We start from the raw sequence: 57671 nt of genomic DNA, 5'->3' as shown, positions 1-57671 counted from the left end.
ATTATAGATATAATTCTAAAGAGGCAGTTGATTCTATAAACCGTCATGATCATAGATTAAGTGAAATTCTAAACATAAATGTAGAATTTAAAAATCAAGGACTTATAAATGTTGATAATAATGAAAAAATACTAAATTATGATGCTTATCTAAAAAGTTGTGATGGCTCTGCGTATATATTTAAAAGATAAAAATAACACTTCTATTAAGAAAAAGGTAGAAAAAATACTATGGGATATAAAAAATAATTATGATAATTGTATTGAGAAAATACTCTCTCAGGAAGAAGCAGAGAATTTGGGAGCAGATAGAAATTGCGACTTTATGATAGAAGCGAAAGAAGGTTATTACTTTTTAGAGAAAGTAGATGGAAAAATTGTAGAAACGTTAAATCATTCTTTAGATCCTAATAATATATATTATAACATTGCTTCTCATGGATATTCGCCCCAAAAGAAAGATTACAGCACCATTTTTATAGCTTATGAAAAAGGAATTAAAAGTAAAGTTATCTTAGAAAAAGGACGTTTAATAGATGAAGGACCTACACTTGCTAAACTTTTAGGACTAGAGCTTATTAACTGAGATGATGTAGCAATTGAAGAAATTTTAGAATAAATGTAAATAGAAAAGTGTGGATAAACCACACTTTTTAACATCTACTTATTGGCCCATATTTATGTTTATCAAGCTTTAATAATGCTTGTGTCAGTTCTTCTACATGCTCCTTCTCATCCATAATAATCTCATACATTATAGTCCTACCTTCTGGATCTGGAATTTTTCTTAATTGATCTTCATATAAAACTATTGCTTCAAGTTCCCCTTTTATCTCTTCTCGTAATTTATCTAAAATAAATCTTCTATCTTTTTTTTCCATTCCATAGTCAATTCTAAGAGGTTCTAAATACTTAGATTCATTTTCATTTAAAACCCGTCTATACATATAATATTGCTCTTCATCCACTTTTCTAAGTAAGTTTAGAAGCTTCCCATAATGTTCTTTTTCTTCTTCTAAAATATGCTCAAGTATATTGTTTAGCCCTTTAATATCACTATAAGCAAGTATGTCGCTATAGTCATTGATAGCTACAAGTTCAGCAATCATAGCCTGCCTAAGTAAATTATCATAGCTATAAACCATTCCTTCAGGCTGCCTTATAGTTGTGTAGCTCATAAACTCTCTCCAATATATTGCTTCTAATTTTAATGTATCCATATAATTACAATTTGTTACCATTAAAGGCTAAAACACAAGCTATTGCCTTTTACAAATAGCCTTTTATATGCTATTTAATAAACTCTTATATAATTTGATAATGCATCCATAAGCTTTTCTTCATTTCTTAATGTAAGTTTTTTGAGATTAATATTAACCTCATCCTCACTATCTTTAATCATTATTATCATCATGTTATCTTTAATTTTAATCTTTTCAATTTTATCCATATCTATACTTCTGCTAAATATAGTTCCACTATTAACTATTATCTTTTTATTCTTTATACTTACATAGTTCATTCTACTTATATTAAAAAAATAGATAGTAAATACTAATGTTAGTATTACAAAAATAAGTATCAATAAACTAAAACCTTTAAATACTTCTAATAATGAGCTACAATTAAAAACTAAAAATCCAAATACAAAACTACTTATGACTGCTAAAAATAGAAAAATAATTGCAGTAATTGAATACGCACTTCTCTTCTTATACTTTAAATTATACTCGTTGATTTTTTCCATATTTAATCCCTCCCATTAAATATTATACCATATTGTTCCATAATTTTTAAGTAATTGTACGAATATTTTTACTATTTAAATTATTTTATATAGTATATAAATCAAGGTTATTTTTAAATAAGACATCTAAAAGATGAAATTTATAAAATACTAAAAATAATTTAAAAGAAGGAATGAACTTATACAATGGAGAACTTAATTTAATTCACAATCCATAATGCAAAATTCACAATTTTGGATATTTAATATATTAGCTAATCCTTTAATTATATTGCTTATCTCTATTGTTCTAATTTAATTGTTCCGAACTATGCTGCACCTCAGGGGAACCCTAAAGGGCTTCACTACTGTTCCCCAGAGGTGAAAAAACTAGCAATTGTATTGCTAGTAAAAAATCTATTAAAGAAATTAGTTTGATCAAAACTAATTTCAACTTTAATTGTGAATTTTGAATTGTGCATTATTTTAATTTGTAAATTGGAATATTTAATGATGTAGTTATTAGTTATACATTAACTTTTTAGGTGGTTTATCTATATAGTGATGTTTTATTTTAGAAATGAAAATTTAATAATTTATTTTCAATTTAAAGATTTTTTTAAACAATTATTTATTTACTTATAACATATTCTTAAATACTTCTAAAGCATTGGTATGCTCAATTAAAATTTTAATACCTATAAATATTAATATAATTCCTCCTAATATCTCTGCTTTACTTTCTAAAATCTTGCCTAAACTTTTACCAGTTATAACTCCAAAAAAGCAGGTTATAAAAGTAATTATAGCAATTAAAGCAACTGCTAACACTATATTTACACTTAGAAAAGCAAAACTAACCCCTATTGCTAAAGCATCTATACTAGTAGCAATGGCAAGCAAAAGCATCACTTTCACTGTTAGCTCATATTTAAGTTCATCTTCACTATTACCCTTTACAGCCTCATAAATCATTCTACCACCTATTATAAATAACAATGTAAAAGCTATCCAGTGATCAAACTTTATTATATAATCTGAAAAATTAACACCTAATAACCATCCTATAAGCGGCATAAGTCCTTGAAATATACCAAAATAAGCACCTACTCTTATAGCAGTTTTTATTTTATGTCCTTTCTCTTTCATTCCGATGGTTAAAGATACTGCAAAAGCATCCATTGCTAAAGCTAATGACGTTAAAAAAATTGATATAATGCTCATGTTAACCCATTTCTCCTTCTAAAATTTTAATAATAATTTTCTAATAAAAATAAAAGACTTATGTATAGCACAAAAAATATTTTTTGTGCTATACATAAGTCTCACTATTTAATACAAAGCCAGATGCAAAGCATCAGTATGTTGACCTTGAAACAGATTAATCTGCCAGCTACTCCCTTATGTTCCCTATATTTATCCATTAATTAATTATATAACAAACTAAACATATTGTAAAGCGTATGTGGAAGTATTTTACATAAACTATGTTTTATTTTGTTCTCTTTATTTGAGATAATTCTTCTCTAAAAGTGTCCTTTAATTCTCTAGAAATCTCTGCAAACTCTTCACTAGAGGAAGCTATTTCCTGCAGTGACTCATTTTGTTCTGTAATAACTTTAGAACTTTCAAGAGATATCTTTTCAATATTCTCAATAGCATATAGCATTCCATTAGAGGAATATTCTATATCGTTTATAAGTTCTAAAAGCTTTCCTACTCCATTTACTCCATCTAAAAGATCCTTATCAGTTTTCTCTATAAAATCTACAGTGCTTTGTACTATTTGTATTATGGCATCTATAGTTTCTTTAATTTCTTTAGTAGATTCTTGTGACACCTCTGCTAATTTTCTAATTTCCTCTGCAACTACTGCAAATCCTCTACCAGATTCACCAGCTCTAGCTGCTTCTATTGATGCATTTAGTGCTAATAGATTTGTTTGAGAGGCAATTCCTTGTATTGTAATTAATATATCCATTATAAGTTCTGATTTACCTTTTAAATCATTTATCTTGTCTACAGACTTTTTCATAGAATTATTTATAGATTCTATATTATCCTTAACTTCATTGCCAAATTTAGTACAAGCATCTGTTTTTTTATAGACTTCTTTAGCTTCATTTAAACTGTTTTTAGCCTCATTTAATACTTCATTTGATTGAACTTGTATATTACTTGAAACTTTTGATATTTCTTGCATTGAATTAGCTATTTCAGAAGACACACTATTAATTCTTGATGAATTGCTATCTACAAAATTTATTAACTCTTCGTATTTACTATTATTTTTAATTATCTCAACAGCACCTAATGGATTTCCCTCGTCATCATACATTCCTGAATTTGATGCTAGAGTTGAAAATCTTTTCCCTTTTCTATCAACCATTTCTGCTAATGAGTCTTTAATGAAATTTTTGCTATAGACTGCCTTAGTAGTAGGACAATCTTTGCAAATTTCTGTATTAAAAATTTGTTTACAAGTCATATTTTTTGCTTCATTTTCCGTATAACCTGTTAGTTCCTCCATAGTTTTGGGCCAGTATATTATATTATAATCCATATCTCTAACATAAAAAGGATCTGGTACTGCATCTCTTATAGCTCTTAACATATATACTTCTTTTTTTAACTCTTCTATTTCACTATTTTTCTCTTCAATTTCCTGTAATAGCCTTTTTTTCTTATCAAGCACTTAAATTCCCCCTTAAATTATCGTCTCATTAACTTTAATGTAAATTCACAAAAATTTACATTAAAATTAAACAATCATTAGTATATAAAGTACTCTATAAACTAATATGAAATTCCATATTTCTTGTATTTTATAATCCCCTATGAAGTTATACCCATTAGATTTATTTTTCATTAATTTTAAATTATTGATAAATTGCTATGTTAAAACTATTAGGTGTTAAGCTTGTTCACATACTTCGTTCTCCAAAATTGACATAACAATTAATGACTCATACTGATGATTACGCAGAAAACATTCTCTTAAAATCCCCTCTTCAGTGAATCCTTCAGAATCATAAAGTTTTTTTGCTCTATGATTTTTATAAAAAACATCTAGCCACAATCTGTGTGCTTTTAATTGCTTAAAAACAATGTTTTTAATTGTTCTTAAAGTTTCCCTTCCCAATCCTTTTCCTTTGTCACATATTATAAGTCTTTTAAGTTCAATGCTATGATTAGAACTTTGAAGCCCTGCTATAATTACATATCCAACAGCCTTATGTGTATTTTTATCTTCAACTATTAAATGCATAATATCTTCTTGCTGCAAAGCATTGAAATGCTCTTCTCTACTCCATTGAACTACATAATCAGCATTTTCATCTTCCCTTTCAGAATTAACCACAAAATCTAAATCACTTTCTTCAGTAAATCTTAAAACTATAATATCAGATTTTTCGATAAATTGCTTCATATCTTTACCTCTCATATAAACTAATTTGTTGCATCACAATATTTCTATAGATATACTATTAAAAAATCATTCATTATAAATTCTTCTTAATATATTTATGCCAGAAATACTATTATATATAATCAGTATAATAATAGTATATTTTACAATTATTATACTATATTTAATCTATACTACTAAACTATATTAGGATATAAAACAAAAATTTATATTAATATTTTTTTATGATATTTCAAAAAATTGTAGGACATTTAAAGAAAGCTTTAGAATTTTATAATTCTAAAGCTTTCTTTTTTAATCTGGTTCCACATGAATCATACAATGTTTCACATCTTCTATAGTGTCTTCTATACTATCATGAACTAAACTTGCAATATGATGGCCTTCTTCAACTGTTATACGTTTATCCACTTGTATCTCTATATCAACATAAATTTTATTTCCAAACTTTCTCGTTTTTAAATCATGTATTTCTTTTACTCCCTCAATAGAAGTAGCTACTTCTTTAATTTGTTCTATAACTTCATCATCAGCAGATTGATCAACTAATTGATCAGTAGCTTTTAAATAAAATTCTACTCCAACTTTTATAAGTATTAATGATACTATAATTCCGGCTACAGGATCCAAGAATTTAAAACCCATTCTTGCTCCAGCTATTCCTATAAGGGTACCTACAGAGGAAATAGCATCTGACCTATGGTGCCATGCATCTGCTTCCATTGCAATGCTCTTTACTTTTCTTGCAGTTATAATTGTGTACCAATACATTCCTTCCTTAACAACTATTGATGTTAAAGCAGCATACAATGCTATAGGTTTTGGAGTATCTAAATTTCCTGATAGTAAAATTTGTATAGCATTATAAGCTAAAAACACTCCTGTTCCTGCTAATATTAAACTAACTACTTTGGAAATTTCAGGTTCAAATTTTTCATGACCATAAGGATGTTTTTCATCAGCATCTTTATTAGAGATTTTCAACCCTATAATAACAACTACTGTAGTTGCTATATCTGAAAAGGTATGAATACCATCTGCTATCATTGCGCTACTTTTTCCTACAATTCCTGCTATTACCTTAAATATTGCTAATACTGTGTTAATAATTACTGTAATAATTGATACTTTTGCCGCTTTTTTATAATTATTCATCCCAATTCCCCTTTCAATTGAAAATACATTACCCTGACATTATATGCAACAAGTCCATTTTTATCAACCCTTTTATCAAATTTTATATTCACGACTTTTCTTATCAATTGATAATAGTATTTAGTATTATTATCATTAAGTTTAGACTTTCAGTTCATAATGAAATCCATCACCAAAAGAGTTCTTCAAATATGATTTTTATACGACTTTTTAAAATTTCTTTCCTAATCAAAAATATTCAATCCTATTATTTATAAATTTCTTATCACAAAAAAAGATAAGGCCTTAACCTTATCTTATATAACAGCTGTTGTTAAATCTATAAATCTTTTTATCTTATTATTCTCATCGTAATTATTAAACATTTCCTCTACGTTTCCAGACTTTAAGATTTTTCCATTTTCCATAAAAATTATTTTATTAGCTATATTTTTTATAAAGTTTATTTGATGTGTAACTATAATCATTGTTTGTCCTTCTTCTGCTAAACCTTTTATAGTATTAAAAACCTCAATAGAAAGTTCTGGATCTAATGCCGAAGTAGGTTCATCAAATAAATATATATCTGGTTCAAGTGCCATAGCTCTGGCAATAGCAACTCTTTGTTTTTGTCCTCCTGACAATTGATGTGGATAACTATTTTCCTTACCTTGTAACTTTACCTTTCTTAAAAGTTCTAAAGCTTTCTTATTTGCTTCTCTTTCTGGTACTTTATCCACTATCATTAAAGGCTTACTTATATTCTGCACTACAGTATAATGGGGAAATAAGTTAAAGTTTTGGAATACCATCCCCACTTTGCTACTTAGCTTTTTATTTCCCTGTATTATCTCATCATTAATTTTTATTTTTCCACTATTTATCTTTTCAAGCTGACTTATGCATCTTAAAATCGTACTTTTACCTGAGCCACTAGAGCCTATTATTGCTAGTATTTCTCCTTTATTCACATTAAAAGATACATCTTTCAATACATGATTATGTTCATAAAACTTATTTATTTTTTCTACCGAAAGAATAGTTTCCATAATATCACCTCTTATATGCTATATTTGTTAGTTATATTTTTTTCTAGAATTTTAGAAATAGTAGATATTATAAATACCATTGTAAAGTATAACAATCCAACCAAAAGATATATTTCAAATGGTCTAGAAGTTCTTGTATATATAAGTTGACCACTTCTAGTTAATTCAGTGATAGCCAATACGGAAACTAATGAGCTATCTTTTAATACAGAAGAAAAAGAATTAACTAGTGGTGGAAGCGCTATTCTTATAGCTTGAGGGTATATGATATGAAATAATATTTGGAACTTATTCATACCTAAGGTATATGCTGCTTCATTTTGCCCTATAGGTACTGCTAATATTGATGTTCTAAATATTTCTGATATGTAAGCACCACTATTTAAAGATAATCCTAATATTGCTGCTGTAAAACTACTCATTTTAATACCTATAGAAGGCAGTCCATAATATATAAAAAATAGTAGTATTAATAAAGGAATTCCTCTATTTATTTCTATATATACTGATAAAATGAAATTTACTATTTTAGGTGGCTTTGAACTTCTAATAGTACCTATTATAACCCCTATTAATATAGATAGAATAAAAGATACTAGTGTAATCTTGATAGTTACTGAAGTTGCCTGCAAAATATATTTCAAATTATCAAAGATAATGTCAAACTTCATATATTTATCACTCCATTATAAAATTTTAGTATGCAATATATACTTTGCATACTAAAATTATTTTTTTAGAACTTAAGCCACTTATTAAGTATTTCATCGTACTTTCCATTTTCCTTAATCTTAGCTAATGCTTCATTTAGTTTTTTTGTTAGCTCATCATTTCCATGTTTTTGTATCATAACAATTTCTGCAGAATCAATAGGCTTTTCTAAAACCTTAAAACTATTATCTTTTTTAATTTGATTTAAAGCATAAGCATATCCTACTGCTACTGCATCAATTCTATTGTTTTCTAAGTCTATGAAAGCTTCAGGATTATAATTATATCTTTTTATTTCTTTTAATCCTTCCATTTTATCAAGTGCTTGTTCGCTTCCTGACCCTAGTTGTACCCCAACAACTTTATCTTTTAAATCATCTACTGATTTTATTGAAGTATTATCCTTATTTACAGCAATTACATCATTTAAATTATAATAGGCGTCAGACATGTTTACATTTTCTTTAGATGCTTCCTTTTTAGACATACAAGTTATTAAGGTATCATAGTCTCCATTAACTACTCCACCTAATAATGCGGACCATTCAGCATCAATTATTTCCACTTTAAGACCTAATTCCTCTCCTAATGCCTTTGCTAAGTCTACATCAAAGCCTTCAATTTCACCAGTTTTTTCATTTCTTGATTCAAAAGGAGGGTATGCTGCACATAATCCTACCTTCAAATTTCCATCCTCTACTACCATTGAAGATATGGTTTTACTTTCATCTTTAGCATTTGAACATCCAATAAAAGTAAAAACTGAAATTACAGTTAATAATCCCACTAATAATTTTTTCTTAAATGCCTCTTTCATAACTACCTCCCATATATATTTAAGTTTTTATGTTAACTATGAACAAGACTGTAGACAAACCTTATCATGTCTTATTCATAGTTCACAATCTAGAGCTTATAAAATACAACTATGTAAATTTATCAACATAACTATTTTATACTTTAGAAATAATTCTTTATAGCTTCAATTGAAGACTCTACATTACTCTCGTTTAAAGTTAAATAAGTAGGATTAACCCCTATACTTTCTAGATTATTTTTAAAAATTTCCATAAAAACTCCTGGAGATTTAATAGTTGAAATATCATTTAATATTTCAGAGAGATTTTCATTTCCACTTAGTTCCCCACTCCACTTTTTAGAAGAGCAAGTATAATTAATTCCGCAACTAGGACTTCCATCAATACCTAATACTAAAGCTATTTCATAGCCATTGTTTTTATAATCCTCTATTTGATTAATAATAGGTTTTAATAAGCTTGTACAATTTTCTCTGAAATATGGTGTGTCAAACTGTTCTTTAACATGTCCCCATCTTTTAATTCCATAAAGATTAATTTCAGGACAAGGAAGTTGAATTATACCAAAATTTTTATTCATCAAAAGCTCCACTATTTCTTTTACTGCTCCTTTATAACTGCACAGTCCTTCAACCTTAGCATTTCCATTTAATATACAATGAGTAACTAAACAAATTTTCTTTGATCTTTCCATAAGACACCTCACTATTACATTATCATATCAACAATGATTATACATTTTGAAATAGTATTATTCCAATTCCACTTGCTAATAGATAAATAACTGTTTATTTGAAAATTCTATAGTTTTAAAATAAATTTATTTTCTAATTAATACTTTATACAATTAATAGTTATTAATGAATAATTTTAAATTTATAAAATTAAAATTTAAAAATAAAAATTATAGTTTATCAGAAAAACTCTTTAATTTTAATTATGTTTTTATAATCTATAGAATATGTCAACAATATTAATAAAAACAAAAGGAGTCAACTATGTTACATAATAATTTTTTTAAAAGATGGAATCCTTCAATCTTTCAAGGAAATTTAAATAAAAAAAATTATTTTGAAGGTTGGTATTTTAAGCTAGTGTCAGAAGATGAGAAAAATGTTTTTGCATTTATTCCTGGAATATCCTTTGAAAAAAATAAAAAAGGTCATTGTTTTATTCAATTTGTTAATGTTTCTAATGGAGAAAGTAAATATTTCACTTTTTCTATGTGGGATTTTTCTTATAGAGAAGATAGATTTGAAGTAAAAATAGCTAATAATATATTTTCTAAAGACTTTATAGATATTAATATAAATGATGATGATTTTAGAATAAAAGGTAAGGTTTATTTTCAAGATACAGTTCCTTTTCCTAGTAAAATACATAAACCCGGAATTATGGGATGGTATTCCTTTGTACCTTTTATGGAATGTTATCATGGAGTAGTATCTATAAATCACAGCTTGAAAGGTAGCTTAATTATCAATGAGGAGCTTTATAATTTAGATAGTGGAAAAGGGTATATTGAAAAAGATTGGGGAAAATCTTTTCCTTCTTCATGGATATGGTTACAATGTAATAATTTCAAAGATAGTAATTCTTCCTTTATGCTTTCTATAGCTAAAATACCTTGGCTAAAAAATCATTTTGTAGGTTTTCTAGGCTTTCTTTACATTAATGGAATACTATTAAACTTTGCAACTTATACAGGCGCAATTATAAAAGATATAACAATTATAAAAAATAAACTTTTTATAACCATAGAGGATAAAAATTTTAAAATTAATCTTTGTTCCATTAAAGAAGATGGAGTAGAATTAAAAGCACCTAGCAGTGGTAAGATGGAAAGAACCATAAGAGAAAGTTTAAACTCAAAGATACATATACAAGTATTTAATAAACATTACAAAAAAATCTTCGACGATATTGGAACTACTGTAGGTCTTGAAATTAGTGGGGACTTAAAGGATTTTAAAAAATAATAGGTCTATTTTAACTTACACTGCATTTTAAGAATATACTTCAGTTTATATTTACTCAAAGTCTTCTCCTCTTCCAACAAATATCCATCACATTTTCAATAATCATTTTCTTTCAGATGACTAAAAGAAATTATTTCTCAATCCTATAATATTCTAAAGTTGTTAACATATATAACTACTTTAGAATATTTTTATTTATAATTAACAATCTATATAATTCACTATTGATTATATATCAAAGCCCAATTAAAATTAATATAGAAAATTGATATAATTTAATTTTTAGGCATTTCACTTTACAACAATAATTCATAATGTAAATAATATTTTATCCATTATTTAAAATTTACTTTAATTGAACTTCTTCATTTAAATGTGCTAAATAATGGTATCATTTTTTGTACATGCATTAATTTTAGAAATATATAACTATAAATTGTTGTTAAATATTAATCTTTTATTGACAATATATAGTTTATTACATAATATGAGAAAGTATAATTAAATAAGAAATCACAGTTAATTTAACATAATTTTTTGAAATTCTTATGTTAAAGGTTCTAACTATCTTAAACTTCTGTTTTTTAATTATCTAACTATAAAATGAAACTTATAAATTACTATAATAAAAATAATGGAGGTGTTGAAATTGAGCCAAAAAACAGATTTGGTTAATGGCAATATTTTAAAATCACTTGTTTCCTTAGCAATCCCTATAATGGGAACTTCTTTTATCCAAATGGCATACAATATGACAGATATGATTTGGATTGGAAGAGTGGGTAGTCTTGCTGTAGCTGCAGTAGGTACTGCCGGTTTTTTTATATGGTTTGGTCAGTCTTTTATATTATTATCTAAAGCTGGCGCAGAAATCGGAGTTTCCCAAGCTTTAGGTAGAAATAATAATGATGATGCTAAAAATGTTGCCACAAATGCTATTCAATTAAATATTATTCTAGCGGTTTTATATGGATTATTCTTAATACTATTTAAATCTCCTTTGATAGGATTTTTTAAATTAAACAGTCCTGAAGTAGTTTCTATGGCAGAAACCTACTTATTTGTAGTTGCCTTAGGAATGGTATTTAATTTTATTAATCCAGTTTTAACAGGAATTTTCAATGGTAGTGGAAATAGTAAAGTACCTTTTAAAATAAATACTGTGGGACTTATATTTAACATGGTATTTGACCCATTATTAATTTTCGGATTTGGTCCTATACCAGAAATGGGAGTTTTAGGCGCTGCAATAGCTACCGTATTAGCTCAGTTCGTAGTTACAATGTTATTCTTAAGAGAAATGAAAAAAGAAAACCTTGAACTATTTAAAATAAACATATTAAAAAAATTTGATAAAAAATACTTATCTAAAATAGTTAAATTAGGACTTCCTGTTGCATTACAAAACGGATTATTTTCTTCTTTTGCTATGATAATAGGAAGAATTATTGCTGTTCATGGAGATACCGCTGTTGCAGTTCAAAAAGTTGGTTCACAAATTGAAGCTATATCTTGGATGACTGCTGGAGGCTTTTCCACTGCACTAAGTGCCTTTGTAGGACAAAACTATGGTGCAAGAAAACATGATCGTATATTTAAAGGATACTTTATTGCTATTGGAGTAGTTAGCATAGTAGGGATATTTGCTACTGCACTATTAATTTTTGGTGCTAGACCAATATTCTCATACTTTATTCCTGAAGAAGAAGCTATTAAAATGGGAATGGTATATTTAAAAATCTTAGGAGTTTCTCAACTATTTATGTGCCTGGAAATTACCACTACTGGTGCTTTTAACGGCTTTGGTAAAACCGCATTTCCTGCTCTAATAAGTATCATATTTACAGGTCTTCGTGTACCTGCAGCTATGATATTATCAAAACCTGAAATGTTAGGTCTAAATGGAGTTTGGTGGAGCATAAGTATTAGCAGCATAATTAAAGGAATATTATTGCCTTCTTTATTTATGTTATTAATTGTAAATAATAAAAAATTTAGAGCTTCTTTAATTGAAGATAGCTTAAATGATGGTAAAAGTGCTTAAGGAATTTAAGCACTTTTGTTTATTCATATATAGATGTACCACTCATAAAATTGTGTTAACAAATTGTTTTAGCTTATATTTATGTAATTGAGAATTGACGATTGACAATGGACAATTAAAGTGACGAAGTCACTTTAATTAAAAATCTATTAAAGAAATNNCCATAATTCTCAATTGTCCATTCTCAATTCTCCATTGATTAAAGTTGTAAATTAAAACATTTAAAGGTAGCCACATTTAGCTATAAATTAAATTTTAAGGTAGTTTACTTATATAATGTATCTCTCCAATCTTTTAAAAAACTCACCAATTCTTCCTTATTAGGACTTTTACCTTTTCTTACATAGTATCCTGAAACTGCTGTTCCTAACAGCAAGGATAATTCAATGGATAAATCTAATAGTTGTCCAAAACAAAAGCCTGCATTAAAGTTATCTCCTGCTCCTGTAGTTATTTTAGGACTTGCTGTAAATGGTCCTAATGTATGATAATAAATTCCATTGCAATATGATAAAGCTTCATCTACAGGATGGACTACTATTGCATAAACATCAATTTTTTCACTTATTTCCCTGCAGGTTTCTTTTAAATCCATATTGGTATAATTTTTTTCACTTATAGAAGATAATTTTAAAACCTTTGCCACATCAAAGCATTCTTTTTTATTAAGACCTAATATAGCTTTAAATTTTAAATTAAAATTAGAAATTAAATTCAATACTTTTATTACATCTTCTTCTGTTCTTTTTTCAATATCTGCCAAATCAAAAAATACAAACTTATCTGTTGATTTTATGTAAGGGTTTATTTTAGAAATCATGTTTTCAAAAATTTCATTCATATATGGAAGTGTAGTCCAATTTACCATAGCTAAGAGCTTACACTCTTCTATAAGTTCTCTGAAGGTTGAAAGCCCTATCTTTTTATCAATAAGACCCCAATTTATCTCTTTCATGGAGTTTTGCTTAGAAGTTATTAACTTTCCATCCTCAAATTCATAGGCTTCAGTGTAACTAGGATCACAAATAGATATAGCTCTACAGTTTTTTGTCATATCCTTAAAAACTTCATGTATATCATCTTCACCTAATGCTCCTATATAAGTTAAATCAAGTCCTAGATTTATAAGCGTATCACACATTATAGGTCCATTTCCTCCTAACTTAATTTTAAGAGGAACTTTTTCTATATTAGTACTCAGCCCTGCTGCTTTTGCTATTCTTTCTCCAAATGATTTTAGTGTTTTAATTCTTTCATACTCATCTGGACTTTTTCTAATATCTACAGCATGAACAAGTTCATCTACAAAACCATCAAATCCTACTACAGCTTTACACTTAATATTAGAGTTTTCAATCTTCTCAATAAGCTCTGTTATATTTTTAAATAATTCCTCCAAAATTCCCCTCCTAAATATATTAAATTTTCAATTCATAATTCACAATTATAGTTGAAATTAATTCTTTATAAATTAATTTCTCAAACTATTTTTTGCTAGCAATACATTGCTAGTTTTCCCGCCTCTGGGGAACAGTTTAATCAATGGAGAATTGAGAATGGACGATGCACAATCACGGTTGAAATTAATTTGTAAATTAATTTCTTTAAATAGATTTTTAAAGAAAAGTGACTGTATAACTTGAAAAATAAATCACCTCAAAACTTCTTTCCTAAAGAAGAAGTATCAATAATTCTCAATTCTCAATTATATAAAGGTTCCCCTGAGGTGCAGTGTATCCTGGAAGAACACTAATACATTTAACTAATACTATGAAGAAACTACAGCTATTAATTTTAGAACTAGTATATCTATATGTGGCAACCACCTTTATAACCTAATGTCATACTCTAAACTTCATATTTTTCAAAAAATCTTTCATTATTGCTTTGAAACAAATTTATTCCCCTTTATATAAAATCTATATAAGTAATCTTTCGCTTCTTCTGCATAATCAATTCCTATTCTTTTACACTCAGCTATTTCAAAATTCTCAGTATTATTATCTTCAATATATAATTTTTTACCACATAAATCTTCTCCATTTAATCCTTTATTAATTTTTAATGAATTACAAAGTTTTGCTGGACCATTTGTAAGATTTTTTATTTGTGCTTTTGTTAATTCATTATACTCTTTATTAAATCTATTTCTACTCATTAACTCTAATCCTTCTACTGGTTCTAGTGCTCTAACAAGTACAGCTTGAGGTGTTTCAACTTCCGCCGCTACTACATTAAAGCAATAGTATAGTCCATAAATAAAATAGACGTATGCATAGCCACATTCTCCATACATAACCTCTACTCTTTCTGTTCTTCTTCCTCCATAGACATGTGCAGCCTTATCTATAACTCCCATATAAGCCTCGCACTCTACAATAATTCCTGAAATTCTTTCTCCCTCTATTTCATGTACTAATTTTTTTCCTAATAACTTCTTAGCCAAAGTAATTGAATCACAGCTATAAAAACTTCTTTCTAGTTTCAAGTCCATTACACTCCTTATTTATTATATTACGTAGCTTATACTAATTATTATATCCATTTATCCATATAAAATAAAATAAGGCATATGAAATAAAATAGCTAGTTAAAGATGGAAAATATATTTTGTATCACACAAGGAAACAGGTTTCCATTATAGTCTAGCTATCATGGAGTTCTGACGACACAGTATGTTACAAAATAGATGAGCATACTGACTAGTTATTTTTTGAATATGCCTAACTATTTAAATATGAAGATTATATTCCAAATTAAACAATGAATTACTTTCTACTTATTTATAAATATTTTTAAAAGCAATACTATAGTATGAAACTACTTTTCAACTTAAATATGATTTATTCCAAAAATAATAACCCCAAAGTAATCATCACAGAAATTATTGATGATCACTTTAGGGTTTTTGATTTTAAACAGCAATACTGTAGATTTTTAGATTTTCAAAAGTTATAATATGGTTTTTAAAGCTCTATCTAAATCTAAAATTATATCTTCAACATCTTCAAGTCCTACAGCTAAACGTACTAAGTTATCTTTAATTCCAGCTTCTAATCTTTCTTCAGGAGCATATGGTGAATGAGTCATTGATGCAGGATGTTGAATTAAAGTTTCTGCATCTCCAAGACTTACTGCTAAACTGCAAAGCTTAGTATTGTTTATCATCTTTTTACCTTCTTCTACTCCTCCTTTTATTTCAAAAGCAATTATTGCACCTGGTAATGACATTTGTTTTTGTGCTAGTTCATATTGTGGAAAACTTTCAAGTCCTGGATAATATACTTTTTCAACCGCTTTATGATTTTCTAAGAATTCCGCTACCTTCATAGCATTATCACAGTGTTTTTCCATTCTAAGTGGAAGTGTTTTCATCCCTCTTATAACTAAGAAAGCATCAAATGGGCTCATACTAGAGCCTGTCATATCTTTAACTCCAAATAATCTTACTTGTTGTATAAATTCACTTGAACCTAGTACAAATCCACATACTACATCTCCATGGCCATTTAAAAATTTTGTACCAGAATGTATAACTACATCAGCACCTAATTCCAATGGCCTTTGAATATATGGTGTACAGAAAGTATTATCTACCATTACTAAACAATTTTCATTTTCATGAGCAATTTTACATATAGCTTCTATGTCTGATAAATCTAGATTTGGATTTGCTGGACTTTCTAAATAAACTACTCTAGTATTCTCTCTCATAGCATCTTTCACATTTTGTGGATTTTTTGTATCAACGAAAGTAATTTCTACTCCGAATCTAGTTAATCCATGACTTAAATAAGCAAAGGTACATCCATAAAGAGTCTTTGATGCTACAATATGATCTCCTGCTTTTAATGCTGTCCATAATGCTGAAGAAACTGCTCCCATACCAGAACTCATTGACATAGCAGCTTCCCCACCTTCAAGTATTGCTAACTTTTCTTCTAAAACGCTATTAGTAGGGTTACCTAATCTACTATATATATATCCATCTTCTTCTAGCGCAAATCTATTTCCACCTTGCTCTGCTGAATCAAAAACAAAAGTAGAACTTTGGTATATTGGAGTAGCTAATGCACCGTATTCATTTTTTTTAGCCCCACCATGTATAGCTTTTGTCGAAAACCCCATTTGTTTTAATTGCCCTTTATTCATATGTATACCCCCTTAATATTTTATATGGTATATTCACAAAATAATATTAAAGCAATTATTATGCCATAGGATAAAAAGCTTTTAAATTGTTAATAATCTAACTATTTTAGCTAATAATCTTAATATTAAACTATTATATAATAACCAAATGGAACTTTTTCAAACCAATAATGGTAAATAATTTTTACATATGGTTAATTTTATTTCCATTTTATATTATATTTATTTATCTTATTTATAATAGTAGTATGGGTGACCCCTAATGCTTTTGCAGTTTTTCTAAGACTTTTATGTTTTTGTAATGCTTCAATTATTGATGCCTTTTCTACCTTTTCTATACTTTCTTTTAAAGTTAAACATTTATCATCTTCTCTTGGTTCTCTATTAAAATTATGGGGATTTATATCTAGCATTAAACTATCTATAGTTAAAATGTTAGAAGAGGATAAATTCATGGCTCTTTCAACAATATTTTTAAGTTCTCTAATATTCCCAGGCCAATGGTATTCTAATAATTTATTCATAAATCCTATATCTACACCTACTATATTTTTGTTCAAAGATAGATTCAATTCTTCAATAAAATAATTTACAAGGCTAGGTATATCCTCACTTCTATCTCTTAAAGGTGGTATATATAATGGAATTACATTTAATCTATAATATAAGTCCTCTCTAAAACTTTTTTTCTTAATCATTTCTTCTAAATTTCTATTGGTAGCTCCTATTATCCTTACGTCTACTTTTTCTTCTCTACTACTTCCGATTTTTCGTACTACAGAATTTTGCAATACTCTTAAAAGCTTTGCTTGGAGAAGCATTGATAGCTCCCCTATTTCATCTAAAAATAATGTTCCTCCATCAGCTTCTTTAATAAGTCCATCTTTACCACTATTTAAAGCACCAGTAAAGCTTCCTTTTTCATATCCAAAAAGTTCGCTTTCAATTAAACTATCTGGTAATGCTGCACAATTTATTGCTATAAAAGGTTTGTCCATCCTAGGACTTAGGTTATGTATTGCCTTTGCAAAAAGCTCTTTTCCTGTGCCACTTTCTCCTCTAATTAATATGGTAGAACTACCCTTTGCTACTGTATGTGCGATTTTTTTAGTTCTTTCAATAACAATACTATTTCCAACAATCTCATTAAATGCACCTTCCTTTGTATAAGACACTACTTTTGCCATTTCTATAGCCTTTTTCATATCTCTTATAGATGACACCCATCCTAATGTATTTCCATTATCATCTTTTATATGTCTTCCTGTGGCAATATAATGGCTATTTCCCCTTCCATTTTTGCTAATAAACTCTAAATTAGTATAGTCCTTTCCACTTTTAACAAGATTTATTATAGGTGCATCTTCTTTTATTATGGTTCGAACATCTTTGCCTATAACCTCTTCTCTTTTATAATGAAAGATTTTTTCACAATAACGGTTAAATGTTTCTATTTGGAAATTTTTATTTACTGCCATAATACCATCATCTACAGAATCTATGAGTGCTAAAAGTTTTCTCTCATTTGCTTCATAGGTTAAAAGTTCTGCTTCATCTATGCTCTTAACCTCATCCATAGAAGTTATATTTTCCATTAAAGATAATTTTTTATCTTCGCTAATTTTTTCAATTTTAATATATATCTTCTTTGGAAATACCTCAATAGATATAAGATTTATATTAGAAGTATACAGTTTTTCTAATATTTGAAGAGTTATACCTATTTTATCTTCTGTTATGATTTTAAATCTAATATATCTATTCATAACTCTCTCTCCCTCAAACTACTTTTAAATCAAAGAAATCAATTTAAAACTTCTCTTATAAAAGAGAAGTATCAATAATTCTCCATAGTCAATTGTCAATTATATAAGATAGAAATTTTAATAATTTAGTAACACAATTATATAAATCTATAGATTAAATTTGGAAGTAGTACGTCTATATACGATGTTTCTTATCCTATATTATAATATACATTTCCAATCTAAAACCTTATTCGATTGTAATTTTATAAAAACCTTAATAATTTTCAAGTATTCCTAAGATTTCTATGTTTTTTCTAATTACATCTTCCTATAATTAATCTTTACTTATTTTATAAATTAATTATACCTTATAAACTTTCTATAATTAAAACTTATTTTCATGTACTTTTGTAACTTCAGCAATCATATTATTCAATTTTCTTATGAAATTCATAATATTTAACAAATATTTTACAAGAATTTAAAATTTAACAGTTATTTGTTCAAATTTTCTCTATTTACTCACTTTATCTTAAATGTTATAATAAAGAAAATAATAACTATATAAATTTAGTTAGTTATCAACTTCAACTGCTATAATTAATCAGTAAAATGTAGTAATAGATTTAGCAAGTAATCGATATTTTATTTAGTAGCAAGCATCGCCCTAATCACAGCTAATTGTATAACCCAAAATAGTTTAGTATTTTATTTGTTTGAAAGCATAACATTAGTTTTAGTAATATAAACTTAGCAATTACATTGCAACAGCCCAATCTATAGTAGTTGAAGTGATTTTTCTAAAAAACATAGCCCTACAAAAATGTAGGGCTTTTTACTTTTTTAATAAATATTTATAAATTTATATTCCTATACTATAATATAACTAATTATAACCTGTAATTATTATTAATTTCATTTTTTAATGTTTTGAATATATATTTTTTTATTTTTTATCTGAGCCTAAAAAATATGCTAATATAATTCCTACTACCATAGCTACTAGGGCTATAATTCCATCCATATTAAAAGTAAATCCAGGATAAATTGAAAATACTGAACCAATTACAAGCCCCAATATTGCAAAATATGTAGGTTGAGGAAATCTACTCAATAATTTATTAATAACCTTAGTTGTAAATATTAATCCTATCATTGCTCCTAATGCTATTGGAATCAGAAGAGGAATATTAAATTCCGCCACTGCAGTTATAGCTGTTGTATATAGTCCTATTAAGAGTAATATAAAAGAGCCACTTATTCCTGGTACAACCATCGCTGATGCCCCTATTATTCCTGCTAATAATAGTTGAATAAATGAATTAAAAGTTAAATCTCTAATAATTGTTGCATTAGTTTCTGGTGGCATTATTACAGCCAAAGCTATTAAAATTCCAAAAGTTATTGCAAATGGAATTATGCTAGATGTTTTAAATTTAGATTCTAATGCTTTTTTTCCTATCATAGGAATGCTTCCTAATATAAGTCCTATAAAGAAAAAGTTTGTAGGTATAGGTTTATTCTCTAATAAAGTTTTTATTAATTTACTAAAAAGTACAATACCTGTGCCTGCACCAATACCTATTGGCAATAAAAATATTAAATTTTTCTTCCAATCTTTCAAAATCCCACTTACAGAGGATATAAGCTTATCATATATATTTAATACTACAGCCATTGTGCCTCCACTGACACCTGGAATGATATTGGCAATTCCTATAACCATTCCTTTAAAGAAGTTTATTAAATTCTCCATCTTAAATCTCTCCTTATTTTTGAGACTAATCCTTAAAGTCATATTTATAATGTTAACAGATATATTATAAAATAGCTTGCTTATAAAAGCACTAGTTATTTGGTATTTTAATAAGTTTATAATATTTCTCTCAAGAAAATATATGAAGATCTATAATAGAATTCTTTATCTTAAATTTAAAATAAACCTTTTGTTTATTTGTTGTACTATTAATTGTTTATTGTTTACAGATTATACACAAAAATTATTTTAAATTTTCTTAATATAAACACTTTTTAAAACAATTAAAAAAACATGTATAGGTTATCATAAGATAAAAGTTACTTTATAGGGGGTTAAACTTATGGCAAATCAAAACAATTCTAAAGAAAAAACGCCTAGTTTTGGCGCTGCATTATTTGTAATATTCTTTCTTTGCGCCGCTATGGCAGTACAAATTTTTGTATTAAAACAACCGTACGCAACACATATTACATTAATTTTAGCAACAGTAGTTGCTGCAATAGTTGCACTTATGTCTGGATTTACTTGGAGTGATGTTGAAAAAGGAATACTTTATGGCTGTGAGATTGCAATGATTCCTATGCTTATACTAATGCTTGTGGGAGTACTTATCGCATCTTGGATACCTGCTGGTACAATTCCTACATTAATTTATTATGGACTTAAATTAATTTCACCTAAATATTTCTTACTAACTGCTGCATTCATCTGTGCAGTTGCTTCGGTGTCAACTGGAAGTAGTTATACTACAGGTGCTACCTTCGGAGTTGCCTTTATGGGAATTAGTATGGGACTTAATATTCCACCTGAGCTAACTGCTGGTGCAATTATAACTGGTTCTATATTTGGTGATAAAATGTCTCCACTTTCAGATTCAACTAACCTTGCTGCTGGAGTTGGTGAGGCAAATTTATTTGATCACGTAAAAAGTATGATTTATACTACTGGCCCAGCATTTATACTTTCATTAATACTTTATGGAATATTAGGTTTAAGATTTAAGAGTGCATCAATTGATACCAGCCAAATAGATATCATGTTAAATGGATTAAAAGATAATTATTGGATTAGTCCTGCAACTATAATTCCACCTATTGTTGTAGTTATCTTAGCTGTAAAAAAAGTCTCTGGTCTTGCAGTTATGGTTATTGCCTCCTTAGTTGGATTATTATTTGCAGTGTTATTTCAAGGATATGGTGTTGGAGAAATGCTTTCTTTTATGAATGACGGATTTGTTTCTAGCACAGGTATTGCAGAAATTGATTCTCTACTTAGTCGTGGTGGTCTACAAAGTATGATGTGGACAATTTCTCTTGGCTTCTTGGCATTAAGTCTTGGTGGAGTTCTAGAAAAAACTAAAATATTAGAAGTTATATTAGAGAAAATTTCTAAAATTGTAAGCACTCAAAAAGGCCTTATAACTACTCACGTATTATCTGGTATAGCAGTTAATATATTCTCAGCTAGCCAATATATGGGTATTATTATTCCTGGTAGAATGTTGGTTCCAGCTTACAAGAAACTAAATTTACTTCCACAAGTTTGTTCAAGGACTTGTGAGGACTCTGCTACAGTAACTTCTCCATTAGTTCCTTGGGGATTATGCGGTGTTTATTTTACAGGAGTATTAGGAGTTCCAACTCTTTCTTATGCACCTTATGTATTTTTAGCATATTTAACACCGCTAATAGCTATAATTTATGCTTATACTGATAAGTTCATGTTCAAGGAAGGAGATATTAAATCTTTAAGTAGCTATAAAAATAATAACTTAGAATTAAAATAAGGAGAATACTAATGAATAAAACTAATTACATTAATAAGGAATCAGTAATAGGTCTATTATCAAAACTAGTTGAAATACCTAGTCCTTATTTTCATGAAAAAGAAATTATGAATTTTACTTATGATTGGTTAAAACATAGAGATTTAAATCCTAAATTTCATCATTATGCAGAAAATAATGTAACAAAATTTCAAGGGGTAAACGTTATAGGAAATTTAAAGGGTAATTCAAAAGGACCTTGTATATATTTAAACGCTCATTTAGATACAGTTAATCTTTGCAACGGTTGGACTTACGATGGATTAAAAGCAACTATTGAAGGCAACAAGCTTTATGGTTTAGGTGCTTTAGATATGAAATCTGGTGCAGTATCTATAATGCTTGCATTAGAAGCTTTTAAGAATGTAGTAGATGATTTTAAAGGTGAAATAATATATTCTTTTGTTTCCGATGAAGAAGGTCCCTATGGACTAGGTACTAATGCAGTAATTGAAGATGGAATTGCCAAAAATGCTGATGTAGCAATAGTTACTGAACCTAGTAGTGGTTTTTGCTCTAAACCCTTTCCTTGCTTGTGCTTAGGTGCTAGAGGTGGTTATAACTATACTGTTAATCTTTATGGCAAATCTGCCCATGCAGCTAACCCTGAAAAAGGTATAAATGCTGCTGTAGAAGCAGCTAAAGTTATGCTTGAACTTGAGAAATCAACTTTAATTAAAGATGATAAATTAGGAAAAGGCTCAATATGTGTAATTTCTGCTGAAGGCGGAGGACAAGCGTGTAGTGTACCAGACACTTCTTCCTTTACAGTTTTTAGACATATTGTAAGAGGTGAAAATGAAGAAACTATAAAAAATGAATTATTTGAAGCTGTAAAAAAAGCTAGCATAAATTCAAAAGTAGAATTTAATTTTAGGGAAGCTCCTAGTGAAGGAACTAGAGGGTTTATGCCTTATACTGTAGACGAAAATAACATCTATGTTCAGAACTTCGTAAGATCCATTGAAAGTTGTTGTGGTAAAAGTCCTCATATTGCTTATTTTTCAAGCATAGGTGACTTTAATTATATAGGTTCAAGATTGAATATTCCTACCCTGATTTTCGGTGCTAATGGAGAAAACTATCATACTGCTAACGAATTTGTATATATTGACTCAGTTATTGATACAGCACTTTCAATTTTTGATTTTTTAATAAATAGTCTTTCTACTTAAGCACTGACCTCCTATAGTTTCTATAGGAGGTTTCTCTACTTAAGTATTAATATAATTTTATGATTTCTTAAAGAAAAATCAATAAAAGCTTAACTTCACAATTAAGAGTTGTTTATCTTATTATTAATTCTTTTAAAAATTAAGATAAAATAATCTAAATATATTAATTATCTAAATATAAATACAAATTAGAACTGTTTTTTATTTCCTCTCAATGATAGAATATTACTAGTTATAAATTTAGAGATTCTCATGATTCATGAGATTTATAAATTTATTTAAGGAGTCTAAAATTTACTACAATAATGAATAGTTATTTTATATAAGACACCTAAGAGAGCAAAATCTCTTAATATATAATTATTAAGTATGATGAGTTCTTTATAATTAAATTAAAAGAGAGTTGAAGTTTATGATATCAGTAGATTTAATTTTATATAATGGAAAGATTATAAGTTTAGAAAATGATAATGCTATCTATCATTGGATAGCTATAAAAAATAATTTAATATATGACTTTGGAAATGATGGAGGTTTTAAAGCTTATATATCCAATAGTTCAGATGTAATTGATTTAAAGGGAAAAACCATTCTTCCTGGTTTTTATGATAGTCATGTCCATTTAGTTCAAACAGGATTAAATATCTTAAGTCTTGATTTAAGTAAATGCACAAGCCTTAATCAAATATTTAAATTAATTGAAAACAAGACTAAAGAAACTCCTAAAGGACAATTTATAAGAGCTACGGGACTTGATGAATATAAGCTAGATGAAAAAAGACTTCCTAATAGATATGAGCTAGATAATTGTGCACCTGATCATCCTGTATGGATAAATAGAGTTGAATATCACACTAGTATAGTAAATTCTTTAGCTCTTCATAAGCTTAAAACACCTTTAAATGCAGAAGGAGTAGAAACGAAAAACAATATTCCTACAGGAGTTTTAACAGGAAGTGCTAGTGCTCTAGTAAGAAAACAAATATTAGCTAAAATCAGCTCAGAGATGAGATTAGAAGGAGTAAATAAAACTCTAATAGATGCTATAGCTAAAGGAGTAACTTCTATAAATGCCATGGAAGGAGGATTTACCTTCCATGATAAGGATGCTGAATTTATTTATAACAATAAAGATAGTTTTCCAATAGATATTATTTTATTTTATCAAACAGTGAATATAAATAAAGCTCTTGATAAAAATCTTAAAAGAATTGGCGGAAGTATATTCCTAGATGGGTCTTTTGGTTCTAGAACAGCTGCCCTTTCAGAACCCTATTTAGGCTATGATAACGCTTACGGAAAACTATATTTCACTCAGGAAGAAATGAATTCTTTCATTCTAAAAGCTTATAAAAATAATATCCAAGTAAGTACACATGCTGTTGGTGAAAGAGCTATTGAGCAAATTATAACTGCTCATGAATATGCCCAAAGCATCTATCCTAATAAAAATCTGAGGAATAGAGTGGAACATTTTGAACTTCCATCTTTAGACCATATAAAAAGAGCAAATAAACTTGGATTAATTGCATCTATGCAACCTACTTATGAATATCTTTGGGGTGGATATGATAAAATGTACTCTAAAACAATTGGCAAAAAGAAATGCGAAGAAACAAATCCATTTAGAAAAATAATTGATAATGGACTAATAATTTGTGGTGGTTCAGATAGTGATGTAACTCCTATTAACCCTATTTTAGGTATTCATTCTGCTGTCAATCATCCTATAAGTGAACATAGAGTATCCGTTTTCGAAGCTATTAAGATGTTTACTATAAATAGTGCTTATGCAGTTTTTGAGGATAATATTAAGGGATCAATTAAAGCTAATAAATATGCTGATTTTGTAATCTTAAATGAAAATCCTTTAGAAATACCTAAAGAAAATCTTAAGGATATAGAGGTTTTAGCAACTATAAAGGAAGGACATATACTTTATGAAAATAACCTTAGATAATTGAAGATATTATTTAAAACAAAGGGTGATGTCAGTTGAAAAAACTTGAAATATACCTTCTCGGGAATATAGAAATACGATTAGACAATCAATCAATCTTAGAAAAACTAAGTAGTAAAGCTATTGCTTTACTATGCTTTTTATGTGCTAATAAAGGAAAAAAATTTGGAAGAGATAAATTGGCTACTTATTTTTGGAATGGAGTTAATATTGAATCTGCCAGATACAATTTAAGATACAATTTTTGGAATATAAGAAAAATTATAAATGAAAATAAATTTTCTGAAGACATACTAATTAGTACAAAAGATTCATGTATGATTAATCCTAATTATGATTTTTATATAGATATTTTTCATTTAGACAATATATTAAACTCTATAGAAAAAAATCTTAATATAAAGGCTAATCTTAATAATGCTAAAAAACTTTTTAAAGGTGAATTTTTAGAAGAATTTTATATAAAAAATTGTCCTGAATTTAATGATTGGATATTCTACGAAAGAGCAAAACTTCAAAGAACTTATGAAGATATTCTATGTAAACTTATAGATATACATTATGAAGATAAAGAGTATGATAATGCCATTAATCTTTTAGAAGAAATGTTAAATATCAATCCTTTTAAAGAAGAATTATATTTAAAACTTATGAAAATATATGTTGACTTAGGCAATAGAAATTCTGCTATTAAACAATATGAAAGATGTGAAAATATTCTTAGAGAAGAATTAAATGTGAGACCTATGGAAGATATTCGTAATCTTTATGAAAGTCTAACTAGTGGTTCTTTAAAACCTTCTCATAAAGAAAAACACATAGAGAATACGCCTGCCAAGTTAACACTTTTAAAAATAGATAAAAATGATATAAAAACATTGCAAATGAATTTATCAAAAACTTCATCGAAAAATATAATCTACACAAAATGTTATCCTATGAAAGCTATAAATTACTGTTGGATTTCAGACGCTATTGATTGTATTATTTCAATTTATGATATAGAACAATTAAGAAGATTTGAAAAATATTATTGGGTAGACGTGCTTAGAGTGCACCCTAAAGTTCAATATATAGATGATACCTTAATTGTCCGAGATATACTAACACCTCAAACAGAAAAAAATAGAATATTTATAGCTTTAGAAAATTTGTTAAATTATCTATCTACTATAAATGCTATTACAATTATAATAGAAAATTTACATATGATGGACAATATATCTTTTGATTTTTTACAATACTATATAATGAAGAATGAGAATACTAATATAGAATTTATTGTAAGTTGTGATGAAAATGATAGCAAATTTGATAAATTAAAATATACTTAATATAACTTATATAATTGAGAATTTATTATTGATAACTGATTATTTTTATTTGTAGCGGCGAACAGTGTTCGCCACTTTTTACACTTTTTAGAACAGTAATAAAACCTTTTAAAATTCCCCTGTGGAACCATGCTAATCAAAATTTAATATTTTAGTATTCCTATAAATGTTGAAATTAAAACTTACTCCAGAACAAGAAGTAATTATCTCTCCCCTATTCTCCAATATCCATTTTTTATCCTCATCTATATTTAAGAACTGCCTATCTGATTTATAAGTTTTATTTATTTTAGTAACATATGCAAACTCGCAATAACTTTCAAGCTCTCTATAAATACACTCTCCACCAATTATATATATATCCTTACTACTGTAACTTTTAAGAACCTCAAATAAAGTCTCCAAGGAATTTATGACTATAGCATTTTCTACTTTATAGTTTTTATCTCTAGTTAAGATTATATTAATTCTACTTTTTAACGGAGCTTTATTAGGAAATGATTCTAAGGTAGTTCTTCCCATAACTACGACTTTTCCTATAGTTTTCTTCTTAAAATCTTCTAAATCCTCTGGAATATAAGTTAATAAGTTTCCCTCATTACCTATACCAAAATTCTCATCAACAGCAACAATTAAATTCATAATTCATCTCCACTTTTTCTAATATTTTATAATTAACAATATTCTATCATACCCATATCTCTAATGCATAATTCTCTTATTTTAATTTATCCATTATCTTTTTTAATTCCTTTAAGAAATATCCACTATCAAAATTATTTATTTTTAAAGATAAGTAATTTTATTTCTAAAATTATGATTAACCTTATATATTTATATAGAAAACAAGTAATTTGAGGGGGAAACTTTGAGTGAAATAACTAGACAAATAATAATGATTCCCGGAATTATGGGAAGTACATTATCTCAAAAACAACTTACAATATGGCCTAAACATATCTCACATATTTTTGATATTAATTTTTACAATATACTTAAAGATTTAGATGACAATTCAATCTCCGCTTCTAGCATAATTCCTATAGCTTATAATAGCTTAGAAAAATTTTTAAAAACTCAATGCACAGAATATACAGCTTTTTACTATGATTGGAGGCAAAATAATCTCGTTCAATCCAGCATCCTAAGAGGAAAAATAAATAAAAATGCAGATGAAATAATAATTGTAGCCCATAGCATGGGTGGAATTGTAGCTAAACTATTTTTAGATGAATATAAAGATGATCCTATACTATCGAAGATAAATAAAATAATAACTCTTGGAACTCCCTACAATGGTTCTCCTGATGCCTATAAAGCTATATTATTTGGTAAATCTGTTCCTAATGAATTGTTTCCTATAATATTATCTAAAGGTGAGTCAAAAAAAGTTATTAAATATTTTCCAAGTATATATCAGCTTTTGCCTAATGAAGATTATTGTAATTACTATGAAAATCTTAAAGATTATTATTTAGTTAAAGATAACAATGGCCTATCTTGGGAAGAAATTTATAATGATATATACATGCCTTTATTAAAAGATGTAAATTTAGATGTAGATTTAACCTTAGATAAATTTTATAAAACTTTAACTTCTTCCCTACCATCTCATATATCTCACCATGAAGTTATAGGATTTAACATACCTACCCTATGTAATTTAATTGAAAATAATGGTGAGTTTAAAGGTAAATTTAATGATGGTGATGGTACAGTACCTCTTTACAGTGCTATGACTAATGCTACCAAAAAATACTTTGTTAAATGTGATCATGGTGAATTAACTAGGAGTTCTGTTGTGCACAATATTTTAAAACTTATTTTTAATAACACTGCGGTGCAGTATGGAGATAAGCATAAAGTTTATAATCTTAATGATATAAATTCTATAAATTTTAAATATAAAATTGTTAAAATTGCTTGCCCAGTAGTTGTATATTTAAAAGATAAAAAAGGCAATATCCTTTACGGTAGTACAGAAAATCTTCAATTGGACAAACTAAATATATATAGTTATAACAATAAAGTTCAAAGTATAGGTGACAGTATTTACTTTATAGTTGAAGATGATGATAATAGCGAAAGTTTCATTATTGAAGGCTACGATAAAGGTGCTGTAACAATTTCAGTAGACGAATATGAGAATGGAAATTTAAAAAAGACTGCGGTGTTTAAAAGCTTCAATATTGATAAAGGCATTAGAGCAGATTTAATAATTAATTCAATCATTGATAAATTTCAACTATTTATTAACAATGGCATAGAAAAAATTAAACAAAAACTTTATATTTTAGATAACTTTACTAATAAAAACAATATAGACCTTCCTAAAACAAAATATAGCATAATAGGAGAGAAAATAAATGCTTCTGATGAAGGATATTTATATGGTACTGGAAAGGTTAATTTAAAAATAGACAATTTAGAGGAAGGTTCTTATGGTGTAGTTCAAACCTGGTGTTCAATAAACAAAGACAAACCTATATTAATCGATAATGGTAACTTAACTGATTTAGAATTAAAACCTGGAATAAATAATATTATAGTGTATTCTAAGGATGCCTTAGGAAACAAAGAACCTATTGAAGAAAAAACATTTTATTATTTAGATATAAAAGATATAAAAGTAAAATTAGAGTTTAACAGCCTATCATATTCTATTTCTGTAGAATTAAATAATAAGAGTCTTTATAAAGAGATTGAGCTTATTGATTTATCTCTAATAGAAAGTGATAAGCTTACTAGAATAAATTATGATTATATTGACAGACCTATGGAAATAAAAGTTAGAGATGCTTTTGACACAGAAAGAAGTTTAAATTTTACTATTGATGAAGATGCTATAGAAAAGATAATAAAATCCCATAAGGACAGTTATAAATACATTGACCTCTTTATGAAAGGTCTAAAAACTGATAATTACAAAATATATAAAAAAGATAATGATATGTTAGTGGAATTAAAACCTTCTAAGGAAGATACTATTATAAGTAGTAACTCTATATTTATAATATCTGATGTTTTTGAAGTTGAAATAATAAAAGAAGAACTTTTAAAAGTGATATTTAATAGTCTTCATGAGGAAATAGACTTAAATAGTAATAAGCCCTATAACTTTACTTATAAGCTTTTTAATAAATCCTCAAAAGAACTATTAATATATCCTAATTTAAAATGTTATATAGGTATAAAAGATAAGGATAAAGCTTTTCAAGACATTTATCAATTAACTACTGCTTTTAATGAAGATTTTACTTATTCTTCAAAGTTAATTCCTAAAGATTTAAAAACTTCACTTTTAAATAAAAATATTTTCTCTGAGGAATTTAATACTTTTTTTCTTATAATTGAAGCAAAAATTAATAGTGTTAAAGTACTCAGAGTTCATAATATAATTTTTAGATATTAGGCATATAAAAATAGATTAGTATAGATAAATTACTTTAAAAATTAATGTATGGCTAGTTTTAATTTAAGGCTTAAGATAATGCATAATTCACAATGCAAAATGCACAATTATGGTTGAAATTATTTTTGAACAAAATAATTTCTTTAATGGATTTTTTAATTAGCAATGCAATTGCTAGTGTTTTATTGTAGATGTGAACGGTGTTCGTCAGTTCTTTTTTAATACGTCTTATAGTTTAGCATTTATTCAATAATATATGACGAACACTGTTCGCCGCTACAGTTAATCAATTCTAAGTTCTCAGTTACCACTGAGAAATATCCGAAATTGTGAACTGTGAATTTTGAATTTAGTAGTTTTAGTTGCAATACCAATAAGTGTTAATTATTTTCAGAGATAGATTAAATTTAGGAGTAGTACATCTATATGCTAAGATGCCTTAAAGGAGCTATTATGGAAGTAATATTAATTAATATAGTTCTCTTGATAATAATTTTTATCATTTATAGATTTATATATAAAAATTGTAGTAAAAAACTTTTAATAGATATTTTTATACTAACTTTGTATACAACTCTGGTGGCACCTCTAATTATCTTTACTATAAATTTAATTTTAAGACAATATTATAATCTTAGTGAAGCTCATTTAATATTTACTTTTATCCCTTTATCAATACCTACTATAAGTATTTGTAAGGGAAAAAATAAAGAGGCTTCAAATAAAAAATTTTCAAATAAATATCAGGATAAAATTATATACATCATATTAAATGAACTTGAAAAACAACATATATATATTGATAAAAATTGTATAAATATATCCTTTAATAATTTAAGAGGTACCTTTTATGCTGATATAATAGTTACTCTTTCTATTCCAAATGAAGAATATGATTATTTTAAGGATTATTTAGAAAAAAGTTTATGTAAAGAATTTAAAGAGGGACATTTTAATGTGGCTTTTAAAACTTATAGATAAAAAACTATATATCTAATGTCTAATAATAGAAAGCTATTTAGATTTTCGGGCGAACATTGTTCGCCCCTACATAAAATACACTTTCTTATTCTAAATAATACACATAATAATAATCTTTACGTTGTTTTAATAGTTTTTTATCTATGTATAACCATGCTTTTTATATTGCTGATTATTACGTATAATATTATTTTTACTAAATTGAAAAATCTATTTGTTTTGCAATATATTTTTATATATGTTTTATTATTCATGATATCGTAGGGGAGAACAGTGTTCATCAGTTTTTCTTTAAGTGATTTATTAAAGTTAATATAAAGTCATAAAATATCTGAATTGTAAAACAAAAATACCGTAAAATTCAGTTTTGAATAATAAGGTATTTTAAATAATTATTCGATTTTTATATTTGCTACGTGAAATAAAAATATTACATACTACCTAAAGATTATGCTCATAACCCTTATTTCATTGCGTAAATAGTAATTTCTCCTGGTAGCTTTTTATCTGTCCAACTTGGCTCTTCATTAAATTCTTTAATTGTAAATCCACTCTTAATCATCGAGTTAAGAATTTCACTAATATTGTATAGTCGGACAGAACAATTTGGAAATTCTTCACTTTCTACTGCATTCAAAAAGTCTTTATATGATACATCACCATTATGTATCTCTGTATCAAAGTAATCCTCAACTGATGACTTAAAGAAATTAATTGGCATTACTTTTCTAAAAGGATGAAAATCATTTAATATAATTTGTCCATTTGGTTTTAGTATGAAGAATAGCGTTTCCATAAACTTATCTATATCATGAAAATAATGAAGTATACCCCCTTCAAGATATAGCATATCAAAATAATTTCCATAAATATTCATATCTACATCATACAAATCACCAACAATATAATCTAGTTTAACGTGAGAACAATGTGCTAACTCCAAAGCATATTTTTTGTTTTCTTCTGATATATCAAATACCGTTACATCTGCACCTAAAAGTGCTAAAGCTACAGCTCGTCTACCATTAGAACCACAAGGATTAGCGATTTTTAACCCATTTATATTGCTGAAGTATTTTCCATGTTGTTTCAGCCTTTCCATTGGATTTTCCATAATAATTTTAGCACGTTCTTCTGGTAATCCATCATTCTTTAACCAAAATTCATATGCTCTGTATTCCCATGCTTTTTTATTTATTGCACTTTGTTCATTCATTTCATATTCTCCTCCTATACTAAAACTAATATAAATACCCTTTAACTAATAGAAAAGTTACAACTTAGAATTTCAATTTTAATCTATTCTCTATAAAACTATTTACATGAGCAAGAATATGTCCAACTTCTTCGGTGTCTGGCAAAGAAGTTATAAGCCGAGGAATATAATCATTGTTCACTATATATTCAATAGCATAATTGAAATTAATGTCAAAAAGCCATGCAACATAGGCTAATTTAAAATCATTATAGGTTTTAATATGATCATCTTCAGGACATTTATTAGATAAGATAGCCTGTACAACTTCTGGTGAATATTCTCCTGTATCCGGAAGGACTTTTAAAATTTCATTATGATAATCACTTTTCTCTTCAAAATATTTAACATGAATAAAATAATTATCCATTTTATCTGCATCTCTTATAAGTTTACTGAAAAGTAAAACTCTTTCATCTTCATTTTTAGGAAGTTGATATTTATTATGATATCTAATACTTCTCAAAATAATGTTTTTTTCTTCTTTAGATAAGAAATTTAAAACTTCATAATTCTCTAATAATAGGATTCCTAGTTCTCCATGATCTTTCACCGAATCCACAAGTGTTCTGTGCTTTATATATTGTTCAAATCGTCCAATATCATGAAATAACGCAATAGTTTCTCCTATTCGCAATTCATTATCACTCAATTGTAAAGATGTCCCAATTGACCGTACATTTTCACAAACTCTAAAGGTATGTTGAACTTTTCTCTCTATAGAATGTTTTATATCTAAATCTGAAATAACTAGATTATCTACAATTTCGTTAAAGAATTTATAAAATTCTTTTATATTTTTAGCCTCCATGACTTTCCCCCTAATTAAAAACATTTTTCTATCTTTGACTCCTTAGGTCATAGTATAAGAAATTTGCATCTTAAGAGTAAAAATTCATCCCCTCTTTAACAGCCCATTGTTGATGTTCATACAAAAATTCAGCACATTCAGGTGGTTCCATCCAAAGTAATTCATGATCTTTTTCAATTTCATCAGTTACATGTTGTTCTAAGCTTACAATGTAAAAAAATCCAATTGGATGCCTGTAATGATTAAATGCCTCAGAAAAATAATATTTAGATGCCTTACCAATAAAACTCTTAATAATGATATTATAGCCTGTTTCTTCTCTAAACTCTCTTATAAGACATTCTTCTAGGCTTTCTCCATCTTCTATCCCCCCACCTGGTAAAAAATATCCATAGGGATTTTTAATAACTGCTACTTGACCAGTCTCATTAAATACTACTCCATATACTCCTTCTCTTATAACATAAGTTATTCCATTTATTTTTTCACCAAAAATTTTTTCGTTTTCAATATTACATTCATTAATCATGGTTACCTCCATAGCCAAGTTACTTTACAGTGTCCTATAGTCAATATACGTAATTATATAGAGAAATAATATCTATCAAAATATAAACTCTCTATCCAATATCTGATAATAGAACCCGACTTGTATTTTCAAGTGAACACTGTTCGCCCCTACACAAAATAAATTTATACTACACATATAAATTCCTTTTTACTCATAATATATTCCCTGAAACCTATCGTTCTCCTTCCCCCTATTTTATAAAATAATTATCATTATGCTCTATAAGTTACTTAGTAAAGCTAATACAAAGTAATAAAATATTTTAAATTACAAATTAAAAAATACCGTATATTGATTTTTCAATGATACAGTATTATAAAAAACTATTTGATTTTATAGCTATTATGCCTAATACATGGAGTATGAATCATAATCTTTTATTATTGAAGCCATCTTTATTCAAAATATATTCTTTAAAATTACTCATTATTTCACCATTACTCCAATAGACTACCATTTCCTCCTCAGATATATCTGAAATAGGAACATCAAAACCTTCAGGAATAAAAAGCTGTTCAATTGAAGTACCACATTTCTTACCGGGCTTAGTTGCTAATTTTCCTCGATATGTTCCAGTAAAAACGACTGGTTTTTCATCTGGATGACAATATGCTAAACAATCTTGGATGATAATAGTACGATTAGTTTTGTCTTTCATTAAATTAATGTAATCATCTACGGAAAGCCATTCATTTACAAACTTGATAAAAGGTCCAGGAAATCCATTTAAAGATTCAATATAAAAACCAGCATCTGTTACCATAACTGGTTGATTTAGCTCCTTACTTGCCCAACTAGCTGAATACATAGCTACTTCTTGAACACTTTTACTCTGAATTTCAGGAGTGCTTAAACTCTTTTTTAATAGAGCAATTCCTGTATTAGTAAATGTTTTTAAAGCAACATCAAACTTAGTATCATTCCCTGTAACATAAACTAAAGTGTTATCCATAATTAAACTCCTTTTTATCTTTTAATTAATTTTTCTATATAATTCATACTTTTTTATAATGCAGAATTATCTTTAGGAGAATTGCACTATATTTCTTTAAATATGTATCAGCACATTATTTCTAATATAGCATTATTCAGGTTTTAGAGAACATTATTGTTATACTAAAGTTCATCAATTTCCCTCATCATATAAATCAGTAATATCTTTAATAAACACTGTAAAATTTATTACGGAATAATAGATTACCTTAAGAAATTCTTTGGTTTTACAGTTATTATATTATTTAAGAAAAAAGCGGCTTAACTTCTTAATTTGCTCTTTCTCCTACTACGACCTTGTTTAAAAACTCTTTACTTTGGTATGCAATTGTTTCATACTCGTAATCATGAACATAGTGACCACAATCTAATAAAACCTGTTGACTTTCAGGTACCCTTGAAACATATTCTATTAAATATTTTTGCCACTATCCTTTCTCCCAACCTGTTCCGTCACCATTTGAAATAAAGAATAACATAGGTACTCTCGGTGAACCCATTTCATTAATTTTTTTTTGCACTTTCTTGAATATATTCTAGTTCACGTAGCATTGTCTTTGTAGCCGTTCTTCTATAGAAAATTGCTCTATATATTTGCTTTTCATCATTAGTTAGGGAACCATATTGGATTGCTGCTGAATTGTCACAAATAGATGGGATAAATCGAGTTAATCCAATCCTAGCTGCAAATGCAGACAAGTTTAAAACAACTTTTTTTGGCAATGTATAGCTCTCATATGCATCTGGAACAGCTGGGTCTAACCCTACAATAGCTGCAATTTCATTTGGATACTTTCTTGCCCAATAAAATGCTTCTATTCCAGACATAGAATGAGGAAATATTACATATGGGGCTTTTTCTCCAGCTAGAGTTAAGGCTTTTCTCGTTTCTTCTAGAACTGTATCTATATCTCTCGGAACATCAACAACTTCACTAAATCCATATCCTGCTTTCTCTATAACTGCAATACGATAATCATCACTTAATCGAGAATATAGACTTTTAAAATCCAATGTTGGAGAGCAAGTCCCACCTCCTGACATAAATACTAAAGTAAAATCACCCTTACCTTCACTATAAACATGCATAAGATGTTCGTTGACCGTAACCATTGTACCTAATGGTTGAAGTAACTTCGACTCTTGATTTAACTTAATTTTATGATTAATAAAGCTAATCAAAATAATTATTAGTAAAATACCAGCAATTATTACAATGCTTACCCTCACATTTTTCCCTATCTTTATAATAGTTCCCCCCCTCTTCTGCTGAGTTATGTTATATAAATGATATTTGTTTTACCTTCTAATACAATGTAGAATTAGCTTTAATGAGATTGTAACCTATTTCACCAAATATACATCAATATATTTTACAAATTAAATAATAAAAGAATATTATTTTCGTATTTAATATTTATATATTTTTTTATCATTTAGTCATTTTATCTATTTACAATATATTTGCATTGCAACGCAAAAACACCACAAAATTTAGTTTGAATAATGCGGTGTTCAAGTAAGTCATTCATTTTTCGATTGTAACATTAAATAAGAAAACTATGAGCCAAGAATTATATCATATTATACTTTACCACTTATTAGTTGTCGGGCAAATAATCTTGAATGCTCAATTTTATCATTCGTTATAAAGGTAGATTTATATCCAAAATCTCTTTCAGCAAGCATTCCAATATATTTTAGCTGAGAGTGCTTACAATATCGTTTGATACCTTCTTCAAATAAATCAGCTCCTTCTCCTGGTTTATACCCACAGGTAGTTATAATCGCTAACTTTTTACCATTCCAAAGGGAAGGTCCTTTTTCATCACCATAATACTTATTCATTCCGTATACCAAACGATCCAATAATGATTTCATAGGTGGTGTACAGTACCATGAATAGATAGGNNGCTAAAATAATGACATCACAATCATATATTTTATCAAAAATTTCCTGCACATCATCAGCATATCGACATCCAAAAATTGTCCAGTCTTTTTGACAATTCCGACAAGCAGTACAAGGTTTGATATGTTTATCATAAAGCCAAATCAAATCATACTGAACTTGTTGAAGTTTAAATTCTTCAACAAAAGGTTTTAATAACTTGGATGTATTTCCATTTTTACGCGGGCTACCCATAAGAATGCAATATTTCATTTTATACCTCCATTTTAAAGATACTTCATAAAAATTTTCTATTTGGGCTTAACTGATGATAATTATATCACATTTATATAACAATGAATGATTGCTTTTGTAATAAATGTAAAACAACTTTATTTTCTAACATCCCATTATTCAATTTTCAAATAACATTATCCGTATCTGCATTTTCAAAAGTTACGTCGCCTAATACTCAGATTCCAAATTGATTTATTTAAAACTTAATCATTTTTTCTCCATACTCCTCCAGGACATGAAGTAAAACCACAACCTTGATAAAAATCGCGATTATTTTCTTCAAATGTTACTGTTACAATAGAAATTCCCCTATCTTCCGCCTCTTGCATTAACCTTTTTACAAGTGCATTACCAATACCTTTTCCTTGATAACTTGGATGAACAATAATATCCTCAAGATATCCGTGTTCTATGCCTGGACCTACCATATATCCAAATGCGATCAGATTATAATTCTTATCCCGTAGCCCTGCCCAAAATAAACAATGCTCAAATAAAACAGGATAGTCGCTATCTCTTCGTTCCCACCCTACAGCTTGCCGAAGATCTGGAATCTCATGATTTTGGATTTCTAAATTAATTAATATATTATATTTTTCCATTTTATCACCATCTCTTACTCGTTATAAATTACAATTCTAGCTAAATTAATTAGTAATTATAGCATATAATAGTGTTTATTATTATTTTTAGATAGATGAAAATTTTAATTTTATTTACCGTATTATTCAACTTTTAAATAACATTCTTTTCATATTTAATATTTATATATTTTAATTTATCCTTTAATCAATATGCATCATTATATAAAGAAATAATATATTTATAGATAATAGTATTAACTTTGTAAATATTATTATCATGATATAATCTTCACCAAATTTGAGAACCAATTTATTTTATAACATATTCTTTCATCTGTTTTATTATCTATGATATCGTATGTGCAAACAGTGTTGACCAGTTTTCCTTTGCATATTTAGATTTCTTTTCACTTATATACTATAAGCTACTTATTAAAGTTAATATAAAGTCGCAAAATATTTGCATTACGACATTAGTAACTTAATCTTTGACCACAATTTTTACAATACCGCCCATTGACTATTGAACCACATTTTGGACATTGCAGACTTACTGCTCTATTCTTAGTAACCTCTTGAGGTATTTGCTTGTTTACCGCTTCCATAGCAATTATAAATGCTTCTTTTTGTTCATCCGTCCAATTAGCCCATGCTAATCCTGCTTTTATAATCTCTATAACTCTTTTATTATCCATCTTACTTCCTCCTTAAATATTTGTATTGTAATTTAAATCATTTTAAGCATAACCAAATGTAGTCTATATCTTTTTACCAACTACTACTGTGTATATTCAAATATTTATATAGCCAAAATAAACTTGAAAGGTGGTTATTCTAATGAAAAAATTTATTGCTATGATTTTAATTTTTTTATCATTATCATTTAGTATTTTTACTCAATCTGTATACTCCGTAAATATCTTTAATGAAGGTGTTTATAGAGCAGCGGATTTTAATTTTTCACCAGAAAATAAATATATTGTTCAAAATGTATCTAATGAAAATAGTGTTTACTTACAAGTTTTTGATGAAAATCAAATTTTAATACAATCACTAAAACTATCTCCTAAATCTGACAAATATAATTTAATTCCTCTATTACCTAACTATAGAATTGTAATAGTTGGTAATGGTAATGTATTTATTTCTTAAAGGACACTTTAATAGTGTCTTTTATATTTGAATTGTGACATAAAAAATACCGTAAAATTCACTTCTGAATAATACGGTATTAAATCAAATTATTTATTACTTTATTAAATTAACTATTTTTTCCCCACTCTTTATCAACTCATTATAATTATTTTCATTTTTAATCTTATCTACATTTTCATCTGAAATATCTTCATTACTAACATTAAAATACTCTTTTAATATTTGATATTGTGTTTTTCCCGGTTTATCTTTGCTATCTTCTATTTCAGTTTTCCAATTAATATTAGCTTTATCCATAATTAGTCCTAGTGCAGCACCAGTTTCATATCTCATAGGTCTCTCTAGATAATTAGGTGATTCAGCTTGATTATTAGCTATATAATTATATGCTTCGCTAAAAGTAACATAGTAGGGTTCTTGTTTTTTTGCTAAAACAGTCAACTTACCTTCTATTAATTTACTATAAGAGTATTCTATATACCTTGCTGTTCCCTCAATAGCCTCAGTATTAGTCTCAGCCAATAATTGTGGCCATTTTTTATATCTATATGTTCTAATAATAGTCCATTCTCTTAAATAATTCTTAATTTCATTAACATTATTAGCTTTCATACATTCATCTAGTAATTTAAACTCTAAACCTATCAATGCATAATTTTCTTTATCATATGGATAGTTTTCTATATATTCTCCATCATTGCTATCATATAACCAATCTTTTTGTTCATATGTATGAAATGCTTCATGTAATAAAAATGAAGAAAAATTTAAATATAAATCTGGATTTTCAAACATATCTGGATAATACTTAAAATAAAATACATCTTTTCCTTTAATATTTACTTTGCCAAAATTATTTGGTAACCATGTATTGAGTGTATTAGGCTCAAATTTACTTAACCTATATACATTGGGTAATTCCAAAGATGTTGATACTTCTATTTTCTTTGAAAAAATACTTTTATTATAATCATCCAAATTAATAGCATATGCTTGATTTCGTATTAATCCATTACTTTTATTAGCTCTAACTAAAATAATAGGTTTTTCATTTAGTTTATATTTTTCATCCCATAATTTATCACTATTATCTCTAAAATTTATATAGATTTTTGATAGTTCTGTAAACATTTCTTTATCTGTTTGATCTAAAGAATTATAATCAATTTTAGTTGTTTTATTTAATACTATATTCCCAATTATCCATACTCCTAGAACTATAATTAATGTTCCTATTATTACAGGTTTTTTCAAACCTTTTTTCATTGTATCTAACTCCTCTTCATATTTAATAATGATCCCTACTTGAAGTTTGTCCTTATTATAATTAATAAATTGCTCAAGACCATTATTATATCATAATATGTTTATAGAGCCATACTATTAATTTATTTAATACCGCATTATTCAATTTTCAAAAAACATTGTTTGTGCTTTAAATTTTAAGATTTACGTCGCTTTTTATTCAATTTACGTCATTATAATAAATCAATAACATCTTTAATAGATGATACTGATTGTGAATAATATGATTATGAGGTGGTTTTGAATTTTCGGGAGAACACTGTTCTCCCCTACACAGAATGCATTTTTAATATATAATTATAAAATAATATTCTTCCTTTAAGTGTAATAATTTATATTTTTATAAATTTATATTATGTCTAAAACTCTTTTCATTCACAATATATTCCCTAGAAAATACTGTTTCCTTTCTCCTTATTCTAATAAAAATAATAGTTATTACAGTACTATAATCTACTTATCAAAAAAATATTTAAATTGGATAATAAAAAATACCGTAAAATCTATTTCTAAATAATACGGTATTTTAATAATTATTTAATTTTTATATTTACTACATTAAATAAGAATATTACGTAATACTATTTACTGCTTCTTTAATTCTTTCAAATGCCTCATTCAATAAGTTTCGAGGACAGGCAATATTAACTCTAGCGAACCCTTCACCATCTTTTCCAAATCCTGATCCAAATGTTAATGCAACCTTTGCCTTGGTCATAAAGAAATTTTCAAGTTCATCTTTATTCATTTTTAATTCTCTGCAATCCAACCAGACCATATATGAACCTTCAGGCTTAATTACTTTAATTTTGGGTATATTTACTTCAAAATAATCAATTAGATAGTGCAAATTACTTTGTAAATATGTAATTAATTCATCTAACCAAGGTCCGCCATGCCTGTATGCAGCCTCAACAGCAGCTAAACTAAATACATTTGTTGCGAAATCAAAATCATATCCTATCAATGCAGATTCATAAATATCCAATAATTGTTTATTAGGTATAATCAATATGCCATGAGTCAAACCCTGTAAATTAAAAGATTTACTTGCAGCTGTAATAATAATGGAATTCATTGCGAATTCTTCTGAAATAGATCCATAGGGTATATGTTTATGCCCTTTAAATATTACCCCACCATGTACCTCATCAGAAAGGATTAGAACTTTATACTTATTGCAAATTTCACCTATTCGTGTAAGCTCTTCACTTGTAAATACTCTGCCACTTGGATTGTGAGGGTTGACTAGTATAAATATTTTTACATTGTCAGCAATCTTGCTTTCAAAATCTTCAAAATCTATGCTGTAATGCCCATCTTTAAGTATCAGTGAGTTTGTTACCAAATCACGTCCACTTTTTTTTACTATATCAATGATTGGATGGAATGTTGGTGAATGTGCCATTATCTTATCTCCAGGCTCTGTAAATGAATCAATGCATATTCTAACTCCTGCCCAAATACCTGGGGAACTAGACAACCATTCTTTTTTTATCCTCCAATTGTACCTTTGATCATACCAGTCAATTATAGCATTATAATATGAATCTGATTTTAATTCATAGGCAAACATCCCTAATTTGGCCCTATTGATTAACGCTTCAGTAACACACTGTGGCGACATAAAATCCATATCCGCTGTCCCCATAGCTATAATTTCTTCATTATTGTATCTATCCCATTTTATTGAATTTGTTCCTAATCTAAAAATCCTTTCATCAAACATAATATAGCCTCCTTTTTTATTTTATTTTTATATAATTAAACTTTATTTGTTGTTATTTTTAAAATTTAGTGAACTATTATTAAATATAAAAAAACCCTTCATCCTAAAAAAATAGGACGAAAGGTATAACTTCCGCGGTACCACCTATGTTAGCTTACATATGCTCACTCGATATCAGTACAGAACTATTTCTAAGTTCGATACTGTCCAACTCCTAACGGTTTGGCTCCGTCCAAATATACACTCTAATATAAATATAGATTTCTATTGGAAACTCCAAGATGTTATTCATTACACTCTTAGCGTAGGTATTCCACCATCACCTACTCTCTTTAGCCAGTATTATGTAACTACTACTTCTTTTCTTCGCTTTTATTTATTAAATTTATAACGATAATAACATTGTATAAAATACTTGTCAATTATCTTAATAATATTATACTTTATTATCTATAATATCGTAGGGACGAACAGTGTTAGCCAGTTTTCCTTTGTATATCTAAATTTTTTCACTCATATAATATAAACTAATTGTTAAAATTAATATAAAATCACAAAATATTTGTAATGTAAATTAACTCCACTTAACTTTCCTTTATACTCATCTTTATTATTCCAATCTAACTTTTGACCGCATTTCCTGCAATTTTCCGCGCTACAAATATTTTTCAACTTGGGCAAAAGTATGCAATCCAAAGTTCTTTATCATACTTCAAAAGAACACTTTTCGCCATTCCTTCTTCCCCTTGTTACCCCTAATATTTGAAACGTGTATAATAGTTTTTAGGGAAGATTTCAATTCTATTATTTGTGTAAGACATATGGTAGAATTAAACATGCGCGATGTTTCATACAAATATCTCTTAAGCCGTGAAAATTATATATTGCATACTACAATTAACTAGTTAAATACAATTACTATAATTGGGAGGATGATTATTAGATGACAAAAATATCGAATCAACAAATTATAATTGACATAGCACCTCTAAGAGCAGAGGACCGTAACCGCTGGAATATTTTAGCTCGAAGTTACAAAACCTTTTACGAGACTGATCTCCCCGACTCCGAATACGACGAGGTTTGGAACCACTTGCTAAACTCCGATGAAATCTTCGGTTTTGGCGCGTATCTTCAAGGAAACTTGATTGGTATCACTCACTACCTGTTTCATCGCACTATCTGGATGGAGAAAGTCTGTTATCTACAAGATCTCTTTGTCGATGAAGTTGCCCGTGGGCGGGGTGTAGCTCGCGCACTCATTGAGCAAGTAGCTCAAGCTGCGCACGAACATAACGCTTCTAAGCTCTATTGGCAAACTCACCAAGACAATACCGGCGCTCGTGTTCTCTATGACAAGATTGCGCATCACAAAGGTTTCATTCGCTATGACTATCCGCTTGAATAAAGCAAGCATGACTGTCGTATCATCACATCCGGCTTCCAAGGTGGCCGGATTATTCATATACCTCAACTTAAATACAAACCCTACATGTTCTCACTCTTACCCTTGTGTTCTATCAATAATGGAATTACTTTGACAATCTGTATAAATAAACTTACTCCAACATAAAATTTCAAACAATACCCTTTCTTTGCTATCGCACATGTTTTTTCTAAAACTATATATTGTTCCATATTTATTTGAATTGTGGCGCAAAAATACCGTATATTCTTTTTTAATAATACGGTACTTTTACATGTTATATTTAGTCTTATGTAAACTACATATTAAGATAATGAAGTAATTTTGTTGTGTGTTATGCTCATGCCATCTATTTGTTGTTGAGTATATAATACACTTCATTGTCTATCCAAATACCATCTTCCATAATAAATTTTTCTCTAATATATTCAAATTTAAATCCTGCAGAGAGAACAACCTTTTTTGATATCTCATTATCTATATTAATGTGCGCTTCCAAACGATGAAAATTTAGATCTTCAAATCCAATTTGGACAATCGCACGGATGGCCTCTTTTGCATATCCTTGTTGCCAAAACTGATTGAAAATCGTATATCCAATTCGTGCATATTGAAAATCTTCTCTCATATGAGTGGTTATATCACAATATCCAACTGATGCACCATTAGCTTTCGAAAAAATATTCAACATATAGCTGTAATCTTTTTTACCAAGTTCTTCGCGCTCTTTAAGTTTGTTTTTAAACCATTCTTCTGTTAAAAAGGATGTATCAAACCATCCCTCATCAAACTTTGTTTTAGATGGCTCTTGTCCATTAAATCCTTCAAGCCATGTTTGGTAATCGTCCATATTTAATGATCGTATTTGTAAACGAGTAGTTTCTTTGCAAATGTCCAAATATTTAATCATCTAAACCTCCCAATCTAATGTAAATAGTCTTTGCTTATTGTTCTCTACAATGAAGAACCATTTATATAAAATTGTAACATATAATACAAAATATAGATGAATGTACTTGATAAACTAAGCGATAAATATTCTAATACTATATACTCAATTTTCAAAGACTATTATTCGTACTTTAAATTTCTAATGTTACGTCGCATTTTAATTAAATTATGAAACAAACTATAGTAGCCTAAGTCATTTAATTTTTTTCAACCTTTTAAAATCTATATCAATATAAGGTAGTCGATTCTCAATATTATATTTCATATCTTTTAAATACTCTTTCTGTGAATCATTAATCTCATAATTTGTCCATAATTTTAAAATAAAGTTATATGAGCAAATCCTTCTATATTCTAAAAATAATGGTATTCTTTCTATCCATTCTTCTTCAATTTTATTTTCTTCTAAATATCCTTTTAAGAAACTTTCAATAAACTTAACTCCAAACTCTATACGCTCTTGTGCGTTCCTTATAGGAACTGTTTGTAAAGAATGATAAAGAGCAATTGCAATATCACAAACATACCAATGATATAAACAATCATCAAAATCAAAGACTATTATACTACCATCATGAATAAAAAAATTATATTGATGGAAATCATTGTGTATCAACCCATAAGAGTCCTTATCTTTAGGCAAAGTATTCATTTCATTTATTATTTCTGTCCATATGTTATAAATAGCAAAATCCTCTTTAGTAATTCTATATCCTTCTCTAAAATTGATGTCTTCATTCCACTGTTCCCTTGCAACTATTCTTTCTTTCGGTATATAATCCTTCGTTAAACAATGAATCTTGCCCATTGTTTTTCCCCATTGATAAAATAATGATTCGTTCCATTCATTAACATTATCCACTCTTGGAGGGTGTCCATTAGCTTTTTCAAACACTGAAACAAAATAGCATTGGTCATTATCATATATAACTTCTACAAGCTTATTATTTATAGATGGTATAATTTTTGATACATTTACTTTCATATGAAATAGATAATTTATATAATACATTTCAGCCTCATAACGTGATAAATTACAGGAATTTTGTTTTGAAATTCTTAAAATATATGCATTGTTTTCATTTTGTAACTCGTAAATAAGATTAGCTGAATTGCCAATTTTATTAATATTAACTTCCAGTATATTTAATTGGAAAAGTTTAAAAGCTTGCTTTAGAATTAAATTATTATCTTTCATTTTTCCTCCCTATTCGCAACAATTCATGCAAGATTATCTATTTTCAGATTTTTTAATTGATAAATAATCAAATCAGTAAATTATTTGAATACAATATCTCATTATTATACTTTATTAATAACAAATTTCTTAGCTTTATTTAAAACATTCTACTTTTCTCATATATAATACTATAGCTAGCATCATATTCTCTTAGTACCTCTTCTCTCTTTTATCCTGTATTTCAAAATACATTGATTCAATTCCATCTTCAACAAATGTTTCAATTCTTACAAATCCAACTTTCTCTAATAGTCCTATTGATCCATAATTATTGGAATATGTAAAGGCTCCAATTTTTTCTATATCAAACTTATTGAATACTTCTTTAACAAAAGCTTTTGTAACCTCTGTTGCTATCCCCTTACCCCATAACTCCTTTTCAAAGATGACAACACTTAGCATAGACATTTTTTCATTACTTTCATCTATACTATAACACCAAATATCTCCAACATATTTTCCTTCAAAATAGATTACTTTGCCGTAGCTCAAAGCATCTTCTTTTAGAGACTCCTCAAATAATCTTAATGCTTCGTCTAAAGATTTAATACTAAAGGGAAATATTTTTTTTATTTCTTCATCTTGAGTTTTTTCCCAAAAGGTTACTACATGATCAGTCCTTCTTGTTTTTAGTATTATGTCCATAAAATTCATCCTTCCATAAAAATCCTATTATAATGCAAGTTTTATTTTTATTGTACTAAATTCCATTTAAAGCTTATTTTTATAAATTTAGTTCAATATTTAATTGTAATATATTCCCTATAAAGTATTGTTCTCCTTCTTCCTATTTCAATAAAAATAATTACTCTCCTTATTTTATAAATAACATTATCTATCATATTATTATAAGCTACTTATTAAAGTCAGTATGAAATGCGGCGTAAAGAAACCGTAAAATTCAGTTATGAATAATACGGTGTTTTATGAATCCTTCGTTTTTTCAGTTGTGGCGCTAAATCAGAATTGTCGGCATTGATGTGTATATAGTGGTGTCCATCAGAATTTGATATGCAGAAGTAAATGATTTATTCCGTGAATAAACATAAATAATCTTATGGAATAAAATGGTTACCTTATTCCATAATAATCGAAAAAACGTTCTATCTCTTTATATACGCACTGTTGGTTCAAGTATTGTCAATGTATTGTTATAAGTGTTAAGGTTAGCTTGAGCACCTATAGGTATAGCCATCTTGTATCTGCCATGCCCTGATGCTAAATTTGTCATAAGAGGTTTATTCAATGGCACTATAACTTCATTAATTAAATCTTCATATGACTTACCATATGCAATCGGACAATTCGTACATTCACCCATAATAATCCCTGCACAATCTCTAAATTTACCTGCTAATATTAGATGGTTTATATACCTGTAAACTGTATTAATAGGCTCATGAACTTCTTCGATTAATATTATCTTTCCTTTGGTATCAACTTCAAATGGGGTGCCAAGATTATCTACAAAGGATGTAAGGTTACCTCCTACTATAGGGCCTGTTACATTTCCAGGGATTCTGCTTATTAGAGGCATTCCAGGAGGATTTTCAAGTTCCCTTGGTGAGGTAAGTGTAGACGTAGCAGTGAAAAACTGATTGAAGTTGTATTCAGGAGTAGTCGGTTTAAAGTCTATTAAAAGAAGACTATGAAAAGTAATTAAGTCAGCCCATTCATACAAAACATTTAATAAAATTGTTATATCACTGTACCCTGTGATAATTTTAGGATTCTGTGCAATGACAGAGTAATCAAGATATGGTATAATACCTGCAACACCTACTCCACCCCTTGAGGGTATGATAGCCTTCACATCAGGGTTTTTAAACATCTCCATCAAATCAGAGGCCCTCTCTTCTTCTGTGGCTGCAAGATATCCATTAGAAGAATATACATATTTTCCTAAAACTACATTAAAGCCCATATTATTAAGAGTCTGTATGCCAGTATTAATGGCATTTGCAGATAATGGACTCCCTAAAGTAACTATTCCGATTGTATCTCCTGTACGTAAAATTTGTGGTCTTGTTGCCATACTTATTCACCTTCTAAATAACTTAATAGTGTATAATCTTACAATTCCGTAAAAACTACTCCTTGTCGCTATTTATATCTATCATCCCTCCACGGACAGGAAGTTTAGACTTGCGGAATTACTAAAACTTCGTTTCATTATTACTAGGATATTATATGAAGTTACTCATTATTACTTATATCCTTTGTATAAGAATATAAATTTTTCTATTTTAAACATCGTATTACTTCACTTATCAACGATTCATAATTTGCTTAACAGCCGCCAATGAAAATGAGCATGTAATGTATAGATATACCACTCCTAAATTTAATCTATCTCTGAAAATAATTAATGCTTATTGGTATTGTCACTAAAACTACTAAACTCAAAACTCACAGTTCACAATTTCGGATATTTCTCAGTGGTAACTGAGAAATTTAGAATTGATTAACCGTAGCGGTGAATAGTGTTTACCATATATTATTGAATAAATATTAAACTATAAGACGTATTAAAAAGAACTGATGAATACTGTTTACCCTTACATGTTACTACATAAAATATATATCCTATTTTAAACATACATGGTTATAAGTTGATATAAATCATAAGATATTTGTATTACAACGAAAAAACACCGTAAAATTCACGTTTGAATAATACGGTATTGGTTATTACTATTTATTTTTATATTAAATAATTAATTATATAAGATTATAGTTTTATATAATTAATACAAAACTAAGCTTTTACTTGAATATAAACTTTTATTTTCTCAATTCTTTTTTCTTTTATTTGTTCTAACTTAAATATTAAATTTTCATATTCAATATTTTCTTCCTCAGTAGTCTCTGGAATACGTCCAAGAAGGTCAACAATAAATCCACTTACTGTATCGTAATTGTCACTTTCAATATCTATATGAAAATAATCACTAAAATCATCTAGTGAAAGCATACCATCTATTATAAAAGTATTGTTATCAATTTTCTTTATAGCTGGTCCATCTTCATCATATTCATCCTCTATGTTACCCATAACTTCTTCAATAAGATCCTCTATGGATACTATTCCTGAGAACCCTCCATATTCATCAATTAATATCGCCATATGCTTTCTAGAGGCTTGTAATTCTTTAAATAACTCATCAATATTTTTTGTTTCTGGGACAAAATATGGTCGTTGTAATATACTTCTAATATCTACATTTTCAAAACCATACTTTCTTGCTTCAATGAAGAAATCTTTCATATAAAGAATACCAATAATATTATCAATCTGTCCCTCATACACAGGAATTCTTGAATATCTTCCTTCTATTAATTTATCTAAGATTTCACTTAAAGGAGTATCTATATTAATTAAGTATACTTCAGTTCTTGGTGTCATTACTTCATCTGCTAATTTATCATCAAAATCAAATATACTATTTATCATTTCTTTTTCAGTTTCATTTATAACTCCATGTTCTTGTCCAACTTCTACCAAAGACTTAATCTCTTCTTTTGACACCTTTTCATCTAAACCATCTATTTCAAGACCAAATAATCTAATCAAAATATTAGTTGATGCTGAAAGTAGTTTTACAAATGGTACAGTTATTTTAGATATATATAGTATAGGCATTACGGAAATCATTGCTATTGTCTCTGATTTTTGTAGTGCTACTCTCTTAGGAAATAATTCACCAAATACTAATGTTATATAAGAAAGTATAATAGTTACTATTATTAAGGCTATTTGTCCACTATAAGGAATATTAAATCTATTTAGATATTGCGCTAAATCACCTGATAATCCAGTAGCGGCAGAAGCACTAGAAAAAAATCCAGCAAGAGTTATTCCTACTTGAATAGTAGATAAGAATTTCGTTGGCTCCTCCATAAGTTTTAATAGTAGTTTTGCTTTCTTATTTCCCTCTTCTGCAAGAATTTTCATCTTGTTCTTATTTAAAGATACTATAGCCATCTCAGCTGACGCGAAAAATGCATTTATCAATGTTAAAATGACTATTAAAATTAATTGTGAAGTTAAATTCGCGGGTTCAGGGTCTGTTTCCATTATTAATTCCTCCAAAAATAAAATATTTTTATCATAATATCACAAATAATAACAATAGTAAAGCGAGTAGCAATTGATTGTTATGAGTATAATTTAGATATTACATGTCATACCTTCTACTATTATATTTGCTATTTAATATCCTTATACCTAAGTTATAATATTCTAATATTATAACTTAATTTACATTCAAATTATAATATGGCTTCTCTATTAAAATAAATTATTTCAATACCCTATTATTCAATTTTTAAAGAACATTACTCATATCCTCAATTTAAATAGTTACGTCATCTAATATTTGTGTTGCGATTTAACTATTGCCTCTTTGGATATTTAATATAGTCCTTTACTGAATATATTAAATATCCAAATAATAAATTTGCTATAAGCCAATACGTTAATTGAATATTAAATTAGAAAACAAAAATACCGTAACATTTAATTGAATAATACGGTATCAAGATTAATTATTAGCTTTCAATATTTTTATTATGGCACTTTCTGTTGGAAAAATTTATTCTTCAATAAATCTAATCAATTCTTTGTTAAATTTGTCTTGTTCGTCATAAAATGATGCGTGACCGCTAAATTTAAATGGTATAAGCTTCGAATTTCTAATACATTGATTTTGTACTTCACCTAATGAGAATGGAACAACTTTGTCATGAATGCCGTGGATAATTAAAGTCGGAACATTTATTTTTTCTAAATCAGAAAATAATACTTCACGTAACCAAGTATTTGCAATACTCGCAGTTGCCCATCCAGCTGCTTGTAATCCCAATTGGAAGAACCAATCAGATAATGCCTCAGTTATATGCTGAAAGAAAAATATGTCTCCGAAATCCTGTAGCATTTTAGGACGATCAGTATATGTTCCCTGAATAATTTTGATTACTTCTTCTTTATCTAAACCATATGGAAAATTCGAACGCTTGATAACACTAGGAGCTCCTGCAGCAATAAGAACAAGCTTAGATACTCCATGACCTCTATGACGAGCCATATATCGAATAGCTATAGCTCCCCCCGTTGAATGTCCTGCCAATGTGAAATTACATAATCCTAATTCGTCAACCACGCATCTAACATCATCTGACAATCGATCGTAGTCGTAACCTGTATAAGGTTTATCCGAATCTCCAAATCCTCTAGTATCTATTCCAATGCATCTATAACCCATCTTGGGAAGCTGATTAAATTGATATTCAAATAAATTATGACTACCAGGCCATCCGTGTAAAAACAAGATTGTATTCCTTCCCTCTGGGTTAAGATCCTCCACATAAATTTTTACATTTGGTTCTACCCTAATATAGTATCCCACTTATAACCTCCAATGAATAATAATTCTATTAATACATTATTCACTTGAGCATAGATTTATGAATAATTGATCTGACTCTTAACTACCGTATTATTCACTTTTCAAAGAACATTATCCATATTTTTATATTCAATAGTTACGTTGCTTTATAATTAATTTACTTCATTAATATGAATCAATAATGTCTTTAATAGATGTTATTATATTAACTTTGTGAATAATATAATTATGATATAATTTTTACTAAATTTGAAAACCAACTTGTCTTTTAATATCTTCTTTCATCTGATTTATTATTTATGGTGTCGTAGGGGTGAGCATTGTTCATCGCTAAATGTTACTACATAAAATATATATCCTATTTTAAATATATAAGGCTATAAAATAATATCCAAACTGTAAATAATTATGATTCTCTAACCTATTTTCCTTTCTTTTAGGTAAATATTTCAATTACTATTTATCTCCAATATATTCTAATAAAGACCATCTAAATATAGTATTGTAAATCACTTACTAAAGTTAATATAAAGTCATAAAATATTTGAATTACGCAATAAAAATACCGTAAAATCCATTTCTGAATAATACGGTATTTCGAATAATTATTCGATTTTATAGCTATTACATCTTATAAGAAAAATGTAACATAATATGGATGTTACGCTCCTGGCAAGTCAACAAAAAAATGGCAATAATTTAATATTTTTTTATTTAAGACCGTTATATTGGTCTGTATCATATTTTAATAATAGTTGTGTTAAATGCTCGGCATGCCCTTTCTCTTCATTAATTATTGAGTGCAATGCATACCTGACATCATCATAGGGGATAATAGCTAACTGCTGTTCATATAGGATAACAGCTTCAAATTCGCCTTTTATGTCTTGTCTTACATTATTTAAGATTATCTGTTTATCGTAGTTTGGTGTATATGTTTGCATAGGTGACTTAGGTCCTTTTTTATCGTCAATATGGTCTAAATATGCTCGATACTGTGCTGGATCATATTTACGAAGCAATGAAAGAATCATGCCATAGTGCTTCTTTTCATCTCTCATGATACTTTTCCAAGCTGCATTAATGTCTTCCATGTTTGAATTTGCAATATGGTCAGCATAACCGTTTATCGCATCAATTTCACCTATTAATATCTCCCTTAATTTATTTGTATCAAGCATTGCAATTCCTTGTGGCTGGCCATGTGGATTAGTGTAACTCATTTTATACCTCCTATATTGGAACTTACTTAAATTGGTAGACTGTTTTCATAATATATTATTCATCAATGCTCAATTACATTCATACTATATATAAAAACTACCAGAAACATAGGTTAGTACTTTAATCTAAAAAATAAAATTTGTACAGAAAAGAAATATTTTAATTGTTAATCGGTAAGCGCTACTTTATGCAAACTGCAGAAAATAGCCATTAAGTGCGCTTTATCTTACAATTATACACCAATATATCCATTAATTATATATAATTTCTTAATACCGTATTATTCAGTTTTCAAAGAAATTAATTTTTGTATCTTAGAATTCATTAACTAATTCGTCTTTTACTTAAATTACGAAATAAAAAATACCGCATACTAATGTTGAATAATACGATATTATAAATAAATTATTTAATTATATAATTATTACGTATTATAAGAAGATTCCGTATTACTTACCCTTAATTTTTTATAAAGCACAAAAACCCTCGCTATAAAAATTATACCTACAAGGATTCCAGTAAAAATTCTATTCGTAGCACACATAACTTCCTACAATTCTTTTTTAACTTAGTATAATAAATGTAGCAGAATTTTAGTCGGAACATCTAGTATCACAAACCACCATTTTAGGTACACGCTAAAAAATAAAACTAGAGCATTTTTTTTACTCTAGTTAATGAATAATAATAAGAAGAAGAATGTGAATTAAAAATTATTTTCAAAATAATTGTCGCTCTCTACCTTACAAATTCGTATCATATATTTTGAATACCATATCTTTTTTCCCATTTCCTTTGCATTCATATGGTAACTATTATTTTTCCATGCATTAATGCTTTCTAAAGAGTCCCAGTATGATATTGTAATCCCAAATCCATCTTCGCCGCTAATACTTTCTACCCCTAAAAAACCTTTTTCTTTAGAAACAATATTTACTATCTCATCTCCTACTTTCCTATATCCATTATCACCTAAAATTCTTATTGATGTAAAAATAACAGCATAATAAGGTGTTTTGGGTGTTTTTACTATTTTGCTCATGTACAGTCCTCCAATCAAAAGTTAATTAATTTTATTAATTTAAACAGTTAATACACAATATCATATATGGTTGCTGCAATTTCAAGTTTACTCTTATTGCAACCTATAAGAAAACTACGAATTAACATTTATTAGTTCAGCTACATATATTTCTTTCTCATAGTAAGTTAAATTATTTTATATGCAATTATGTTAAATATTTTAAACTCGTATTAATATTTTATATAATTTAATTGGGAAGTTATAATATGTTATTTTAGCATTTTACTAATAATTTATACACTTGAGTTATATTTATATAGTTAACGTGCAAATAGCTTATTAGCTATTTCATAGGAAAAATCGTGATCCAGTAATTTTGAAATTTTGTTTTCATCCTGTATCTGCTTTACTGTTTCTATTAGGTTTGAATACGCAGTTCTAACAGGAGCAGAACCAAGGCTTAATCGTCTAACTCCTAATCGTTCTAAATTTTCTAAATTATTTGTCATAGGTGTGGCAAGAATATTAATAGGTGCAGGAATATTTTCTATTAATTTTGAAATATTACATTCTTCAATTGCACCAGGTATAAAAACACAATCAGCACCTGATTCATGAAAAGCATTGGCTCTTTCAATAGCAATAGATAACCTTTCCTCCTCTTTTCCTGCTTTAATAAAAAATACGCAAGTTCTAGCATTAATAACAAAGGGAATTCCCAACTTCTCTTTAAGCTTAGATATAGCCTGGATTTTTTTTATTTGAATATCTAGATTTTCTAGGTAAGGAGTTGGTTTGGAATAGCCATCTTCAATGTTGATTCCAACTGCACCAGCTTCAATAATCTTAGTTACATTTTCCACTATTCCATCAATTGTGTCAGCATAACCTAATTCAATGTCTACACTCACAGGAATAGATATCCTTTGAGTTATTTGCTTTACTATTTGAACAATATGTTCAAAATCAATTTTTTCTCCATCAGAATAACCTAAACTATAAGCAAGCCCAGCACTTGTTGTTCCAACTGCTGGAAAATTAAATTTTTCATATATAACTGCACTACCAACATCCCACGCATTAGGAAGGATAAACATCTTATTACGATGGTGAATTTCTTGAAATTGTTTTGCTAAGTATAATTGCTTTGTAATATCCATATTTGTCCCCATTTCATAAGTATTTTTATTATTTATAGGATTTATAATTTTATGATTCATAGACTCACCCCTTGTACAATTTGTATAAGTTATTATATACTATAGATACATCAATGCTCATCGATATATGAAATTATTAGGAGGATATATATGACTGGAACTCCACAAATATCACAATTAGCAGAAATTTTAGCTGATAAATCACGCGCTACCATTCTTATGGTAATGATGGATGGTGAATTTCACACTGTTAATGAGTTAGCTAGAGCTGCTGGAATTAAATCTCATACTGCTTCTTATCATTTAGCAAAGCTTACTGAATTGAAATGGATAGTTATGGAAAAACATGGACGATTTCATTATTATCAAATAAGTAATAAAGAGTTGGCTCAGATGCTCGAGAGTTGGCTTCAAATTTCTCCTTTAAAACCTTCAAGGTCATTAAATCAAAGTATTGAAAATCAGATGCTATATTTTGGTAGGGTTTGCTATGATCATTTAGCTGGAAAAATAGGAGTACAAATTACTGATTGGTTACTTGAAAAGAATTATATTATAAAATCAGAAGCTGGTTGGAGCTTAAGCACAGAAGGGGAAAATTTTTTTGAGTCCAATGGAGTAAATATTGAGTTATTAAAGAAAGAAAAAAGATGCTACTGCCGAATGTGTTTAGATTGGAGTGAGAGAAAACATCACGTAGCTGGTAGTGTAGGAAAAGCTCTAATGAACATATTTTTTAATAATCAATGGATAGAGCGTACAGGAGATAGTAGAGCTATTAAGTTAACAGCTAAGGGTAAAGAACAACTATCTAAAAAGTGGGATATAGATTTTGAGTCTACAAATAAATTTGTGTAGCATGTCAGGCTAAACTAAAATATGATAGTAGGCAAAAGTCTAACCTCAGTAATAATATCAAATGGTAGCTTGTTTTATCTGTCAATAAAGTTAATTTGTGCTTCACAGATGCGCCTTCTACCTCAACGAGAGAATAGAATTCTATTGTTTTTCCATAAGTCTTTATGTGCTCATCTGATGAGGTTTCAGCTAAATTCTTTGTTAAAATTAATTCTTCCTTAATGTCCTACTCCTAAGCCAATTGTAATTATCTTACTACCACCTTGTTTCTTGATATATGGAATTACTACTTTAGATGTATAATAGGCTCCACCATAAGTTTTATAATTTTTTTGAAATACTTTCTTTACTAATTCATTATAATTACTAGCGTCATAGGTTAATGCTATTGCATTCCTATTGTTCTTATTTGTAAAACCTGCTGTATCATAGATTTCATTCTGACTCCTTGGTAAACAGCATACTTTTGCACCACTAGTAGTATATTATGTTGCTATGACTTTACCTATTTCTCTTCCTACGCCTGTAATAAGGGGCCTCGCCAACATTTCTCTGAATCACAACCAACAGGAATTAAAAAGTAGCCTAGAGCTAACTAATAAGGGTAGTTCCAGCATCATATCGCCAGGTAAAAAGTAAAATCCATTTTAGGTAAATACTTCAATTACTATTTATCTCCAATATATTCTAATAAAGGACCATCTAAATATAGTATTGTAAATCACTTATTAAAGTTAATATAAAGTCATAAAATATTTGAATTGCTACGTAAAAACACCGCAAAATTCAATTCTAAATAATGCGGTGTTTAGAATAATTATTCGGTTTTTATTGTTGTGACGCTAAAAAAGATTATTATGTATCACTATAGCTATAATATAAGTTCATTTCTTATATTTTTACCAGTTTATTTCCAAACCCACTCCAACTTCTTTTACAGGCAAAGTTTTATGTATTTCTGCTCTAACAGCAAATGAAGTACAATGGCAAGGATATAACTCCTTTATATTGTTCTGTTTTAGATAATCGATAGTTTTATTAACCTGTTCAGTTACTTCAAATAAATGAAATCCTCCTATAACTCCTAATACTCGATTATCTTTACATACTTCTTTTGCATATTCGATTATATTGCATATCCCACTATGAGAGCATCCTGTAATAATATAAATGCCCTTTTCATTCTTATATGCAAGAGCTGTGTCATCTATTACATAATCATCAACTGAAGTTTGTCCAACAATTTGTTTACCAATAGGTTTTCTATTTTCGAAGTGGTTTATTTGAGGTATTTCCCCTAAAAAAGTTATATGTTCACTAACTTTAATAGGCTCTTTTGAAAGAATTAGATTGCATTTTTCTTTTAATTCTTCCTCTAGAATAGGAGAACAAATTTTTAAATTGTCTATGAATTTTTCTTTAAATGCATCTGGATGAGCAACAATAGAAATATTATTTTTATTATTTTGTTCAAAGTAGTATTTTAATCCTCTTGTGTGGTCATCGTGACCATGGGAAATAACAATAGTGCTTACATTTTCTAAATCTATACCTAATGCAGTTGAGTTTCTTAGAAATAAATCAGAGTATCCTGCATCCAGTAGTAAGCTAGTATCCTCATCTTCAATATAATAGGAAACAGCAGGTTCGCCACAATAATATTGGTCAATGTATGTATTATTGTCTACTAAAACTTTTAGTTTCACCCTTTTTTCCTCCTTTACTCATACTTAATATTGTGCAATGTTAAATATAAAGATTTGTACTATTTGTCTTGTAATAATTTATAATATTTTTTTCATTTCTCTCCCAGCTTATAAGTGCTCCAATTACTCCTCCTATAAAACCTCCAATAAAATATCCAAAATGGTTATAAGGGTCAAAGGATTTTCGGGTAATCAATATGCTAGTTATAGAGCCTACAGAAACCCCCATCGCCATTAGGATACCATTAATGAATACATATCTTCCCTGACCTTTTTTTCTATATTTCTCCACCTACGAATAAATTTTTCAGTATTCATTAACCAATCCCTCCCGATATAGAGCTATTAGTTATCACTACGTATTTTTTCACCATTCTGACTCAATTACTTGTAATTATATCATTAACCCCCAACTAATTCCATATATTATATAGATAATTGAAGATTTTCATACTATTTTTTCACCGCATTATTCAATTTTCAAAGAACATTATTCGTATTTTTAGATTAAAAAGTTAATTCATAATATAATCAAATTACGAAACAAAAACACCATAAAATTCCAACTTGAATAATACGGTGTTTTTATAAATTGTTCTTCTTTTCAATTGTTGTGTTAAATAAAAAATTTGTGTCTTAACTATAATAAACTTAGGCTCATCTTGCATAAGTTTATTATAGTTGAAAAAATAAATCAGCTCTTTCACCTATTTTATTGAATCCAATTTTTTTATACATTTCCTTTGCAGTATCATCCTCATCGGTAACCAGATAAATAGTATGGGAATTCTCTTTTATTGCTATATCAATTAGAGATTTCAAAATGATTATTCCGTATCCTTTGCGC

General features: G+C 27.9%; 50 protein-coding genes, 1 pseudogene and 1 other annotated feature (2 of these 52 cut by a window edge). Of the genes and pseudogenes, 13 read left to right on the top strand and 38 right to left on the bottom strand.

Going from position 1 to position 57671, the window contains the following annotated elements:
• Together B3603_RS10190 and B3603_RS10185 are read left to right on the top strand one after the other, a co-directional pair.
• Positions 1 to 191, top strand: the 3' portion of a protein-coding gene (locus B3603_RS10190; protein WP_291564177.1) for a hypothetical protein. Its footprint begins 34 nt before the window's first position; the window shows 191 of its 225 coding nt (coding positions 35-225); the start codon falls outside the window, past its left edge; the stop codon is at positions 189 to 191.
• Entirely contained in the window at positions 163 to 585 is a 423-nt protein-coding gene (locus B3603_RS10185) for a hypothetical protein (protein ID WP_291564174.1), read from the top strand. Before B3603_RS10190 ends, B3603_RS10185 begins: the two co-directional genes overlap by 29 nt.
• A gap of 67 nt (positions 586 to 652) precedes the next feature.
• Here B3603_RS10185 and B3603_RS10180 read toward each other — a convergent pair whose 3' ends face one another.
• The 10 genes from B3603_RS10180 to B3603_RS10135 all read right to left on the bottom strand — a co-directional run bounded on the left by B3603_RS10180 (position 653) and on the right by B3603_RS10135 (position 9561).
• Positions 653 to 1177, bottom strand: a complete 525-nt coding sequence (locus B3603_RS10180) for a ferritin family protein (RefSeq protein ID WP_291564172.1) — start codon at positions 1175 to 1177, stop codon at positions 653 to 655.
• A 116-nt stretch (positions 1178 to 1293) separates the two neighbouring features.
• Positions 1294 to 1746 carry a hypothetical protein gene (locus B3603_RS10175; RefSeq protein ID WP_291564169.1) on the bottom strand — a complete coding sequence of 151 codons (453 nt, stop codon included), beginning with the start codon at positions 1744 to 1746 and terminating at the stop codon, positions 1294 to 1296.
• A gap of 618 nt (positions 1747 to 2364) precedes the next feature.
• Positions 2365 to 2949, bottom strand: coding sequence for a manganese efflux pump MntP family protein (locus tag B3603_RS10170; RefSeq protein WP_291564166.1), 585 nt, complete (start codon positions 2947 to 2949; stop codon positions 2365 to 2367).
• 268 nt (positions 2950 to 3217) lie between these two features.
• On the bottom strand, positions 3218 to 4420 hold the full coding sequence (locus B3603_RS10165; protein WP_291564164.1) for a methyl-accepting chemotaxis protein: 1203 nt from the start codon (positions 4418 to 4420) through the stop codon (positions 3218 to 3220).
• 219 nt (positions 4421 to 4639) lie between these two features.
• On the bottom strand, positions 4640 to 5155 hold the full coding sequence (locus B3603_RS10160) for a GNAT family N-acetyltransferase (protein ID WP_291564161.1): 516 nt from the start codon (positions 5153 to 5155) through the stop codon (positions 4640 to 4642).
• A 294-nt stretch (positions 5156 to 5449) separates the two neighbouring features.
• On the bottom strand, positions 5450 to 6310 hold the full coding sequence (locus B3603_RS10155; protein ID WP_291564158.1) for a cation diffusion facilitator family transporter: 861 nt from the start codon (positions 6308 to 6310) through the stop codon (positions 5450 to 5452).
• A gap of 296 nt (positions 6311 to 6606) precedes the next feature.
• Positions 6607 to 7329, bottom strand: a complete 723-nt coding sequence (locus tag B3603_RS10150) for an amino acid ABC transporter ATP-binding protein (RefSeq protein WP_291564264.1) — start codon at positions 7327 to 7329, stop codon at positions 6607 to 6609.
• Positions 7330 to 7349: 20 nt separating this feature from the next.
• Positions 7350 to 8009, bottom strand: a complete 660-nt coding sequence (locus B3603_RS10145) for an amino acid ABC transporter permease (RefSeq protein ID WP_291564155.1) — start codon at positions 8007 to 8009, stop codon at positions 7350 to 7352.
• Positions 8010 to 8074: 65 nt separating this feature from the next.
• On the bottom strand, positions 8075 to 8866 hold the full coding sequence (locus tag B3603_RS10140; protein WP_291564152.1) for an ABC transporter substrate-binding protein: 792 nt from the start codon (positions 8864 to 8866) through the stop codon (positions 8075 to 8077).
• 143 nt (positions 8867 to 9009) lie between these two features.
• Entirely contained in the window at positions 9010 to 9561 is a 552-nt protein-coding gene (locus tag B3603_RS10135; RefSeq protein WP_291564148.1) for a CD3072 family TudS-related putative desulfidase, read from the bottom strand.
• 304 nt (positions 9562 to 9865) lie between these two features.
• Between B3603_RS10135 and B3603_RS10130 the strand changes: the two genes are divergently transcribed.
• A complete protein-coding gene (locus B3603_RS10130; RefSeq protein WP_291564145.1) occupies positions 9866 to 10846 on the top strand; it encodes a tocopherol cyclase family protein in 981 nt (326 codons plus the stop codon).
• A 649-nt stretch (positions 10847 to 11495) separates the two neighbouring features.
• Positions 11496 to 12890, top strand: a complete 1395-nt coding sequence (locus tag B3603_RS10125) for an MATE family efflux transporter (protein ID WP_291564142.1) — start codon at positions 11496 to 11498, stop codon at positions 12888 to 12890.
• A gap of 265 nt (positions 12891 to 13155) precedes the next feature.
• Here the strand turns inward: B3603_RS10125 and B3603_RS10120 are convergent, their stop codons facing one another.
• From B3603_RS10120 to B3603_RS10100, 5 genes are all read right to left on the bottom strand, one after another.
• Positions 13156 to 14289, bottom strand: a complete 1134-nt coding sequence (locus tag B3603_RS10120) for a carbohydrate kinase family protein (RefSeq protein WP_291564139.1) — start codon at positions 14287 to 14289, stop codon at positions 13156 to 13158.
• Between the two features lie 480 nt (positions 14290 to 14769).
• Positions 14770 to 15378: a DNA-3-methyladenine glycosylase gene (locus tag B3603_RS10115; protein ID WP_291564137.1), complete on the bottom strand. Its 609-nt coding sequence runs from the start codon at positions 15376 to 15378 to the stop codon at positions 14770 to 14772.
• A gap of 464 nt (positions 15379 to 15842) precedes the next feature.
• Positions 15843 to 17042, bottom strand: coding sequence for a methionine gamma-lyase (megL, locus tag B3603_RS10110; RefSeq protein ID WP_291564134.1), 1200 nt, complete (start codon positions 17040 to 17042; stop codon positions 15843 to 15845).
• Positions 17043 to 17242: 200 nt separating this feature from the next.
• Positions 17243 to 18808, bottom strand: coding sequence for a sigma 54-interacting transcriptional regulator (locus B3603_RS10105; RefSeq protein WP_291564131.1), 1566 nt, complete (start codon positions 18806 to 18808; stop codon positions 17243 to 17245).
• Positions 18809 to 19736: 928 nt separating this feature from the next.
• Positions 19737 to 20546, bottom strand: a complete 810-nt coding sequence (locus tag B3603_RS10100) for a DUF368 domain-containing protein (protein WP_291564129.1) — start codon at positions 20544 to 20546, stop codon at positions 19737 to 19739.
• Positions 20547 to 20889: 343 nt separating this feature from the next.
• Between B3603_RS10100 and nhaC the strand changes: the two genes are divergently transcribed.
• From nhaC to B3603_RS10080, 4 genes are all read left to right on the top strand, one after another.
• The gene (gene nhaC, locus B3603_RS10095) at positions 20890 to 22335 is read left to right on the top strand and encodes a Na+/H+ antiporter NhaC (protein ID WP_291564126.1); all 1446 of its coding nucleotides are present in this window, start codon (positions 20890 to 20892) and stop codon (positions 22333 to 22335) included.
• Positions 22336 to 22346: 11 nt separating this feature from the next.
• Entirely contained in the window at positions 22347 to 23549 is a 1203-nt protein-coding gene (locus B3603_RS10090) for a M20 family metallopeptidase (RefSeq protein WP_291564123.1), read from the top strand.
• A 412-nt stretch (positions 23550 to 23961) separates the two neighbouring features.
• Positions 23962 to 25509, top strand: a complete 1548-nt coding sequence (locus B3603_RS10085; RefSeq protein ID WP_291564120.1) for an amidohydrolase — start codon at positions 23962 to 23964, stop codon at positions 25507 to 25509.
• A gap of 35 nt (positions 25510 to 25544) precedes the next feature.
• A complete protein-coding gene (locus B3603_RS10080) occupies positions 25545 to 26843 on the top strand; it encodes an AfsR/SARP family transcriptional regulator (protein ID WP_291564117.1) in 1299 nt (432 codons plus the stop codon).
• A 132-nt stretch (positions 26844 to 26975) separates the two neighbouring features.
• On the opposite strand, the gene B3603_RS10075 is transcribed toward B3603_RS10080, so the two are convergent.
• A complete protein-coding gene (locus B3603_RS10075) occupies positions 26976 to 27485 on the bottom strand; it encodes a dihydrofolate reductase (RefSeq protein WP_291564114.1) in 510 nt (169 codons plus the stop codon).
• 226 nt (positions 27486 to 27711) lie between these two features.
• On the opposite strand from B3603_RS10075, the gene B3603_RS10070 reads away from it, so the two are divergent.
• Together B3603_RS10070 and B3603_RS10065 are read left to right on the top strand one after the other, a co-directional pair.
• Positions 27712 to 30255: a lipase/acyltransferase domain-containing protein gene (locus tag B3603_RS10070; RefSeq protein WP_291564112.1), complete on the top strand. Its 2544-nt coding sequence runs from the start codon at positions 27712 to 27714 to the stop codon at positions 30253 to 30255.
• Positions 30256 to 30708: 453 nt separating this feature from the next.
• Positions 30709 to 31236, top strand: coding sequence for a hypothetical protein (locus B3603_RS10065; RefSeq protein ID WP_291564110.1), 528 nt, complete (start codon positions 30709 to 30711; stop codon positions 31234 to 31236).
• Between the two features lie 463 nt (positions 31237 to 31699).
• Here the strand turns inward: B3603_RS10065 and B3603_RS10060 are convergent, their stop codons facing one another.
• From B3603_RS10060 to B3603_RS10025, 8 genes and pseudogenes are all read right to left on the bottom strand, one after another.
• Positions 31700 to 32452: a class I SAM-dependent methyltransferase gene (locus B3603_RS10060; RefSeq protein ID WP_291564106.1), complete on the bottom strand. Its 753-nt coding sequence runs from the start codon at positions 32450 to 32452 to the stop codon at positions 31700 to 31702.
• A gap of 64 nt (positions 32453 to 32516) precedes the next feature.
• Positions 32517 to 33302, bottom strand: coding sequence for an HD domain-containing protein (locus tag B3603_RS10055; protein WP_291564103.1), 786 nt, complete (start codon positions 33300 to 33302; stop codon positions 32517 to 32519).
• A 70-nt stretch (positions 33303 to 33372) separates the two neighbouring features.
• The gene (locus B3603_RS10050; protein WP_291564100.1) at positions 33373 to 33831 is read right to left on the bottom strand and encodes an NUDIX hydrolase; all 459 of its coding nucleotides are present in this window, start codon (positions 33829 to 33831) and stop codon (positions 33373 to 33375) included.
• 409 nt (positions 33832 to 34240) lie between these two features.
• A complete protein-coding gene (locus B3603_RS10045) occupies positions 34241 to 34825 on the bottom strand; it encodes a non-canonical purine NTP pyrophosphatase (protein ID WP_291564097.1) in 585 nt (194 codons plus the stop codon).
• A gap of 545 nt (positions 34826 to 35370) precedes the next feature.
• Positions 35371 to 36048 (bottom strand): alpha/beta fold hydrolase, encoded by a 678-nt coding sequence (locus B3603_RS10040; RefSeq protein WP_291564094.1) that lies wholly within the window; start codon positions 36046 to 36048, stop codon positions 35371 to 35373.
• 402 nt (positions 36049 to 36450) lie between these two features.
• Positions 36451 to 37030: pseudogene (locus B3603_RS10035) on the bottom strand (flavodoxin family protein).
• Between the two features lie 227 nt (positions 37031 to 37257).
• Entirely contained in the window at positions 37258 to 37656 is a 399-nt protein-coding gene (locus B3603_RS10030; protein ID WP_291564091.1) for a GNAT family N-acetyltransferase, read from the bottom strand.
• Positions 37657 to 38111: 455 nt separating this feature from the next.
• On the bottom strand, positions 38112 to 38333 hold the full coding sequence (locus B3603_RS10025) for a hypothetical protein (RefSeq protein WP_291564087.1): 222 nt from the start codon (positions 38331 to 38333) through the stop codon (positions 38112 to 38114).
• Between the two features lie 142 nt (positions 38334 to 38475).
• Here B3603_RS10025 and B3603_RS10020 point away from each other — a divergent pair, with 142 nt between their 5' ends.
• On the top strand, positions 38476 to 38790 hold the full coding sequence (locus B3603_RS10020; RefSeq protein WP_291564084.1) for a hypothetical protein: 315 nt from the start codon (positions 38476 to 38478) through the stop codon (positions 38788 to 38790).
• A 96-nt stretch (positions 38791 to 38886) separates the two neighbouring features.
• On the opposite strand, the gene B3603_RS10015 is transcribed toward B3603_RS10020, so the two are convergent.
• Positions 38887 to 40059 carry a hypothetical protein gene (locus B3603_RS10015; protein ID WP_291564081.1) on the bottom strand — a complete coding sequence of 391 codons (1173 nt, stop codon included), beginning with the start codon at positions 40057 to 40059 and terminating at the stop codon, positions 38887 to 38889.
• 610 nt (positions 40060 to 40669) lie between these two features.
• Entirely contained in the window at positions 40670 to 41827 is a 1158-nt protein-coding gene (locus tag B3603_RS10010; protein WP_291564078.1) for a MalY/PatB family protein, read from the bottom strand.
• Between the two features lie 109 nt (positions 41828 to 41936).
• Positions 41937 to 42203, bottom strand: a binding site (T-box leader).
• A gap of 567 nt (positions 42204 to 42770) precedes the next feature.
• Here B3603_RS10010 and B3603_RS10005 point away from each other — a divergent pair.
• On the top strand, positions 42771 to 43235 hold the full coding sequence (locus B3603_RS10005; protein WP_291564075.1) for a GNAT family N-acetyltransferase: 465 nt from the start codon (positions 42771 to 42773) through the stop codon (positions 43233 to 43235).
• 367 nt (positions 43236 to 43602) lie between these two features.
• Here B3603_RS10005 and B3603_RS10000 read toward each other — a convergent pair whose 3' ends face one another.
• The 9 genes from B3603_RS10000 to B3603_RS09960 form a co-directional block, all read right to left on the bottom strand.
• Positions 43603 to 44163: a GNAT family N-acetyltransferase gene (locus B3603_RS10000; protein ID WP_291564072.1), complete on the bottom strand. Its 561-nt coding sequence runs from the start codon at positions 44161 to 44163 to the stop codon at positions 43603 to 43605.
• 234 nt (positions 44164 to 44397) lie between these two features.
• Entirely contained in the window at positions 44398 to 45402 is a 1005-nt protein-coding gene (locus B3603_RS09995; RefSeq protein WP_291564069.1) for a phosphotransferase enzyme family protein, read from the bottom strand.
• 192 nt (positions 45403 to 45594) lie between these two features.
• Entirely contained in the window at positions 45595 to 46089 is a 495-nt protein-coding gene (locus tag B3603_RS09990) for a GNAT family N-acetyltransferase (protein ID WP_291564066.1), read from the bottom strand.
• Between the two features lie 466 nt (positions 46090 to 46555).
• Positions 46556 to 47479, bottom strand: a complete 924-nt coding sequence (locus B3603_RS09985) for a S66 peptidase family protein (RefSeq protein WP_291564063.1) — start codon at positions 47477 to 47479, stop codon at positions 46556 to 46558.
• A 723-nt stretch (positions 47480 to 48202) separates the two neighbouring features.
• Entirely contained in the window at positions 48203 to 49522 is a 1320-nt protein-coding gene (locus tag B3603_RS09980) for a hemolysin family protein (protein ID WP_291564060.1), read from the bottom strand.
• Positions 49523 to 50039: 517 nt separating this feature from the next.
• Positions 50040 to 50852, bottom strand: coding sequence for an alpha/beta fold hydrolase (locus B3603_RS09975; protein ID WP_291564057.1), 813 nt, complete (start codon positions 50850 to 50852; stop codon positions 50040 to 50042).
• A gap of 710 nt (positions 50853 to 51562) precedes the next feature.
• Positions 51563 to 52075, bottom strand: coding sequence for a ferritin-like domain-containing protein (locus B3603_RS09970; protein WP_291564053.1), 513 nt, complete (start codon positions 52073 to 52075; stop codon positions 51563 to 51565).
• Between the two features lie 707 nt (positions 52076 to 52782).
• Positions 52783 to 53118: an antibiotic biosynthesis monooxygenase family protein gene (locus B3603_RS09965; protein ID WP_291564051.1), complete on the bottom strand. Its 336-nt coding sequence runs from the start codon at positions 53116 to 53118 to the stop codon at positions 52783 to 52785.
• Between the two features lie 302 nt (positions 53119 to 53420).
• On the bottom strand, positions 53421 to 54320 hold the full coding sequence (locus tag B3603_RS09960) for an isocitrate lyase/PEP mutase family protein (protein WP_291564048.1): 900 nt from the start codon (positions 54318 to 54320) through the stop codon (positions 53421 to 53423).
• A 90-nt stretch (positions 54321 to 54410) separates the two neighbouring features.
• Here B3603_RS09960 and B3603_RS09955 point away from each other — a divergent pair, with 90 nt between their 5' ends.
• Positions 54411 to 55118, top strand: a complete 708-nt coding sequence (locus B3603_RS09955) for an ArsR/SmtB family transcription factor (RefSeq protein ID WP_291564045.1) — start codon at positions 54411 to 54413, stop codon at positions 55116 to 55118.
• A gap of 899 nt (positions 55119 to 56017) precedes the next feature.
• Here B3603_RS09955 and B3603_RS09950 read toward each other — a convergent pair.
• From B3603_RS09950 to B3603_RS09940, 3 genes are all read right to left on the bottom strand, one after another.
• Positions 56018 to 56824 carry an MBL fold metallo-hydrolase gene (locus B3603_RS09950; RefSeq protein WP_291564042.1) on the bottom strand — a complete coding sequence of 269 codons (807 nt, stop codon included), beginning with the start codon at positions 56822 to 56824 and terminating at the stop codon, positions 56018 to 56020.
• 40 nt (positions 56825 to 56864) lie between these two features.
• Positions 56865 to 57116 (bottom strand): hypothetical protein, encoded by a 252-nt coding sequence (locus B3603_RS09945; RefSeq protein ID WP_291564039.1) that lies wholly within the window; start codon positions 57114 to 57116, stop codon positions 56865 to 56867.
• A 383-nt stretch (positions 57117 to 57499) separates the two neighbouring features.
• On the bottom strand, positions 57500 to 57671 hold the end of the coding sequence (locus tag B3603_RS09940) for a GNAT family N-acetyltransferase (protein WP_291564036.1). Its footprint extends 629 nt past the window's final position; only the last 172 of its 801 coding nucleotides appear in the window; its start codon lies off the right edge, out of view — the gene reads right to left on this strand; the stop codon is at positions 57500 to 57502.

This window comes from Clostridium sp. UBA2485 (genome assembly GCF_002341865.1).
Classification (GTDB): Bacteria; Bacillota; Clostridia; order Clostridiales; family Clostridiaceae; genus Clostridium_J.
This window is presented reverse-complemented; position numbering and strand designations above follow the sequence as displayed.

Excerpts from the sequence above, each read along its gene's own strand:
- B3603_RS10075 (WP_291564114.1), bottom strand. The coding sequence starts at position 27,485 with ATGAATTTAATTGTTGCTGTTGATGAGAATTTTGGTATAGGTAATGAG.
- B3603_RS10185 (WP_291564174.1), top strand. The coding sequence starts at position 163 with ATGGCTCTGCGTATATATTTAAAAGATAAAAATAACACTTCTATTAAG.
- B3603_RS09955 (WP_291564045.1), top strand. The coding sequence starts at position 54,411 with ATGACTGGAACTCCACAAATATCACAATTAGCAGAAATTTTAGCTGAT.
- nhaC (WP_291564126.1), top strand. The coding sequence starts at position 20,890 with ATGGCAAATCAAAACAATTCTAAAGAAAAAACGCCTAGTTTTGGCGCT.
- B3603_RS10140 (WP_291564152.1), bottom strand. The coding sequence starts at position 8,866 with ATGAAAGAGGCATTTAAGAAAAAATTATTAGTGGGATTATTAACTGTA.
- B3603_RS10020 (WP_291564084.1), top strand. The coding sequence starts at position 38,476 with ATGAAAAAATTTATTGCTATGATTTTAATTTTTTTATCATTATCATTT.
- B3603_RS10050 (WP_291564100.1), bottom strand. The coding sequence starts at position 33,831 with ATGATTAATGAATGTAATATTGAAAACGAAAAAATTTTTGGTGAAAAA.
- B3603_RS10180 (WP_291564172.1), bottom strand. The coding sequence starts at position 1,177 with ATGAGCTACACAACTATAAGGCAGCCTGAAGGAATGGTTTATAGCTAT.
- B3603_RS10170 (WP_291564166.1), bottom strand. The coding sequence starts at position 2,949 with ATGAGCATTATATCAATTTTTTTAACGTCATTAGCTTTAGCAATGGAT.
- B3603_RS10100 (WP_291564129.1), bottom strand. The coding sequence starts at position 20,546 with ATGGAGAATTTAATAAACTTCTTTAAAGGAATGGTTATAGGAATTGCC.
- B3603_RS09965 (WP_291564051.1), bottom strand. The coding sequence starts at position 53,118 with ATGAGCAAAATAGTAAAAACACCCAAAACACCTTATTATGCTGTTATT.
- B3603_RS10135 (WP_291564148.1), bottom strand. The coding sequence starts at position 9,561 with ATGGAAAGATCAAAGAAAATTTGTTTAGTTACTCATTGTATATTAAAT.
- B3603_RS10155 (WP_291564158.1), bottom strand. The coding sequence starts at position 6,310 with ATGAATAATTATAAAAAAGCGGCAAAAGTATCAATTATTACAGTAATT.
- B3603_RS10085 (WP_291564120.1), top strand. The coding sequence starts at position 23,962 with ATGATATCAGTAGATTTAATTTTATATAATGGAAAGATTATAAGTTTA.
- B3603_RS09995 (WP_291564069.1), bottom strand. The coding sequence starts at position 45,402 with ATGAAAGATAATAATTTAATTCTAAAGCAAGCTTTTAAACTTTTCCAA.
- B3603_RS10060 (WP_291564106.1), bottom strand. The coding sequence starts at position 32,452 with ATGAATGAACAAAGTGCAATAAATAAAAAAGCATGGGAATACAGAGCA.
- B3603_RS10160 (WP_291564161.1), bottom strand. The coding sequence starts at position 5,155 with ATGAAGCAATTTATCGAAAAATCTGATATTATAGTTTTAAGATTTACT.
- B3603_RS09980 (WP_291564060.1), bottom strand. The coding sequence starts at position 49,522 with ATGGAAACAGACCCTGAACCCGCGAATTTAACTTCACAATTAATTTTA.
- B3603_RS10090 (WP_291564123.1), top strand. The coding sequence starts at position 22,347 with ATGAATAAAACTAATTACATTAATAAGGAATCAGTAATAGGTCTATTA.
- B3603_RS10010 (WP_291564078.1), bottom strand. The coding sequence starts at position 41,827 with ATGTTTGATGAAAGGATTTTTAGATTAGGAACAAATTCAATAAAATGG.
- B3603_RS09960 (WP_291564048.1), bottom strand. The coding sequence starts at position 54,320 with ATGAATCATAAAATTATAAATCCTATAAATAATAAAAATACTTATGAA.
- B3603_RS10030 (WP_291564091.1), bottom strand. The coding sequence starts at position 37,656 with ATGGAAAAATATAATATATTAATTAATTTAGAAATCCAAAATCATGAG.
- B3603_RS10025 (WP_291564087.1), bottom strand. The coding sequence starts at position 38,333 with ATGGATAATAAAAGAGTTATAGAGATTATAAAAGCAGGATTAGCATGG.
- B3603_RS09970 (WP_291564053.1), bottom strand. The coding sequence starts at position 52,075 with ATGAGTTACACTAATCCACATGGCCAGCCACAAGGAATTGCAATGCTT.
- B3603_RS10065 (WP_291564110.1), top strand. The coding sequence starts at position 30,709 with ATGGAAGTAATATTAATTAATATAGTTCTCTTGATAATAATTTTTATC.
- B3603_RS10145 (WP_291564155.1), bottom strand. The coding sequence starts at position 8,009 with ATGAAGTTTGACATTATCTTTGATAATTTGAAATATATTTTGCAGGCA.
- B3603_RS10175 (WP_291564169.1), bottom strand. The coding sequence starts at position 1,746 with ATGGAAAAAATCAACGAGTATAATTTAAAGTATAAGAAGAGAAGTGCG.
- megL (WP_291564134.1), bottom strand. The coding sequence starts at position 17,042 with ATGAATAAAGGGCAATTAAAACAAATGGGGTTTTCGACAAAAGCTATA.
- B3603_RS10055 (WP_291564103.1), bottom strand. The coding sequence starts at position 33,302 with ATGGAGGCTAAAAATATAAAAGAATTTTATAAATTCTTTAACGAAATT.
- B3603_RS10105 (WP_291564131.1), bottom strand. The coding sequence starts at position 18,808 with ATGAATAGATATATTAGATTTAAAATCATAACAGAAGATAAAATAGGT.
- B3603_RS10045 (WP_291564097.1), bottom strand. The coding sequence starts at position 34,825 with ATGGATAACACTTTAGTTTATGTTACAGGGAATGATACTAAGTTTGAT.
- B3603_RS10130 (WP_291564145.1), top strand. The coding sequence starts at position 9,866 with ATGTTACATAATAATTTTTTTAAAAGATGGAATCCTTCAATCTTTCAA.
- B3603_RS10015 (WP_291564081.1), bottom strand. The coding sequence starts at position 40,059 with ATGAAAAAAGGTTTGAAAAAACCTGTAATAATAGGAACATTAATTATA.
- B3603_RS09990 (WP_291564066.1), bottom strand. The coding sequence starts at position 46,089 with ATGGACATAATACTAAAAACAAGAAGGACTGATCATGTAGTAACCTTT.
- B3603_RS09985 (WP_291564063.1), bottom strand. The coding sequence starts at position 47,479 with ATGGCAACAAGACCACAAATTTTACGTACAGGAGATACAATCGGAATA.
- B3603_RS10000 (WP_291564072.1), bottom strand. The coding sequence starts at position 44,163 with ATGATTAAATATTTGGACATTTGCAAAGAAACTACTCGTTTACAAATA.
- B3603_RS10005 (WP_291564075.1), top strand. The coding sequence starts at position 42,771 with ATGACAAAAATATCGAATCAACAAATTATAATTGACATAGCACCTCTA.